This window comes from Lentzea sp. NPDC058436, from assembly GCF_042721515.1.
Taxonomy (GTDB): Bacteria; Actinomycetota; Actinomycetes; order Mycobacteriales; family Pseudonocardiaceae; genus Lentzea.
Genome location: NZ_JBHXLF010000026.1, coordinates 1 through 57,671, shown reverse-complemented (window position 1 = coordinate 57,671; position 57,671 = coordinate 1). Strand labels below are relative to the sequence as shown.

The following is a 57,671-nucleotide window of genomic DNA, read 5'->3' as shown; positions in this document are numbered from 1 at the left end:
CCGTGCCCGGAGTCGTGCTCTCGGCGGACCGGACCCGTCTGCCGGACCTCGCGCGCATGCCCGAGGTCCGCGCGGTCCACCGGATGGTCCCCAAGAAGCTGACCAACGCGCACGCGGTCCGGCTCACCAGGACGTCCGAGGTGTGGAAGTCGCTCGGGCGACTCGGCCAGGGCGTGCGGGTCGGCGTGATCGACACCGGCATCGACTACCGGCACGCGGACTTCGGCGGCGGCACGTTCCCGAACGCCAAGGTCGTCGGCGGCTACGACTTCGCGGGCGACGCCTACACCGGCACCGCAGGCGCGATCCCGGAGCCCGACGCCGACCCGCTGGACTGCGAGGGGCACGGCACGCACGTCGCCGGCACCGCGGCCGGGTACGGGGTCAACGCCGACGGCTCGACGTACCGCGGCTCGTACTCGTCCGTCGACCTCGACTCGCTGAAGATCGGACCGGGTACGGCACCGCTCGCGTCGCTCTACGCGTTGAAGGTCTTCGGCTGTGAGGGCGGCACGAACCTGACCGCGAAGGCGCTGGACTGGGCACTCGACCCCAACGGCGACGGCGACTTCTCGGACAAGCTCGACGTGGTCAACCTGTCGCTGGGCAGCGACTTCGGCGCCTCGGACGACCCCGACTCGCTGTTCGTGCGCAAGCTCGTCGAGCACGGCGTGGTCGTGGTCGCGGCGGCCGGCAACGGCGGCGACTTCTACGACGTGTCCGGTTCTCCCGGCAACTCGGCCGAGGCGATCTCCGTGGCGAACAGCCGCGACTCGTTCTCGATGCTGGACGGCCTGGAGGTCGGCGGGAAGAAGCTGGCCGGGCAGTACAGCCAGAACTTCAAGGACTCGTTCGACCTCACCCTGCCGGTCGTGCGGCTGTCGTCCAATGTGGACGGCTGCCAGCCGATCACCGAGAAGCTGGACGGCAAGATCGTCTGGCTGGAGTGGGACGACAGCGACGCCACGCGCGCGTGCGGCTCGGGTGGCCGCACCGACAACGCCTGGAAGGCCGGGGCGGCCGGAGTGCTGCTGCCGACGGGGTTGCCGGTGTTCGCGGCCGGGATCGCCGGAAACGCGCACATCCCGGCGTTCCAGCTGACGGCGGCGGCTTCCCGGGAGCTGCGCCCGGCTCTGGAGGCCGGGACGCTCAAGGTGCGCCTGACCTCGGCGTTGAAGGTCGCGGTGCCGTCCGTGGACCCGTCGATCGCGGACACGATCACGCCCTCGTCGTCGCGCTCGCGTTCGTCGATCGCGGTGGCCGCGCCGGGTGACACGATCTTCTCCGCCGCGTCCGGCACCGCCTCCTCCGGCGTGTCGATGGGCGGCACGTCGATGGCGTCACCGCACGTCGCCGGGATCGCCGCGCTGCTGCGCGAGGTCCATCCCGAGTGGACGGTCGCGGAGATCAAGGCCGCGCTGACGAACACCGCGTCCGGCGTGATCCGCTCCTCGGACGGTGTGCGCGAGGCGCCGATGCGGGTCGGCGCGGGCCGGGTCGACGGTCTCGCCGCGCTGTCGTCCGACGTGCTGGTGCTGGGCGACGCGTCGTTCGGCACGGTCGAGGCCGCCGGTCCGACGTCTCTCACCCGCGAGTTGCGGCTGGTCAACAAGGGTTCGCAGACCGTCCGCCTGAACGCGGGCTACGAGCCGATCACCACCGTCCCCGGCGTGTCCTTCCGGGTCGTCAAGCCGTCCGTCGTGCTGAAGCCGGGCGGGACGGCGTCGGTGCCCGTGCAGGTGCGGATCTCGGACCCGTCGGCGTTGCGCAAGACCCCCGACCCCACGGTCTCGCTGGACGAGGGCCGTCAGTTCCTGGCGGAGGCGTCCGGCCTGGTGACGTTCACCGGCGACCGGACGCTGCGGGTGCCCGCCTACGCGGCGCCGAAGCCGGTGTCGCGCCTGACCCTGGCCGGTGGACGGGTCGCCGGACGTGGCCTCGACCAGCCCGGCTACCAGTCGCGGATGACCGTGCTGACCCTCGGCGCGCGCTCCGACCGGCTGCCCGACTGCGGCCCTGACGTGCAGAACGACTGCGCCGTCAACCGCACGGCCCGCGGTGGTGACCTGCGGTACGTCGGTGCGACGGCGACGCCCGACCTGCTGGCGTTCGGCGTCGCGACCTGGGACACCTGGGCGAACCTCGGCAGCAACACCGCGCCGGAGGTGCGGTTCTCGGTGGGTGGCAAGGACTTCGTGACCACCGCCGTGAAGCCGACCAGCCCCGAGGGCGACGTGACCGCCGACATCTGGCTCGCCCGGACGAAGGTGGCGGGTTCGGACGAGGTCGTGGACGAGCAGCCGTTGAACGGTTTCGACGGATCGACCGACACGAACGTGTTCGACAGCGACGTGGTGGTGCTTCCGGTCTCGCGCGCGGTGCTGCCATCCGGCCCGGTGACGTACACCGTTGGTGTGCAAAGCCGTTACACCGCACCCGCGGATCCGGACGAACTGGTCGATGTCGCCCCCGCCGCCACCTTCGACTACGGCTTGATCGTCCCGTCACTGTCCACTGTGGTACGTCCGGGTGATCGAGTTCCTTCTGGATCGTTGGTGTTCTTCCACCACAACGCAAGCGGTAACCGCGCTTCCGTGAGGTGACACCCGGTTGGGCGTGCCTCCGGTGCGCGTCTCTCGGCATACTCGATCGTTATGGATCTGGTCGTGGGACTCGACGCTGGCGGCACGTCAACCAGGGCCTTGGTGCTCGATCTCGACGGCGCCCGCCTGGGCCAGGGCCTGGCGGGCGGCGCGAACCCCAACTCACACCCGCCCACGGTGGCCGCCGCGCACATCGGCGAAGCGCTGGCGGAGGCCCTGGACGGCCTCGACTCCCGCAAGGTCCGCTCCGGTGTGCTCGGCATGGCGGGCGCGTCGAAACTGGCGGACGCCTCGGTGGCGGCGCTGTTCCAGGAGGCCTGGGAACGCGCGGGCCTGCACTGCCCGATGCGCGTGGTCACCGACAGCGAGGCGGCCTTCGCAACCGGCACCTCGTCCCCCGACGGCACGGTCCTGGTCGCGGGCACCGGTTCCATCGCGGGCCGCATCGCGGGTCACCGCATGGTCGCCCAGTCCGGCGGGTACGGCTGGCTGATCGGCGACGACGGCTCGGCGTTCTGGCTGGGCCGCGAGGCCGTCCGCGCCACCTTGCGCCTGCTGGACATGGACGCGCCGTTGGAAGGCCTCGCCACCGCCGTGCTGACGGCCGCGGGCGTGCGCAACCGCAGCCAGCTGATCAACGCCGTCAACGACCGTCCGCCCATCGCGCTGGCGAAGTTCGCGCCCCTGGTCAGTTCCGCCTACCACCACGGCGATCCCGACGCGCTGACCATCGTGGCCTCGGCCGCCCGCCTGCTCGCCGACACGGCCACGGCGGTCCGCGAGCCGTCCGACACGTCACCGATCGTGCTGGTGGGCAGCCTGATCAAGACGCCCGTCGGCACGCACCTGAAGCAGGAGCTGCTGACCAGGTGCAACGCTCAGGTGATCATGGCGACGGAGGGTGCGGCGGGCGCGGCCTGGCTCGCGGCGGTCGACGTGCTGGGACCGGACGCGCCGCGACCCAGCCGGTCATGACGCCAGCAGCCTGCCCGAGTGCGGCGTCCGCTCGTGGTACGCCCGCACCAGACCGGCGTGCACGTCGTCCACGTGCTCGGCGACGTCGTCGTTCCACACCAGCGTGATCCGCCGGTGCAGCGGGTTGCCGATGATCGGCTTGAGCAGCACGCCCGGCAGGTCGTGACCGGGGAAGAACCCCGCCACGGCACCGGTCGACCGCACCAGGTCGGCCGCCGCCGCGGGATCGACGCCGAAGTGCGCGCACCGCGGCGTGAAGCCGACGGCCTCGCAGGCGAGTTCGAGGTTGAGCCGCCCGCCGTGGTTCTCGTCCGGCACGACCCACTCCTCGCCGGCGAGCTCGGACAGCAGCACCTCGCTGCGCCCGGACAGCCGGTGGCCCACCGGAACGCCGACCAGCATGCGTTCGGTGACCACGCCCCGCCGTCCGACCTCCGCCGGGAACCGCAGCGGGCTGCGCGGGAACTCGACCACCAGGGCGAGGTCCAGCTCGCCCGTTCGCACCAGTTCCAGCACTGTGTCACCGGCGCGTTCGACGTGCGTGGTCTGCGGCAGGCCCGGCAGCACCTGGCGCACCACCCCGACCAGCAGCGCGGTCGGTGAGCCCGCCACGCCTCCCAGGCGAATGCCCGAGTCGCCGCGTTCGGCCAGCTTGTGCGAGGTGACGAGCAGGTCGTCGAACCGTTCGACCAGGTCCTGGGCCCGCAGCACGACGTGGCGACCCAGTTCGGTCAGCTCGACGCCGTCGGTGCGACGCAGGAACAACGGCCCGCCGAGACCCGCCTCGATCCTGCGCACCTGGGCGGTCAGCCCGGCCTGCGCGATCTTCAGCTGGGAGGCGGCCCGGCTGATGCTGCCCGCGCGCGCCACGGCGAGCACGACGTGCAGATGTCTCAGCTCCATTCGCACTGACGAAGCCTAAAGCAGTGAACGAGCCACAAAATCGGCCACGTGGGTGTCACCAGATGACGCTCCGTGGCCGTCGTAGGGGAGGCTGCGCCAACAGGTCGATAACTCGGAAGTTATCGACATCTCACACCTGCCGCTGCGTGCGCGGACTGCCCCAGGCTGCTGTTGACCACCAAACGACCGCAGGGGTGTGAGCGCCATGAGGAAAGCGTTGCGACTGCGACGCCTTTCCCGTCCGCACGACGGCAGATATCTCTTCGTTCCACTGGACCACTCCGTTTCGGACGGCCCGGTGGTGCCGCACGACCGGTGGCAGGACCTCATCCGGTCCGTCGCGCTGGGCGGCGCGGACGCCATCGTCGTCCACAAAGGACGCGTCAGGACCATCGACCCGTCCGAGCTGGGGGAATGCGCGTTGATCGTGCACCTCAGCGCGGGCACGGCGCACATGGCCGACGCCAACGCGAAGGTGCTCGTCGGGGAGGTCGACGAGGCGGTGCGGCTCGGGGCCGACGCGGTGAGCGTGCACGTCAACATCGGCTCCGACACGGAGGCGCGCCAGCTCACCGACCTCGGCACGGTCGCGGCGGCGTGCGAGGCGTGGAACTTCCCGCTGGTCGTGATGGCCTACGCCCGCGGCCCGCGCGTCACCGACTCCCGCGACTCCGCTCTCCTCGCGCACGTCGTGAACATCGCGGCGGACCTGGGCGCGGACATCGTCAAGACGAACTTCGCGCACTCGCCGGAGGACATGGCGGACGTCGTCGCGAGCTGCCCGATTCCCGTTCTGGTGGCAGGTGGTCCCGCTTCCACGACCAGCCCCGCCGATCACGCCCGCGACGCGATGACCGCCGGCTGCGCGGGACTCGCCGTGGGACGGCGGGTCTTCACCTCGCCTGCCCCGTTGCAACTGGTCGCCGAACTGGCGTCGATCGTGCACGCCCCCACCGACGCAAGCCTCATCCACGCCCTGACTGCCTTGGAGAACCGGTGAAGTTCGCCTGGATCGACCTCAGAACCGTCCCGGAAGCACACCGGACCGCCGTGGTCGACGCGGCCGTGCACAGCCGCGTCGCCGGAGTCGTCGCGGACGATCCCGCGCTGCTGGACGACCTGCCGCCGACGATCACCCGCGTGCTGCTCGTCCCCGAACCGCTCGACAGCCCGCACCTGGTGATCGCGCCGGTCGACGACCAGGACCAGCTGGACCGGCTCCCGTCACGTTCGGCGTTCGTGACGGTCAGCGACGACCGCACGCTCAAACTCGCCTGTGCCGCGGCGGAACGCCTCGACCACACCGTCGTCCGGTTCACCGACCCGACGAAGATCCCGCTGGAGATCGTGATCGCGGCGGCCGACGGCGCGTCCGGCAAGCTGATCACCGTCGTGGACGACCTCGTCGAGGCCGCGATCGTCCTCGAATGCCTGGAACACGGCTCCGACGGCGTGCTGATGGCCCCCGCCGACGCGACCGACGTGTTCAAGCTGGCACGCCTGCTGGAGATGAAGTCGCCAGCGCTGACCCTGACCACGCTGACCGTGGAAGCGTTGACGCACAACGGACTCGGCGACCGCGTCTGCGTCGACACCGCCTCGCACTTCGCCGAGGACGAGGGCATCCTCGTCGGCTCGTTCTCCTCGGGCTTCGTCCTGTGCTGCAGCGAGACGCACCCGTTGCCCTACATGCCGACCCGCCCGTTCCGCGTCAACGCCGGCGCCCTGCACTCGTACGTCCTCGGCCCGGCCAACCGCACGAACTACCTGTCCGAACTGCGTTCCGGCAGCAAGGTCCTCGCCGTCAACGCCGACGGCCGCACCCGCGAGCTCACCGTGGGCCGCGCCAAGCTGGAGTCCCGCCCGATGCTCACGATCACCGCCCGCTCACCGGAAGGCGTCGTGGTCGACCTGATGGTCCAGGACGACTGGCACGTCCGCGTCCTGGGCCCCGGCGGCAAGGTGCTGAACGTGACCGAACTCCGCCCCGGCGACGAGGTACTGGGCCACATCGCCTCCGAGCAACGTCACGTCGGCCTGCCGATCGGCGAGTTCTGCAAGGAGTTCTGACATGCGCGAGTTCATCAGCGGCCTCCTGCACCGACACGGCGACGAAGTACCGATCCTCAGCCACCGCAACACAGTCACGCACGGCCTGCTGCGCGCCGACGTCCTCGCGCACGCAGCGCGTTTCGAAGCCGTGGGCATCGGCGACGGCAGCACGGTCGCCGTCCAGGTGCCGCCGAGCTTCAGCCAACTGGAGGCCGTCCTCGCGTTGTGGAGCATCGGCGCGCAGGTGATCTCGATCGACCACCGCTTGCGCCCAGCCGAGGCCCACGCGCTGCACGCGTTGACCCGCCCGGAGTTCCTCGTGCACCCCGGCGGCGAGGTCGCTCCCGGCTTCCAGGAGCGGTACGGCCTGGTGGTCGAACGGGTCGACGGCCTCCCCGCCTCCACGCCGCACCGCCTGGTGCAGTTCAGCTCCGGCTCCACCGGCCGCTCCAAGGTGATCGGCCGCAGCACCCGGTCACTGATCGACGAGGTGGCGCGCTTCGAGGCCTCCGAGGGCATGCCCCGCCTCGGCGAACGCCTGCTGCTGCTCAACTCCCCCGCCCACAGCTTCGGCCTGATCGGAGGCCTGCTGCACGCCCTGGCGGCAGGCGTGCACCTGGTGTTCGCCGCAAGCCCGTCCGCACCGGACGTTCTCGACGCCGCGCGGACCCACGAGGTCGACTTTGTCACCGGCCTGCCGTTCCACTTCGACCTCCTGGCCTCCTCCCCCGACCGTTCCGCTTTGCGCACCGTGCGGGGTGCGTTCGCCGGAGGCGAGCTCATGCCGCAGGACGTGGCCTCCCGTTTCCTTGCCGCCTATGGCTTTCCGGTCGGCGAGTGCTTCGGCACCACCGAAACGGGCGCGCTGACCATGACGGTCGGCGACACCGTCCGCCCGTCGGTGGGCCCGCCGATGCCCGGTATCACCGCCCGAGTGCGCGACGGCCTGGTGGAGGTGGCCCTCCCGGAAACGCCCTACCTGTCCTCGGACGACCCGTCGCGCTTCTCCGGCGGCTGGTTCCGCACGGGCGACCGCGGCGAGTTCACGCCCGACGGCGAACTCCGCCTGCTCGGCCGCGCCGACTCGCTGGTCGTGGTGCGCGGCAACAAGGTCGACCTGACGGAGGTCGAACACGTCCTGCGTGGACACCCCCTGGTGACCGAGGTGGTGGCGGTGGGCCCGTCGGAAATCCGCGCCTACGTCGGCACCACCAGTTCCACGCTCACCGCTGATGCCTTGACGGCGTGGTGCACGGAAAGGCTCGCGGAATTCAAGCTCCCCCAACACATCCACCTGATGGACACACTTCCGCGCACACCGACCGGCAAGATCATCCGAAACATGGAGCCGCTCCATGCGTCCTACCTTCAGGCACATTTGGCCGGAAACAATGGCGTGAAATGAGTTGCCAGCTCTAGCTTTCCCGGCATGCCCAAAAGATCGTCCAGCGTGGCGGGACGGGAGTTCGGTGCGGGCGTTCGCGCGATCATCGCTCGTACCGGGCTCACCCACCGCCTGCTAGCCGAGCGCCTCGGCTGGCAGGAAGCCAAACTCTCGGACATGACCCTCGGCAAGGGCGGCGTGACCGAGATCGAGGTCCAGATCCTGCTCGCCTACTGCCAGGCCACGGTCGAGGAACGCGAGTACCTCCTCGACCTGTTCCGGGAGTCGGGCAAGGCCTGGCTCCAGATGCCCGACGACGGCCTGCCGGACCAGGTGCGCACGCTGATCAACCAGGAACGAGAGACTGAGGAGATCATCGACTGGTCGATGATCCTCGTGCCGGGCCTGCTCCAGACACCCGAATACGGCTACATCGTCACCGAGCACGCCCCGTCGGTGGAGCCGGAGAACGTCCCCAAGGTCGCCGCGGCCCGAGCAGCGCGGGCGGACATCCTCGAACCAGGCCGGAAATTCACGTTCTTCGTGCACGAGCAGGCCCTGTGGCTCCAAGTCGGCGGCCCTGAGGTGTGGCGCGAGCAACTCGCCCACCTGCTCAGATTGTCGGTGCGGAAGTACATCAGCATCCGGATCGTTCCCCGCTCAGCAGGAATGCACGCGGGCACGGCCGGCGACTTCCGGATGATGAAGTTCCCGAAGTACCCACCGGTCGTCTACGTCGAAAGCGTCAACTACTGCCTGTTCTTCGACGACCCGGACACCATCAAGATCCACGAGGACATCCTGAAGTCTCTCGCGGCCATCGCCCTGGCTGAGGAAGAATCGAGGGCGGTGATCGACAACATCTTGGAGGGTCTCCAATGACCACCTGGCGCAAGAGCAGTTTCAGCGGCGGCGGCAACAACTGCGTGGAGATCGGCCACGGCGTGGGCATCCGAGACAGCAAGGCACCGACCACCCACCTCCCGCTCTCCGCCGCCTCCTGGTCCGCATTCCTCCGCTTCACCCGTTTCCCCAGCAAGGCGCAGTAACCCTCGGTAACGTCCCCCTCACGCACGTGCAAGGGGGACCCACATGACCGACCCGAACCAGCTCATCGAGGACTACGAACAGCGCACCGCAGCACTGCTGGAACAGGCAGAAGAGGCCAAGTCGCAAATAGCGAACCTGACCGGCGCCGCCACCAGCTCGGACGGCGCCGTGACGGTGAGCGTCAGCGCAGGGGGAGCGCTGCTCAGCCTGTCCTTCGGCACCAAGGCCGACGACATGCCCAAAGACCGCCTCGCGGCACTCGTGATGTCCACGGCCAAGCGAGCCCAGGCCCAGGCCGTAGGCCAGATCACCACGATCATGGCCCCGCTCATCGGCGACAACAGCGAGGCCATGGAGTTCGTCCGGTCCCAGATCCCGCCGATCGACGTCCCGGACGAGCCCGAACCCGCCGCGCCACGCCAGTTCGTGGTGAACGAGGAACAGCAGGACGCGGCCGCCACCCAGCCACCGCCTCCACCCCGTCCGGCCAGGCGTCCCGCCGAGGACGACGACACGGACTTCGACCAGCGCAGCCTCTTCAAGAAGGAAGGTGGCTGGTGATGTCGGGCTTCCACGTCGACCTGCAGGCCCTCGAAGCGCACGAACGCGAACTCAGGGCGCTCATCGCCGGGCTACCGGGAGCGGCGGACGCGGCCTCGTCCTACATCGGCAACTACCAGACGTGGGGCGTCGTCGGCATGTTGTTCGCCGAGGTCATGCAGAACTGGACGAACAAGGCGGGCGACTACGTCGACACCGTCAAGGAGGCGGGCGACTCCGTCGTGGAGAGGTTCTCCGACATGCGACAGGCCTATGTCGACCAGGAGGAAGCCGTGTCGCAGATGTTCGCGAAGCTGCACGAGGGTCTGGACGGGACCAAGCCGTGAGCGACGAAGCGAAAAACGTCGGGGAGCTGAACCCCCTCAGCGCGACAGAGGAGTTCGAGGCCGGCGACATGGCCGGGTTCTCGAACTTCGACAGTCCCACTCAGGCTTGGGACGCCGCGGGCATCTTCAGCAGCTCAGCGAACCTGATCTACGACGGCGCCAAGGGTGACTGGGCGGCCGTGCTCGGTGATCTGGCCGGGTTCGGCATGGACCTGCTCGGGTTCGTGACGAACCCGCTCGGCAGCCTCCTGTCCGCCGGCATCGGCTGGTTGATCGAACACATCGCCTTTCTCAAGGAAGGCCTCGACGTCCTCGCGGGCGACCCGGATGCCGTCAACGCCATGGCGACCACCTGGAGCAACATCGCCAAGCGCATGCAGGAAACGGCCGACAAGTACTCCAGCACCCTGAACACGCTGAGCGCCGCGCAGGGTCCGGCCGTGGAGGGTTACCGCAAGGCCGTGCAGGACTTCTCGAACGTGGTGGCCGGCGGCGCGAGCCACGCGACTTCGGCAGCTCAGGCCATGACCGTGGCGGCGTCCGCGGTCGGTGTCGTGCGTGGCGCGGTCCGGGACGCGATCGCGTCGTTCATCTCGAACACGATCATCAAGTTCGCGGCCGCGACAGCGCTCGCTCCCATCACCTTCGGCGCTTCCGAAGCCGCGTTCATCGCGGACACGGTCGCCCAAGGTGCAATCACCGCCGGCAAGAACGCCAAGAAGATCAGCAAGGTGGTCAAGCAGCTGGAGAAGGTCGCCGAGAAGGCCAAGCACTCGCGGGACACGTTGGGAGACACCACCAAGAACCTCAAACGAACCGTGACGGACTACAACCAGAAGGCGGCACGACAGGCCACCGACGCGCTGCACCTCGCGAAGAAGGCGGAGCAGGGCAAGCTCGACGCCAAGGACCTGAAGCGCCTGGAGGAACTCGGCGAGAAGGGCGAGGTCCTCAAGGACAAGAGAGCCGACGCGGTGAAGTCGCTGGAGGAGACCCGCGCCACGAATCTGCGGGAGAGCCTGCACACGGGCAATCCGCGCCTCGACGACGCGGGCAACGTGCTCGAAGGCGGGATCAAGCCGAAGGTGTTCGGCCACGAACTCCCCGAGATCTCCCTGCCGAAATACCCCAAGATCCTCGGCAACGCCGCCGTCCAGGAGTGGAGCGACCAGACGCACCGCGAGGCAGACGCCGAGGGCAAGCAGAACGAGAAGAACGAAGCCTGGCGCGAGTACTGGGAGGGGCAGCGCACGAACGTGGAGCAGCCCGGCGCGTTCAAGCGCATGGAAGGCGACCTGTGATCGAAGTCTTCGCGCGCAGGGTGGCCGCACTGGCGCTGGTCGCCCTGGCCGCGCTCATCCCGATCACCGCCTTCACACATCTCACCGCGTGGGACGCGAAACTCAGGGGCGGGGCGACGCCGTCGACGACTCTGGCCGAACTCGTGCTCGGCGGCGGTGCGATCTGGCTGATCATCGCCATCGGCCTGGGCTGGCACTGGCGCCGTTCGACGATGTGGCCGACCTGGGCGCGCTGGGCGGCGTTCCCCGGTCTGTTCCTCTCCGTGTTCACCTGCTTCTTCATCGCGGGCGAGCAGAACGAGCCGATCGCACTCGTGATGGCCGCCGGCCTGGTCGTGGCGTGCTGGTTGGTGAGCGAGGCGGTCAGGCTCGTGCTGACCCGGCCCGTGACCACCGGGCTGATCTCGTCGAAGCTGGAGATCCCGTTCCCCACCAGGGATCTCAAAGCTCGGTTGTGCGTTCGTGCGGACCGGCTCGTGCTGGACAGCCTGGCGTCCCGGCGCAAACGCTCGCGCGACGTGCTCGCCGTGCCGTGGACATCGCTCACCTCGATCGAACTGGTCGAGGTCGAAGCGGACACGGTCTGGCGGGTGAACGTGTTCTCGAACTGGGTCGTCGCGAAGAGCCGCGAGTTCGTCGTGACGCCAGGCCCAGCGCTGCACGTCATCGGCACTTCACGTGAGCTGATGATCCCGGTGACGGCGAAAGTGGGACAGACCGTGCTCACCGCAGTGCACGCTCGCTCAGCGAACGCCGAGTCGGCGGAAGACCCGTTCGCGAAGCGGAGCTGGTACTCGGTGGCGGGTGTCTCCCCGGAACGCCGGCCGAAAGACGCGTTCCGCACCGACGGCCGTCCCTATGTCCTCGCGATCGTCGGCGCGTTCCTGCTGACACCGCTGCTGATGCTGACGGGTATGACAGTGGCGGTCCGCACCGGATCGGAGAAGCTGCAGAAGCAGTTCTTCGCGGTCGGCGGGGTCGTGGACCCCGTCTGGGTCACGACACTCGGCATCGCCTCGGTCGTGTTCCTCTACCTGTTGCAGCGGTTCGTGATCAAACCCTTCCTGAATCACATGAAGGTCCAGGAGTACATCGAGGCCCACCCCTCCCCGCCGCCTCGTCCAGCCGAGGCCGATGCCGCGCCGCGTTCCGGCAAAAAGCGGAAGAAGCGTTGAAGTGATCGAGCTGTTCCTCCGCCGGGTCGCGGGCCTGGCTCTGGTCGCGATCGCCGCCCTGCTGACGCTCGTCGTGGCCGTGCGCCTGGGTGAGTGGGAGAACACGTTCGCGACCCGGAGATCGGTTCAACCGTTGAGCGTTGCCGACATCTCCGAAGGGGCGGTGGCGTTCTGGATCATCACCATCTGCGGTCTGGCCTGGCACTGCAGGCGAATGCCGATGTGGCGGGTCTGGACCCGCTGGGCTGCGTTCCCCGGTGTCTACATCGCGTTGCTCCAGACCTTCGCGCTGGTAGCTGATCACGATCAGCCCATCGCACTGCTCGTCGTGGTGGGATTGCTGGGGGCGTGCTGGACACTGGGTGAGCTGGTCGTACTGGTCACCACCAGGCCTGTGACATCGGCATTGACAGCGTCCGGGTGGGAGATCCCGTTCCCCACCAGGGGACTCAAGATCCGGCTGTGCGTCCGAGAAGACCGGCTGGTGCTGGACAGCCTGGTGTCACGCCGAAAGCGGTCACGTGACGTGGTCGCGGTTCCGTGGACAGCGATGCGGTTGATCGAGCTCGTCGAGGTCGAGCAGGAGATGACCTGTCAGGTGATCATCAACGCCGACGGCGACATCGGCAGGCCACGTACGTTCGACGTGACGCCCGGTCCCGCCCTGCACGTCGTCGGCACAGCTCGCGAGCTCCTGATCCCGGTGACGCCCGAGGTCGGCACGACGGCGCTCACGATGGTGCAGGCACGCTCTGCAGGAGTCGAGGTCGTTGAAAGGCCGCTCTGGTCCTACCGTCCGTTGAGGAAGCACGAGCTCCGGCCGGCGAACTGGGAGTTCCGGACCGACAGCCGCCCTTACATCCTGCTGCTCGTCGGCGCGTTCCTGCTCATGCCGCTCTACATGCTGACGATGATCACGCTCTCCGTGGTCACGGGTTCGGCGGAGTTGCAAAAGGACTGGGCCACCGAGGGCGGACTCGACCAGCAGTACCGGGTGATCGTCGGCGGCCTCGGGCTCGTGTCGGTCGTGTTCGTCTATCTCGCGTACAGGTTCTGCTACAAGGCTTTCCTGGACTTCATGGAGGGCCAGGGGGCCATCGAAGCGTTCCCCGAGGCCCCGCCCCTGCCGCCCAAGACCGGCACGGTGCCCGGCTCCGGCAAGAAGCGGAAGAAGCGCTGACCTACCTCAACAACGCCTCGCGCAGCTCCGGCTTCCGCAGGAGCGCGAGCAGATCCGGAAAGTCGCTGAACAGAACGTCGGCTCCAGGGCTCAAGGCCTGCCGCAACATTGACTGACACACATCTGCGAAGGGCTGGTCTCGCACGGTTTGAACGTGTTCCAGCATTTCGTCCGAGCGACTGCCCGCACGAGCCCGATCCCAGTCGCGCAGAACCGAACTCACCACTTTACGTGCGTGCATGCGGCCCTTTGGCAATCCACGTTTGTTCAGTCCGCACACCTCGATCGTCGCCTCGCCCTTCGCGCTCAACGGGAAGTACTCACCGGCGGAAAGCGTCAGGAGAAGATGATCGAACGGATCTTCGGCAGTGGGATCGATCAGCAGCGGGTCACCGGCGTCATCGACCGGAAACTGATCGCGCTTCTGGTGGCTGTTGCAGGTCGAGCATGCCAGGAGGTGGTTGAGCCAGTCGAAGGTGCGTAGGGGATTGCGCGCGATGGGTTCGAAATGATCGATGTCGGTGCCCCGACTCTCACCGCAGTACATACACGTCCCCAGGCCCGTGGCCATGTCACCAAGCACGGCTCTCACAGATGTCCGAACCGACGATGTTCGCCAGGACGCGCGGGCCTTTGCGCATTGTTCATCCGGCGGAGACACGTTGATCGCTTGGGTCAACGTGTCCATGCGGGCGATCGTGCTCGACGGAAGATCAGATCGAACAATCCTGATCATGCGTCATGCAATCGAGCCGCCACCTCGTCCACACGGGCGGTCAGCGAACTCGTGAGCCTTTCCCTGAGTTCCTTGTACCGTTGGACTTCCTGCTCGTCAGCGTGGCCGGTGATGACCTTGACTTCAAGCTCGACGAGTTCCTTGCGCAGCCGCTCGGCCTGTTCCGAGTAGGGCGTGTCGAGACCGAACAGCTCGGTGAGCACGGCATCGTCGCCGCTGCCGTACACGACCCGCTCGTACAGGTCTTGGTCCACCACGTGCGGAGGGAGCTGCTCCTCCGGGCCGGGCAAACGGATGAGCCCGCCGGGGTCCGCGGCTTGGCAGATGTACGGGCTGTGGGTCGTCACGATGAACTGGATGTTGGGGAAGTGCGCCTTGAGCCAGCCACCGATGCGCTGCTGCCAGGAGACGTGGAGGTGGGCGTCGACCTCATCGATGATCACCACGCCAGAAGCGGTGACCGCGTTGCCCTCCACTTCGATTTTCCCGTAGACATCGTGGATCTGCTTGAGCAGGTCCACCACCAGAGCGGTGACAGTCCGGTACCCGTCACTTGTCTCGCGGAGCGGGAACCTGTTATCTCCGCACGTGACCCAAAGTCCGTCTGACGTGACATCATCGATCTTGTGATCGTCAGGGAGCAGCCCATCGCTCAACAGGCGAAGCGCCGCAACCTTCAGATCATTCGCGCCTGGTTCGCGTTCCAGCGCTCGTAGGTGCTGTTGGATCAACCAGCTGACGCCTTCAGCGAGCGCTGCGTCTTCGTTGAAAAGGCTTGCGATCTGCGAAGCTCGCCCACTCGGGTTCTTACTGGATCCCGTGAGTCGCCTAAATGGCCCGTACGCCACGCACAACCATCCGACCGGCTGAGTGCTCCACGGCCCTGTCAACAGATACTCGTTCGGGATGGTGATGACACCACCATCCTGCCAGTTGAGCAGCAGTTCATGGCTATTCGCAGGATGCTCTGCATCGGCTTCAAAACAGTCAGATTCACCGTTGGGGATGACTGAGACGTCTGTCCTGGCCAGCTTCATCCCGTAACTGAGCCAGTTCTTGAAATCCTGCATGAAGGCGAAGACGACCCGAGGTCCGCTGAGCGTCAGAGCGATCGCCTGCAGCAAAGTGGACTTGCCCGAGCCGTTTCGACCCGCGATCACGGTCCATCCGGCGTGCGAGCCATCTGGACGAGTAAGCGTCAGGTCCACCTCGCGGGCGCCGTGGAACCCCTTGATGTTCCGCAGCTTCACCTGCGAGACGTACATGGCCACTCCGGTCGCCGAGCTGGAATAGGTTCCACACGCGACTCTAGTCGGCCACAGACCTGACCCGCTGATCTAAGAGGCAGACTCCGGCACCCTCGGGTGCCGGAACCCGGGGTGGTCCGCAGGCAGCGCCCGACGAAGCATCCACCCCGACACCAGGATGCAGACGATCTGCAACGGCCAAGACAGCCCAACCCGCAACGTAGCCAGCCAGAACACCTGAGCGTCCAACCACAACGGCGTGAAGACAGCCACCCGCAACACGTACTGCCCAACCCAGGCCCAAGACGCCACGGAGTAGGCGCGCAGAAGATCAGGATCCCGCCGCCACCGAGTCTTCTGCCCCAGGATCGTCCCCACAACGAGCCCGAGGAACGGCCACCGCACCGCGATAGACCCGGCCCACGCCAACGCCGAAGCCACGTTCGACAGCAGCTGGATCAGGAAGAAGTCCTCGACGCGCCCGGTGTAAAGAGCCACCAGAGCAGCGGCCACCACCAGCAGCACGGACAGCAGTACGGCGCGGGGCTTCTCGCCGCGCACCAACCGGAACACGCCGATCGCGACACCGCACAGCACGGCCACCACCGCGCCCGCGCCGATCGAATGGCCCCACAGCAGCCAGCCCGCGACGAACGCCAAGGGCGGCAGGGAGGCGTCGAGGGCGCCGCCTCGGCCTCCGAGCAGTGATGCGAGCGACTCCTGGCGCACGTCGGTCATGGTTCCAGGGTGCCTTAGGTGAACCTAACTCAGGTAACGGACCCGTATCGGGGATTGACCGCGGTGAAGCACGTCACTACCGTGGCCCGAAATCGTCTGGAAAGTTAACAGACAGGAGCGGACCTAATGCGTGCCGGAAGCCCACGACTGCTGCGGGAGATCAACGACCGCGCAGCCATCGAGGCTCTGCTGCGCAACGGGCCGCTGACCAGGTCGGAGTTGGAGGGCCTGATCGGCCTGTCCAAGCCGGCGACCGCACAGCTGCTCACGCGCCTGGAGACGTCCGACACCGTGGTCCGCGACGGACTGCGCGGCGGGGGTCGTGGGCCGCGGGCCCAGCTGTGGTCGGTCAACGGGGCGCTTGCGCACATCGCCGCTGTCGATCTCACCCCCGAGACGGTCGACATCGCGATCGCGGACATCTCCGGTGTCGTGCTCACCGAGCACAAGGCGCCGATGCCCGCGAAGCACGGTGTGCTGGAGGCGTTCGTCAGCGCGGTCGGCAAGGCCTGCGGTCAGGCAGGTCTGAGCGCCGACCAGTTGCTGCACGTCGTGGTGGGCTGTCCGGGAGCGGTGAACCCCGTGAACGGCGAGCTCGGCTACGCACCCCACCTGCCCGGCTGGAGCGGGTTCGACGTTCCCGGCCGGTTGCGGGAACGGCTCGCGACCTCGGTGAGCGTCGAGAACGACGTCAACCTCGTCGCGCTGGAGGAGATGGTCGCCGGGCGGGCCACGCAGGTGAACGACTTCGTCGTCATCTGGCCCGCGGACCTCGTCGGTGCCGCCGTCGTCGTCAACGGATCGCTGCTGCGCGGCGCTTCCGGTGGCGCGGGCGAGATCGACGGGCTGATGATCCCCGACCGCGCGGCCGCCGACACCGACACGGACCGCTCCGGCGGCACGTTCGGTGAACTGCTCAGCAGCACGTCGATCTGCAAGCTCGCACGCGCCCACGGGCTCGCCTCGCGCAACGGCCACGGGGCCGTGCGCAAGGCGTTGGCCGCGGGTCCCGCGGGCCGCGAGTTCATGGTCGATCTCGCCAGGCGCATCGCCACGGGCGTGGCTAGCGTCGTCGCGGTGCTCGACCCGGAACTCATCCTCCTGTCCGGCGACATCGCGCAGGCAGGCGGAACCACGCTGAACGACCTCGTTGCCGCGGAACTGCGGCAACTGGTGGTGCCGAGAACGCCCATTCAGCTGGCCTTGGTGACCGGGAAACCGGTGCGCAGCGGCGCACTGCACTCGGCACTGGCCGTCGCGCGTGAACAGGTGTTCGGCCTCCCGGCAGCCACCACGGCTCCATTCCGCGGCCCAGTGGTCGCCGGGTCCCCACGTTGATCGAGAAGGAGTGCACATGCGCAAGCACACCCGTGCTGCTTTGCTCTGTGTCGCCGCAGCGCTGACCCTCACCGCATGTGCGGCGGGCAAGGGTGGTGGCGCCGACGCCGGTGCCGCAGCTGCTCCTGGCAAGGACGACAAGCTCACCCTCACGGTCTGGAGCAACTACTCCGACCGCGAGTACGAAGAAGTCACGAAGGCCCTCAAGACGTTCAACAAGAAGTTCCCGAACATCGAGATCAAGCACGAGGGCTCCCAGGACGACGACAAGATCACCGCGGGCATCCGTTCTGGCAACACGCCGGACGTCGCGCTGTCGTTCACGACCGACAACATCGGCCAGTTCTGCTCCTCCGGCGCGTTCCAGGCGCTCAAGCCGTACATCGACCGCGACAAGGTCGACCTGAACCAGCTCTCCCCCGCGGTCCAGGAGTACACCGAGTACAAGGGCAACCGCTGCGCGATGCCCATGCTCACCGACGTCTACGCCATGTACTTCAACAAGGACCTGCTGGCGACGGCCGGTGTCACGAACCCGCCGAAGACGCTCGACGAGCTGTACGACGCGGCCGTGAAGGCGACCAAGAAGGCGCCGAACGGGGACATCGAGGTCGCGGGTTACCTGCCCACCATGGGCTTCTACGCCAACCGCCCGACCATCCTCGCGCCGTCGTTCGGCGCGGAGTGGGAGAAGGACGGCAAGTCCTCGCTCGCGAGTTCGCCCGGCTTCACCGAGATGATGACGTTCCAGAAGAAGCTCGTCGACTTCTACGGCTACGACCAGCTGGAGCGGTTCCGCGCCGGCCTCGGCCAGGAGTACTCGGCCGACCACGCGTTCCACCAGGGCAAGATCGCGATCATGATCGACGGTGAGTACCGCACCGCGTTCCTCAAGGCGCAGGCACCGCAGATCAAGTTCGGCACCGCCCCGTTCCCGACGTGGAAGCCCGCCGACTACGGCACGGCCTTCACCACCGGCACGATCATGGGCATTCCCAAGGGCGCCAAGAACCCCGGCGCCGCGTGGGAGCTGATCAAGCACCTGACGTTCGACACCGACACGATCGTCGACCTGTCCAACGCCATCAAGAACGTCCCGAGCACCAAGGCCGCCATGGAGAGCTCCAAGCTCGAGGTGGACGAGCAGTTCAAGACGTTCATCGACCTGGCCAAGAGCGACAAGCTCAAGGGCAACCCGGTCACCCCCATCGGTGACGCGCACATCAAGGCGGTCACCGACTTCTCGGTCTCCTACCAGTCCGGCAAGGTCGCGGACCTGGCGGCAGGCCTCAAGGAAGTCGACAAGAACATCGACGACCAGATCGCCAAGAGCGGCAAGTAGGGACTCGCAAGATGACCGCCACGCTCGGCGCCCGTCCCGCCCCCGGCAGGGGGCGGGCACGTGCCCGCCACCGTCTCGCCGTGCTCGGGTTCATGGCCCCCGCCATCATCGGCTTCGTCCTGTTCTTCGTGTACCCGTTGATCGCCACGGTCGTCTTCAGCTTCACGAAGTACGACCTGATCAACGCGCCGGAGTTCACCGGACTCGACAACTACACGTTCATGTTCAAGGATCCCTTGCTGATCAAGGCGATCACGAACACGCTCTGGTTCGTCGTGGTGCTGACGATCGCGCGGACCGTGTTCGCGCTGGGCGTGGCATCGGTCATCGCTCGCCTGAAGTCGGGCGTCGGCCTGATCCGCACGCTCTGCTACCTGCCCTCGCTGGCACCGCCGGTGGCGGCGACACTCGTGTTCTTCATGGTGATGCGCCCCAACGGCGGCCCGCTCGACACGTTCCTCGGCTGGTTCGGAGTCGACGCACCGCTGTTCTTCTCGGACCCGGCCTGGGCCAAGCCCGGCATCACCGCGATCATGCTGTGGATCTCCGGCGACCTGATGATCATCATCCTCGCCGCGATCCTCGACGTGCCGCAGGAGCAGTACGAGGCAGCGGAACTCGACGGCGCCGGCCCGATCAGCCGCTGGTGGCACGTCACGCTGCCGACCATCTCCCCGGTGCTGCTCTTCGGCATCGTGAACTCGGTGATCCTCGCGTTGCAGCTCTTCACACAGGCGGTCGTCGCGGGGTCGGCCGGCTCGGGAGCGGCGGACGCGACGGGATCGACCAAATATCTCGGTTTCCCGGACAACTCCACGCTGACGTTCCCGGTCTACCTGTACACGCAGGGATTCCGCTACTTCGACATGGGCTACGCGGCCGCCATGGCCACGGTCCTGTTCATCATCTCGTTCGCCGTGACCATCGTCCTGGTCCAGCGGATGCGCAAGAACTCCACGGCTGAGGAAGGGGGTCCGGGAGCATGACCGCCACCCTGACCAAACCACCGGTCGACGTACCGGCGGAACCGGAGCAGCCGCGCCGCAAGCGCAACGTCGGAGGCTTCCTCAACTGGGTCGCCACCCACGCGATCGGCCTCGCGCTCGGCCTGATGTTCGCCACGCCCGTCGTGTTCGTCTTCCTCACCGCGGTGATGTCGGACAACCAGGCGTTCACCGCGGACCTGTGGCCGCGCGAGTGGCACTGGGAGAACTTCGTCGAGGTCTTCGACAAGGCACCGCTCTTCCAGTACCTGATCAACAGCCTCACGTACTCGCTGCTGGCGACGCTGGGCATGCTGATCTCGTCGATCCCCGCGGCCTACGCGCTGGCGAAGCTCAAGTGGCGCGGCCGCAACGTCGCGTTCATCCTCGTCATCGGCGCCATGATGCTGCCGCCGCAGGTCGTGGCCGTGCCGCTGTACGACACCTGGTCGTCGCTGGGCCTGACCGGGTCGCTGGTGCCTTTGATCGCGCCGTACTTCCTGTTCGACGCGTTCAGCATCTTCCTGCTGCGCCAGTTCATGCTCACCATCCCGCAGTCCTACGTGGACGCGGCACGGGTGGACGGCTGCTCGGAGTTCCAGGCGCTGGTGCGGATCATCGTGCCGATGGCCAAGCCGGGCATCGCGGCGACCGCGCTGTTCTGCTTCCTCTTCACCTGGAACGACTACTTCGGGCCGTTGCTCTACACCGGCGAGGTGAAGGACCAGTGGACGTTGTCGCTGGCACTGGCGACGTTCAAGGGCATGCACATCGTCCAGTGGAACTCGTCGATGGCGGTGACGTTCCTGACGATGATCCCGGCCGTCGTCCTCTTCGTCTTCGCTCAGAAGTCGTTCGTCAAGGGCATCACTTTCACAGGAGTCAAGGGATGAAACTCACCGTCGTCGGTGGCGGGTCCACCTACACACCGGAGCTGATCGACGGTATCGCCGGCCGTCGCACCAGCCTGGCGGTGGACGAGATCGTCCTCGTCGACCCGGACCAGCACCGCCTCTCCCGCATCGGCCCGTTCAGCCAGCGCCTGCTGGACCACGCGGGACACCCGGCGAAGGTGCGCACCACCTCGTCGCTCGAAGAGGGCATCGAGGGCGCTTCGGCTGTCCTGCTCCAACTGCGGGTGGGCGGGCAGACGGCACGCGCCTCGGACGAGACGTTCCCGCTGACCTGCGGGTGCGTCGGCCAGGAGACCACCGGCGCGGGTGGCCTCGCCAAGGCCCTGCGGACCGTGCCGGTGGTCCTGGACATCGCGGACAAGGTGCGCAGGCTCGCCGGGCCCGACACGTGGATCGTGAACTTCACGAACCCGGTCGGCATCGTGACGCGCGCGCTGCTGCAGGAGGGCCACAAGGCGATCGGCCTGTGCAACGTGGCGATCACGTTCCAACGTTGGACCTCCGCGCTGCTCGGCGTCGATCCGTCCACTGTGGAGCTGGAGCACGTCGGCCTGAACCACCTCACGTGGGAACGCGGCGTGTACGTGGACGGCGTCGACCGCCTGCCGGAACTGCTCGACAACCACGTCGAGGGCCTGGCGGAGCACATCGGCATCGACGGCGGTCTGATGCGGCGCCTGAACATGGTGCCGTCGTACTACCTGAACTACTTCTACAACCACGACGCCGTCGTCAAGAAGCAGCTCACCGAGCCGCCTCGCGCCGAGGTCGTCGCGGCCGTGGAGAAGGAACTGCTCGACATCTACGGCGACCCGTCGGTCGTGACGAAGCCGGAGCAGCTGTCGCAGCGCGGCGGCGCGTACTACTCCGAGGCGGCCGTGCAGCTCGTGCACGCGCTGACCGGTGGTGAAGGCGCTGAGAAGCACGTGGTCAACGTGCTGAACAACGGCTCGCTGCCCTTCCTGCCCGACGACGCCGTGATCGAAGTCTCGTCCACTGTGGACGGAAATGGCGGGCGGCCGTTGCCGATCCGCCCTGTGGAACCGTCCATCTCCGGCCTGATCTCGCACGTCACCGCGTACGAGTACCTGGCGCTGGAAGCCGCGAAGCACGGTGGCCGTGACCGGGTGGCGAACGCGCTGCTCGCTCACCCGCTCATCGGGCAGCACGCGATCGCGGACCGGCTGGCCGACGAGCTGATCGCGCAGAACCGCGATCTGCTGCCGTGGGTGAAGGGAAACTGACAACGTTGGCTTCCTCACCCTCATGAACGAGGGAGATTCCTACAGCTCGCGCCGCAGGGTTTTCTGCTTCGTCGCCGACTGCCCGCCCGGAGGGTTCCGTTGAGGTCTTACATCGGCTCCACAGACCGACACCGCCAGCCCGGCGGCCAGGATGTTGCGTGCCGCGTTCACGTCCCGGTCATGGGACGCTCCGCAGCCACAGGTCCACATGCGCACCTGCAAAGGCATTGCCACCGCGAGGGCGCCGCAGACCGAGCAAAGCTTGGAGGACGGGAACCAGCGGTCCACGACGATCACGTCCCGCCCGTACCAGTCCGCTTTGTACTGCAGCTGACGACAGAACTCCCGCCAGCCCGCGTCACCGATGGCGCGGGCCAGGCGGTGGTTGCCGACCATGTTCGACACAGCCAGGTCCTCGATCACGAGCGTTTGGGTTTCACGCACGAGCCGAGTAGTGATCTTGTGCAGGAAGTCGGCACGCCGATCTGCGATCCGAGCGTGGACACGGGCGACCTTGACTCGGGCCTTGTCCCGGTTGCAGCTGCCCTTCTGCTTGCGGCACAACGCCCGCTGGGCCCTGGCCAGCGCCACACGATCCCGCCGCTCGTGCCGGGGATTGCGGATCTTCTCCCCGGTCGAAAGAACCAGCAGGTGGTCGAGACCGACATCGATGCCCACCACCGCATCATTGGCGGGCAACGGCCGCACGCCGGAGTCTTCGCACAGCAGGGACACGAACCAGCGCCCAGCAGAGTCTCGCGTCACCGTCACGGTCGACGGCACCGCGCCCTCAGGCAGCGGTCGGGACCAGCGAATGTCCAGTGGCTCGGCCATCTTTGCCAGCGTCAGAGCACCGCCGCGCCAGCGGAACGCCGAACGTGTGTACTCCGCCGAAGCGCGCGACTTCTTCCGCGACTTGGGCCGCGGAAACCGCGCACGCTTGGCGAAGAAGTTCGTGAACCCGGTCTGCAGATGCCGCAACGCCTGCTGCAACGGCACCGCCGACACCTCGGCCAGAAACGCCAGGTCTTCGGTGCGTTTCCACGCGGTCAGCAACGCCGACGTGGCCTCATAGCCGAGCCGTTCCGCACGCAGCGTCCATGCCTCCGCACGAGCCTGCAACGCCAAGTTGTAGACCTTGCGGACACACCCGAACGTGCGCGACAACTCCGCTGCCTGCGCCTCGCTCGGATAGAAGCGGTACCGAAACGCCCGCTTCACCAGCCCGTTCACAGTTCACATTTTAATCGGCCATCGCGTGTCTCTCTAAGGCTGGGTTGCAAACGCCATGTCGCCCCGACGGCGACACGGCCGTTCCCGCCCTGCTCCGCAGAGGCCCAATTCCTCCTCGTCCTGAAGGACGAGGTCTCGTCGGAGGACTTCAGATGACCGACCGGGTGCTCGCCATCGACGGCGGGAACAGCAAGACCGCGGTGCTCCTGGTGGACGCGGACGGCAAGGTGCTCGCGCAGGTGCGCGGGCCCGGTGCCCCGCCGCAGACCGTGGGCATGAAGCGCGGGCTCGACGTGTTCGAGGCACTGGCACGCGAGGCCGCAGCTCAGGCGGGCTTGTCCCCCGACGAGCCGATCGCCTCGCACACGTCCGCCTACCTCGCGGGAGCAGATCTGCCCCGCGAGGAGGAGGACCTGACGCGGGCGATCTCGGAGCGGGGCTGGTCGACAACGACGTTCGTCGGCAACGACACGTTCGCGTTGCTGAGGGCGGGGACCGCCGCCGCTGGGGGTGTGGCGGTCGTCTGCGGAGCGGGCATCAACGCGGTGGGCGTGGCGCGGGACGGCCGGACGCACCGGTTCCCCGCGCTGGGCGCGATCTCGGGTGACTGGGGTGGCGGTGGCCAGCTCGGCAACGACGCGCTCTGGCACGCGGTGCGCGCGGAGGACGGCAGGGGCAAGCCGACGCTGCTGCTTCCCGCGCTGCTCAAGCACTACGGCGAGAGCTCGATCTTCGACGTCGTGGAGAAGATCCACTTCGAGGAGATCGAACTGGACCCGCACGCGCTGTGCCCGTTGGTCTTCGAGGTGGCCGCGCAGGGAGATGCCGTTGCCCTGCAACAGGTCGACCGCCTGGTCGAGGAGATCGTCCTGCTCTCCACGGTCTCCATGCGCAGGCTCGACCTGATGGACGAGCCCGTGGACGTGGTGCTGGGCGGCGGAGTCCTCACCAACACCGGCGAGGTCGTGGTCGGCCCCGTCCGGCGGCAGATCCTCGAAGCCGCGCCGCTCGCCCAGGTCCGCCTGGTCGACGTACCGCCCGTGGTGGGCGCGGCTCTCCTCGGCCTCGACCACATCGGGGCCTCGCCGAGCGCGGAGCTGAGGCTGCGCTCGGCCTACACCGAACAGGTGCCGGCGGCCGCGCTGGACGTGGCCGCCGGCTGACCTGAAGACCCCGTCTCAGGGGGTAGATCGGCGGCGGCGCCCCCTGAGACGGTCCCAACCCCACTGCTCGGGACTGACAGGCGGCGGCGTCCCGAGCAGTGGCCCCAGCCCTTTCCGGGGGGAGAACACCGGCGGCGGCGTTCCCCCCGGAAAGGCCCTACGACCCCCGCAGCGTCCTCACGCGCCGAGGACGCTGCGGGGGTTTTCACGTTGAGGGCAAAGAAGAAGGTTCGATCGGCAGCTCGGCGGACGAGATCACGGGCACCGCCGCGGAGGGGACGACCGTCGTCGCCGCGACGCTTTCCGGGGGCACGGCGGCCTCCGGGGTGACCACGGGGTTCGTGTGCGGCGGCGGGGTGACGACCGGCCCGCTGGACGTCCGCCCCGGCGGGGTCACCTTCACGGCGGACGGCGCCGGACTGAACTCCATCGGGGGCTGCTCGCCGCCGATCTGGGCGGCCTCGGGCACGCCGGGCTCCGGTGTGGACCCGGACGAGACGGGTCCACTGAGAGCGACTGCGGCCAGAGCCCCGACTGTGAGAAGCGCTACACCGAGCGAAAGGAACGGAAGCGGCAAACCAGAACGCACCCGGCAGAAGTTAGCGAGCCATTGAGACGAATCCCCCGGAACACCCTCAAGCTTCCCTCGATCGAGTGGTAAAAGAATCGTCACCCACAGCGACAAAACCTACGATGCCGTAACCGACGGTGGCGTAACCACGGGTTCGTTGTGCATGCTAACTAGTCGCCTTCGGACGGGAGCCCGCAGGCGAGTGGCAGGTCGCACGAAAGAAGGGGGATGTTGTGCTGCTGCGTTGGAACAGTCTCGTGTCCCTGGGGGACAGCTTCACCGAGGGCATGGACGATCCCGGCCCTGCGGACACCTACGTCGGCTGGGCTGACCGGCTGGCGGGCATGATCGCCCAGCAGGCACCCGAGTTCCGGTACGCCAACTTCGCGATCCGCGGCAAGATGCTGCACGAGATCATCGAGGACCAGGTTCCGCTCGCGATCTCGCTCAAGCCGGACCTCGTGACGTTCTGCGGCGGCGGCAACGACATCATGCTGCCGAACAGCGACCCGGACGCGCTGGCCGAGGTGTACGAGGTCGCGGTCGCCGACCTCAGGGCGGCCGGAGCCGACGTCGTGATCTTCACGGGCTTCGACACCAAGGCGACGCCGCTGCTCAGGAGCCTGCGCGGCAAGGTCGCCATCTACAACACGCACCTGTGGTCGATCGCCGAGCGCTACCACTGCCGGATGGTCGACCTGTGGTCGATGCACGCGCTGCACGACCGTCGCGCGTGGAGCGAGGACAGGTTGCACCTCTCGCCGGAGGGCCACCAGCGGGTCGCGCTCAAGGCCGCCGAGGTGCTCGGGCTGACGGACGACCACTCGTGGAACGCGCCGTGGCCCGTGCTCGAAGAAGCGGACTGGGTGACCCAGCGCAAGGCGGACCTGAAGTGGGCACGCGAGTACGTGGTGCCGTGGATCGGCCGCACGCTGCGGGGCGAGTCGATGGGTGACGGGCTTGCGCCCAAACGGCCGGAATTGCTGCCTCTCGCGCGGTGCGCCGACGACAACTAGCGGGAAAGGCGAAGGCCCGACCGGCATTCTCCCCCGAGTGCCGGTCGGGCCTTCCGAAAGCAGACGCCTTGCCCCCTCGGCAATCCCCCACTCGGCAGCCTGCTCGTCCAACATCCCATGCTTTGGGACCAGACGACTAAACGCGCGCTAAACCTCGGACGACAGCGAGTCCAAAAGGCCCCGCACCTCGACCGCGCGCGCCGAGTTGACCTGCGAATACAGCCGCAGCGCCTCCGTCAATTCCGCTGCCGCAGCAACCCATTCCGCCCGCCGGAGCAACACCCCGCCGAGCACGTGCCTCCCGAAGCCCTCCAGGTACGTCTTCCCGGCCACGGAGGCCTGGTCGACGACCTGCCTCGCCAGCGCCTCGGCCCGGTCCAGCGCACCGGCCTGCAGGTGCAGCTCTGCGAGGTTGGCGAGAGCGCGGATCAACGCGACGTTGTCGCCCGAGCGCCGGTACACCTCGACGGCGTGGGCCTGGTGCCGCAGCGCCACTTCCACGTGACCGCGTGCCTGTTCCACCTGCGCCACGTTGTTCAGGCCGTGGGCCTCCCCGACCACGTCGCCGGCCTGCTGCGCGAGCTGCACGGACTCCCAGAAGTGCAGCAGCGCCTCGTCGTGCAGCTCAAGGCGGAACAGGACGTCGGCGAGCTGGGCGAGCGTCAGCACCAGGTACCGGCGCTCGCCCAGCTCGGTCGCGAGCCGGTGCGCACGGCGGGCGTCCGGCAGCAGGACGGCGCGTCCCAGCCGGGCGTTCGTCGTGTAGGTCGTGTCCAGCATCAGGACCTGTCCGAGGCGGCTCCCCGTCACCTCGGCCGCGGCCAGGCCGAACCCGACCAACGCCACCCACTCGCCGGTGAGCGCGCGCACGGTCGCGTAGTGGTGCAGCAGCCTCACCAGCTGCCACACCTGGTCGTGCAGGCCCCTTTCCGCCGCCGCGTGCACCACCGCGACGATGTTGGGCCACTCCTGGTCGAACCAGTCGACCGGGTCTCCGAACTCCGGCAGCGCGGTGGAACCGTTGTCCCCCAACGCGAAGTCCAGTCCGTCACGCGCGGTCCGGATGGCGCGGCGGACGTGGTCGCACGCGACGAGGTAGTAGTTCACCAGGCGCCGCAACGAGTCCAGGTCCGCACGGCCTGCGCCGCGCACGTACAGGCGCACCAGCTCGTGCATCGTGAAGCCGTCCGGCCACGGTTCGACCAGCAGGTTCACCCCGACGAGCTGCACCAGCCGCGACCGTGCCGACTCGACCCGGATGCGGGTCAGCGCGGCGACGGCGTGCGGTGACATCCACCGGCCGGGCGCCATGCCGACGGACTGGAAGACCTCGCCGAGCTCGGACGGCAGGTCGCGGGTCGACAGGTCCAGCGCGCGCGACACCCCGAGGCCCGCCTCCGGCAGGTCGAGACCGCGCATCCGCTGGTCGTCGTCGGCCAGCTCCCCCACCAGTTCCTCGATCGTCCACTCCGGACTGATCACGAGCTTGGCCGCGGCCACCCGCAGGGCCAGCGGCAACCCGCCGCACAGCTCGGCGAGCTTCTGCGACGCCACCGGGTCCTCCGCCGACAACGGCCTGCCCAGCACGTCGTCCACCAGCGCTCGTGCGGACAACTCGTCCAGCGGGCCGAGCTTGCGCACTCGGGCGCTGTTGGTGACGACCAGCCGTTCCAGCTGGGACCGCGAGGTCACCAGCACCACCGAGCCCGAGCCCGGCGGCAGCAGCGGCTGGACCTGGTCGAACGCCGTCGCGTCGTCGAGCACCACCAGCACGCGGCGGCGGTGCAGCAACGAGCGGTACAGCCCGACGCGGTCCTCCAGGCCGACCGGCACACCGTCCGCCGGCACGCCCATCGCCACCAGGAACCGGGTCAGCACCTCGCCCGGTTCGGTCTCTCCCAGGGACGCGAAGAGCACGCCGTGCGGGAACATGTCGGAGTTCTCGTGCCCCCACGTGATCGCGAGGGCGCTCTTGCCGACACCGGGCGCACCGGTCAGCACGGCGACCGTGGTGGCCAGCAGGTTCCTGGCGGTGACGATCTCGTTGAGCCACGAGGTGTCGTCCTCGCGGCCGAACAGGCGGGTGGCGGACGCGGGCAGCAACGCCGGCGCCACGATCCCCGCCCGCGGCGCGACGGACCGTTCGACCGGCCCGATCACGCTCAACGACGGGTCGTCGCGCAGCACCTTCTCGTGCAACGCCCGCAGCTGCGGGCCGGGGTCGATGCCCAGCTCGTCCACCGCGCGGCGCTGGAACCGCTGGTAGGACTCCAGGGCGTCGGCGCGCTGCCCGGACCGGTAGAGCGCGCGCATGCTGTGGGCCACCAGGCGTTCCCGGAACGGGTACTCGGTGCACAGCCCGCGCAGCTCGCCCACCAGTTCCAGGTGGCGGCCCAGTTCGAGCTCGGCGTCGATGCGCTCCTCCAGCGCGGACAACCGCAGCTCTTCGAGGTCCGAGGTCATCGGGTCACCCGGTACGTCCGAGAGCACCGGTCCGCGCCACAGACCCAACGCCTCGCGCAGCAGGCCCGCCCTGATGGCGGCGGGCTTGCCGCGGGAGGACGCCACGAGCTGCCGGGCGCGGTGCAGGTCGAGACGCCACGGATCCACGGTCAGCTCGTAGCCGGTCGGCGTGGTGCGGATCGTCGCGGAGCCCGCGGGATCGGACTCCTCCAGCACCTTGCGCAACCGCGAGACGTAGCCGTGCACGATCGTCCGCGCGGTGGCGGGAGGTTGCTCCGTCCACAGCGCGTCGACGATCTGGTCGATCGAGACAGGCCGGTTCGCCTCGACGACCAGCATGGCCAGCAGTCCGCGCATGCCGCGGCGGCCGAGCTGGACGAGCCGTCCGTCCGCGAGCACCTGGAGTGGACCGAGCACGCCGAACTCGAGTCCGGTTTTGCTCCGCATGCCCCTCCTCAGGTGCGCTGACCTCGTCACTTCAGAAGGTGTGCGCGCCCGAGTCTCAGATACAAGTACGGCTCAGATTCGCGGGACGCTACTGTTCACACGTGCCGCGAGATCGGAACTCCGTGGTTGACCGCGGCGCCGGGTGTCTCCTCGGCGGCGCTCTCGGTGATGCGCTCGGTGCGCCCGTGCAGTACCTCGGCTGGGCTGACATCCAGCGAGAACACGGTCCCGAGGGCGTCCTGGGACCCCCCAAGCCAGCGCTCTTCACGGACGACACCCAGCTGACCCTGTTCACCGCCGACGGCTACCTGCGCGCCTGGGTGCGCGGGAAACGCACCGGCGAGTGGGAACCGTCCCAAATGGTCTGGCACAGCTACCGGCGCTGGCTCGTCACGCAGCAGCAGCCGGCGCCGGAGCACGGTTCGATCGGGCTGCTGGCCGACGAACGGCTGTACGAGAGCCGCTCACCGGGCCTCACGTGCCTGCGCGCCCTGGCCGCCGAGACACCGTCCACTCCGGAGAACCCGCACAACGAGTCGTCCGGCTGCAACGGCGTCACGCGCACCGCACCGGCCGGCTTCGCCCCGTCCGCGGCGATCGCGTACGACCTCGGCTGCCGGTTCGCCGCCCTGACCCACGGCGGCACGGGCGGCTGGGTGTCCGGCGGCGCGCTGGCGTTGCTCGTGCACCTGCTCGCCGTGAAGGGCAGGCCGTTGCGCGAGGCGATCGACCAGGTCATCGGCCGCGTGCTGCGCGACGACACGTACACGGCGACGGTGCTGACGCGCGCCGTGGTGCTGGCGGACGAGCACGAGGGCACCGCACCCGTGCGGGTCGACCGGCTCGGCAGCGGCTGGACCGGACCGGAGGCGCTGGCGATCGCGGTCTACACCGTGCTGACGCACCCGAAGCCGTCGCAGTTCGTGGACGCGATGCGCGCCGCCGCCAACCACTCCGGCGGCAGTGACGCCACGGCGGCGTTGACGGGCAACGTGCTCGGCGCGTTGCACGGCACCGACGCGCTGCCCCGCGACTGGCTGATGGGGCTGGAGATGGTGGACGTGCTGGACGCGATGGGCCGCGACCTCGGCATGTCCGCGGTGAACCTGGACTTCAACGAGGACCGCTACGCATAAACAGAAAAGGCCTGCTGCAGTGCGCTCCCGAATTCGCGCTGCAGCAGGCCTTCTCGCACGAGCAGTTGGTCAACAGCAGGCCGGGACTTGCCCCGAGCGCGAGCTCCGATCCAGCTCTTGATCAACGAAAAACGTGCCCCGGAGTCAACGCTCCGTTGGGCGAGCATGTTAACAGATGTGTACGGGAAGTCCAGGGCTCGAGTACACGCGACGATCTTCGTCGACGATGAAGACCTCGCAGTCCTCCTGCTCCGCCGCCCACTCGATCCCGTCCCTGCCCAGCGCGAACGCTGCTGTGGCAGTGGTATCCGCGATCGCGAGGTCGTCGGAGAAAACCGTGACCGAAAGAATTCCCGTGACCGGCTGACCGGTGCGGCCGTCGAGGATGTGCTGCCCGCGTTCGTACAACGCTGACGTGGCAACGGCTCCGTCGCGCACGCCGAGCACGACGCTCAGCTGGTCGGCGAGGTCGGGGTGCCGAACCCCTACGCGCCAAGGCTTTCCGGGTTCGGGCTCGCCGGCGGTCACGACGTCGCCGCCGGCGTTGACGCAGAACGACGTGGCGCCGCCCTCGCGCAGCATGTCCGCCGCCCGTTGCACGGCCCAGCCCTTCACCACCGCGCACGGGTCGAGCCCGCGGCCCGGCACCCGCGCCGTGAACGCACCGCCCGTCGACTGCTCGTACCAGTCGCACAGCGAGAGCACCTCGACCAGGTCCGGGGTGAGCTCCTCCCTGGTGAGCTCACCCCGGTCCAGCCGGGACACCTCGCTGTCCGGCTTGAACGGCGAGAACTGGGCGTCCGCCGCGCGCAGCCAGGCGAACGCCCGCTCGGCCAGCGCGGCGTCCCCGTCACGGAGGTCCACCGAGATCGGCAGCCCCATGACCTGCTCGACGCGCCGCACGGCCACCTCTACTTCGCCTGGTCGAGCGCGGCCTGCAGCGACTGCTTGTAGCCGTCGGAGGTCGCGGTCGCGCCGGACACCGTGTCGATGTCCGCGCTCTGCGCCTTGAGAGCCGACTCGCGCAGCAGCGGCAGCGCCATCCTGGTCGGGTTGCTGTTGGGCGCCCGCAACGCCTTCACGTCGACGATCTTGGTGCCCTGGAGCGTCACCTGCACCTGCACGGTGCCCTCGGACGTGTTCACCGCGGGGCCCGGCACGGTGCGGTTCTGGGCCTGCTGCTGGGTTTGCTGGGTCGTCTTGGGCGCCGAACCCGTCGTCTTCGGCGCGGAGCCGGTGGTCTTCGGAGCCGTGGTCGTGGTCTGCGGTGCGGCCTGCTGCTGTTCCTGCGCGGGCGGCGCGGCGACCTCGCTGAGCTCACCTTCGTGCGCGGCACTCGGCGAGTAGATCCAGACCGGGACCAGCCCGGCCACGCTCAGCGCCAGAACGGGAATTGCCCTCTTCACGTCGTCGGACCCTCTCAGTTGGCCAGCGCGAAGCGCTCGGCGTGGATCTGGTTGCTGGGCACTCCCAGTTCGTCGAGGCTCTTGATCACCGCGTCGGTCATGCCACCGGGGCCGCAGATGAAGACGTCGCGGTCCTGCACGTCCGGCACGAGCGCGGCGATGTTCTCGGGGCCGAGCAGCGGTCCGTTCGCGGTGATGGTCTTCGAGGAACCGGTGACCAGGCGCAGCACCGCGCCCTTGGCCCTGGCGAGGCCTTCGAGCTCGCGCAGCAGCACTGCCTCGCGGGGGTCGCTGACCCGGTAGAGCACCACGACGTGCCCCTTGATCTCCTCCAGCAGCGCGCGGACCGGCGTGACGCCAACACCGCCCGCGACGAGGAGCGCGTTGGGCTTGGTCTGGTGCATCGTCGTGAACGCGCCGTACGGGCCCTCGGCGAACACGCGGGTGCCGACCTTGACGTTGCGGACGTCCGCGCTGCCGGTGCCCAGGGCCTTCGCGGTGAGGCGCAGGTACTTGCCGTTCGGCGCCGCGGACAGCGAGAACGGGTTTGCCTGCCACCAGCGGTCCTTGGTCACGAAGCGCCAGAGGAAGAACTGGCCGGCGCGGGCGCCGAGCTGGTCCAGGTCCTTGCCCTCGATGTAGACCGAGACGACGTTGTGCGCCTCCGGCACGACGGCGGCGACCCGGAACTGGTGCTTCCAGTTGCGGTAGAGCGGGAGCACGACGCGTCCGATGAGAACGGAGCCGAGCGCGAACGCCCACAGGCCCCACCAGTAGCCGGTCGCGAGCGCGGACTTGCGGAACGTGCTGCCCACCGCCACCTGGTGCGAGAACGCGAGGAAGATCGCGATGTAGGTGTACAGGTGGATGAAGTGCCAGGTCTCGTAGGCCAGCCGGCGCCGCGCGAAGCGGGCCGAGACCACACCGACGACCATGATGATCGCCCACGCCACCAGCGCGCGGAGGATGCCCTCCAGCTCGGTCGCCTGCCGGATGACCTCCGCAATCGGGCCGTCCGCGCCCGCGTTGCCGAACGCGATGAAGACCAGGTGGCCGATCAGCGTGAAGAAGATCGTGAACCCGACCCAGCGGTGCCACGACGTGAGCTTGTCCATGCCCAGGCGCCGGTCGAGCCACGGCAGCCGGGCCACCAGGAGCAGCTGGAACGCCATCGCGAGCGCGCCGTACAGACCGGCGAGCCTGCCGAAGTTGACCAGCTTGTTCGTGCCGACACCGGCCGCGTTGAAGAGGTAGGTCACGAACGCCGCGTTGGCCAGGAGGAACACGTACAGGCCGGCTTTGGCCAGCACCTTGTGCGGCGTCGCCCGGCCGGCCGGAGCCGGTCGCACGGGGTGCTGCAGGGTGGTCGTCACGGCGGGCTCCTCGGTCAGGGCGGTCTCGGTCGGTCGGTGTCGATCCTCAGCGTTCGAGCTGTGGCTCCCCTTTGTCCGCGCTGTCGACTTCCTGTCGATCGAGCGGACGAGCCACCGGGTGGCGCACCATGAGCACGTGGACAAGGGCAACTCGGTTCGATTGCTCGTCGTGGATGACGAGCCGCACATCGCTGACCTGGTCGCGACGGTCGCCCGGTACGAGGGCTGGCAGGCCGCGACCGCGCTCAACGGCGAAGAGGCGTTGAGAGAGGCGGCCGAGTTCCAGCCGGACATCGTCGTGCTCGACCTCATGCTGCCTGACCTGGACGGATTCACCGTTCTTGATCGGCTGCGGTCGGCAGGAGCGATGGTCCCGGTGGTCTTCCTGACGGCCCGTGACGGCACCGCCGACCGCGTGGCGGGGCTCACTCGGGGCGGCGACGACTACCTCGTGAAACCTTTTTCGGTCGAGGAGCTGATGGCCCGTCTGAGGGCCGTGCTGCGCCGTTCGACGGGCCCGTCGTGGAAGCGGTCGGTGCTGAAGGTGTCCGATCTGGTGATGGACGAGGACACGCGCGAGGTCCGTCGCGGCGGCAAGCTCGTGACGCTGACGCCGACCGAGTACGAGTTGCTGCGGTACCTGATGCGGCGCTCGCCGGCCGTGCTGACGAAGGCGCAGATCCTCGACCACGTGTGGGAGTACGACTTCGGCGGCCGCTCCAACGTGGTCGAGCTGGTCATCTCCCACCTGCGCCGCAAGCTCGACGACGGCCGCGAGCCGTTGATCCACACCGTGCGCGGTGTGGGGTACGTGCTCCGCCGAGCAGCTGAGTGAGCCCCGCGATGAAGTTCCGCCTCAAGCCCGTCCGCGACTGGCGGCTCGGCACCCGCCTCGCCCTCGGCCTCGGCGCGCTGGCGCTGACCGTGTTCGCGATCGTCGGCTGGGTCATGGTCACGTCGATGAAGGACTTCCTCGACCGCCGCCTCGACGACCAGATGGTGATCAGCCAGACGAGCGCGGTCAAGGAGATCGACAACCACGGCAAGGTCTCCAAGCTGCCGCCGGACTGGTTCGCCGTCGTCTACAAGATCGAGGACGGTCAGCTGCAACCCCAGCCGGGCGACCAGCAGCCTGCCGACCGCGAGGAGTTCGACGCCCTGGCGAAGAGGGCGCTGACCGCCGACGAGTTCCAGACCGAGTACCTGCGCGGCGAGGGCAAGTTCAGGCTGCGCGCGTGCCAGGTCGTCAAGGACGAGTGGATCCTCGTCAGCGCCGCCCCGACGCACGACCGCGACGGCACGATCTCCCAGCTGGTCACGGTCGGCGTGATCGCGTTCCTGGCGGCGCTGATCGCACTGGTCGTGGGCGGTCAGGCGCTGATCCGCAAGGGCATGCAACCGCTGTCGGACATGGCCGACACCGCGCACGACATCTCGTCGCACGACCTCACCGACTCGGGCGACCTCACCGTGCGCGTCGACGGACGCGGCGGTGGCGTCGAGGTCGAGGAGCTGCGCGAGGCGTTCAACAAGATGCTCGCGCACATCGACACGTCCCTGGTCGCGCGCACGGCCGCTGAACAACGCCTGCGCCGCTTCATCGCCGACGCCTCGCACGAGTTGAGGACGCCCCTCACCTCGTTGCGCGGCTACGCGGACCTCTTCAAGTACGCGGCGGCCAACGAACCGGGCGAACGCGAGAAGCACCTGGAGAAGCTGCGGTCGGAGGCGTCACGCATGAGCGTGCTGCTGGACGACCTGTTGTTGTTGGCACGCCTGGACTCCGCCGCGACCGAACCACCGTTGCGCCCGGAGGAGCTCGACCTGTCGGTGGTGGCGGAGGCGGCGGCGGACGCGTTCCACGCGGCCCGTTCGACGCACCCGCTGTCGGTGGACGCCGACACCGTGACCATGACGGCGGACCCGACCCGGTTGCGGCAGGTGCTCGACAACCTGCTGACCAACGCGGCCGTGCACACGCCCGCGGGCACGTCGGTGCTGCTGAAGGTGACCGCCGAGAACGGCTGGGCGGTGATCAGGGTGAGCGACACCGGCCCCGGGATCCCCGCCGCGGACCAGGCGCGGATCTTCGACCGGTTCTACCGCGTGGACGACTCGCGGACGCGGCAGCGCGGGGGCAGCGGGCTCGGGCTCGCGGTGGTGCAGTCGCTGGTGGAGGCGCACGGCGGCACGATCGAGCTGACGAGCCGGCCGGGGTCGACGGTGTTCACGATCCGCCTCCCCCGGCACCAGGCCTAGCTCGGTCAGGCCGGGGGCAACGGTTTTCACGCCCCGCCCACCCCGGTCTGGCCACAACTCGGTCCGGCCGGGGGCCGACGGTCCTCACGACCCCGCCCACCCCCGACCGGCCACACCTCAGTCCGCCTGCGAGCTCGTCGCCCACAGGTCGATACCCGACTCGACGGCGTACTTGTCGATCTCGGCCAGTTCGTCGTCGGTCAGCGGCGGCGCCTGCAGCGCCGCGAGGTTCTGCTCCAGCTGCCCCACCGACGACGCGCCGATCAACGCCGACGTGACGCGCGGGTCGCGGATCGTCCACGTCAGCGCCAGCTGCGCGAGCGACTGGCCGCGCGACTTCGCGATCTCGTTCAGCGACCGGATCCGGGCGAGGTTCTGCTCGCTCAGCAGGTCCGTCGACAGCGACTTGCCCTGCGTGGCGCGCGATCCCTCGGGGATGCCGTCGAGGTAGCGGTCGGTCAGCATGCCCTGCGCCAGCGGCGAGAACGCGATGCAGCCGGCACCGACCTCCTCCAGCGCGTCCAGCAGCTCCGGCTCGATCCAGCGGTTGAGCATCGAGTACGACGGCTGGTGGATCAGCAGCGGCACACCGGCCGACTTCAGCAGCTGCGCGGCCTCGCGGGTCTTCGCGGGCGAGTACGACGAGATGCCGACGTAGAGCGCCTTGCCCTGCTGGACCGCGGACACGAGCGCGCCCATGGTCTCCTCCAGCGGCGTCTCCGGGTCGAACCGGTGGGAGTAGAAGATGTCGACGTAGTCGAGGCCCATCCGCGTGAGCGACTGGTCGAGCGAGCTGAGCAGGTACTTGCGGCTGCCCCACTCCCCGTACGGACCCGGCCACATGTCGTAGCCCGCCTTCGACGAAATCACGAGCTCGTCGCGGTACGGCCTGAGATCATCCTTCAGGATCTGCCCGAACGTGATCTCCGCCGAGCCGTAGGGCGGACCGTAGTTGTTGGCGAGGTCGAAGTGCGTGACACCGAGGTCGAACGCCCTCCGCGCGATTCCGCGGCCCAGCTCGTACGGCCGGTCGCCGCCGAAGTTGTGCCACAGACCGAGGGAGATGGCGGGCAGCTTGAGACCGCTGCGCCCCGTCCGCCGGTAAGTCATCTGGTCGTAGCGCGCGCTATCCGCGAGGTAGGACATGGGACCCACAATGTCACGTCCTAACAAGACAGTGCAGGACATGAAGAGCGCGGCCGAGGCCGGTGAGGTGCTCGACCTCTCACGGCGTGGGAACAACGTGGTGCCCGCCACGGCGATCCGGGATTTGTTGCGGTCGGGGGACGTGGATCCGCGCGGCCTCCTGCTGGTCGGCGCGCGCATCACCGGTGTGCTGGACCTGAGCTTCATCAGCACCTCGACGGCACTGCAGCTGGACGACTGCGTCTTCGAGGAACCGCTCTCACTGCACGACACCGAACTACCCGCGCTGTCGCTCGACGGCTCCACGCTGCCGGAGCTGAACGCCGAGAACCTGCGCACCCGCTACCTCACGATGAAGGGCACGCGCTGCACCGGCATCGTCGACCTGGAGAACGCGCGCATCGATGGATCGCTGCTGTTGCAGGACGCGACCGCCAGGCCGCTGTTCGCGACCGGGTTGCACGTCACCCGGAGCGTGAAGGCCGACCGGCTGTTCGCGAGCCGGGTGTGGCTCGACGGCTGCGAGATCGGCGGCGGCGTCGACCTGACGGACGCGGTGATCGTGCACGACAAGAGCCTCGCCTTCGTCGGCACCAACGCGGACATCGGCGGGGACCTGATCCTGAACGGGGCGTTCGTCAAGGCGTGTGGCGAGAGCCCTGCCGTGGCGCTGTCCGACGCCTCCTGCCGGACCCTGTGGCTGCGCGGCGCGGTCCTGCGCGCCGAGGCCGGCCCCGCGCTGTTCCTCGACGGCGCCCAGTTCCAGCAGGAGGTCCGGCTCCTCGGCTTCGACGCCCGTTCCGCCTCGGGCGACGCGGTCCGCATGGTCGACACGCGAGTCGGCGCCGGGCTCGTCGTCCAGGGATCCGTGCGCGCCGACGACGGCGAGGCGTTCGTGCTGCACCGGGCGAAGGTCGGCGCGAGCGTCACGATCAACGACTCCACGATCAGCGCGAGGACCAGGCGCGCCGCGGTCGACCTCACCGACGCGACGGTGAACGGTGAGCTCGTCATCCGATCGACGACTCTCGTCAACCACGGCCAGGGCTTCGACCTCGACCTGTCCGGCACGAAGGTCGGCAACACGCTCAGCCTCGGCGAGTCGGAGCTGCTCGAGGCCGGCAACCTCATCGTGACGATGGACGGCCTGATCTACCCGAACCCGCCGCTCGACACCGGCGTGTGGCTCAAGATGCTGCGCGACCACACGCTCTTCTACGAAGCCCAGCCCTACCAACAACTCGCCGCCGTCCACCGCGCCGCCGGCCACGAGCACACCGCACGCAAGGTGTTGATCGCGCAGCAGGAGGACCTCCGCCGCCACGGCGACCCCGGCAACAAGCTGTGGCACTGGTTCCTGGGCGTCACTCTCGGCTACGGCTACAAACCGTCGAGGGCGGTGATTGGCCTACTCGTGACGTTCCTGCTCGCGCTCTGTCTCGTGTGGACAACCAACGCCTATAACGGCCTGACACCGGCCAAGGACCGCCCCGCCGACTCGTGTTCACCTGTGAACAGGTTCAGTCTTGCGGCGGATCTCGCGATCCCGCTCGTGAAGCTCGGTGGCACACCGAGATGCGAACTGGCGAACGGACCAGCCGGGCAGTGGGCGACCGGAGCAGGCTGGGTCGTGCAGATCATGGGCTGGTCGTTCGCCACGCTGAGTGTCGCGGGCTTCACCGGGCTGGTCCGCAAGAGCTGACAGCCCGTCTGCGAAATGAGACGAGGGCCCGCCCACCTGGGCGAACCCTCGTCTTCAGAAGAGCCGGCGAGGGGAATCGAACCCCTAACCTTTCGCTTACAAGGCGAGTGCTCTGCCAATTGAGCTACGCCGGCCGGCTCGTGTTCGCGAACATCGTAAGCGCCCGTTGCGGGTGCTACCTGCGGCGAACGGTCTGCTCTCAGTGTGATCGGATTGCTCCGACCGGAGTCGGACCAACCAACTGAGTGGATCAATGCGTCGGAGTGACCGCCCTGACCAGGTCAGGAGGGTAACCAACGGACAGTGATCATGTCCTCCTTTTCGGGTCGCCCGATCGGAGGTGGCCGATGACACAGCAACAGTCGAAGAGTCCGTCACGATCACACGACGGAGGTGCCGAAGATTTCCACGAACAGCCTGCACGGCCCCGCTCTGCCCGATGACACCACGGTTCACCTGGTACTCGATCTCGCTTTGAAGATCGGTGAGGTCCAAATGGCCAGTGGGGCCGGCGCGGCCGACGTGACAGCCACGATTCTCTCCGTCACCGAGAGCTATGGCTTGCCGCACACAGAAGTCGACGTGATCTACACCTCTATCAGCGTGTCGTGTCATCGGGGCACGGAGGCGTTGCCGATCACGTCGATCAGGGTCGTCCGGCAGCGCAGTCTCGACTACACGCGGCTGGCCGACGTCGAGCACCTCGTGCGCAATCTCGGGCCGATCGAGGAAGCACACGCACGCCTCGAAGACATCGTGAACGCCAAGCACCCTTATCCGCGGTGGGTCGCCACCGCCGCGTGGGGAGGCATGGCGGCCGCGGTCGCGTTCCTCGTGGGCGGCGGGCTGGTGCTCGCGCTCACCGCCGCCGCGATCACCGCCGTGGTCGACCGGGTCGGCCGGGTCCTCAACCGGCGGAACCTGCCGTTCTTCTTCCAGCAACTCGTCGGCGGCGCGCTCGGCACGGGTGCCGCGCTGGCGATCTACTCGACCGGGTTGCTGCCGGTGCGGCCGAGCCTGCTGGTCGCCGTCGGCATCGTCGTGCTGCTGTCCGGGCTCGCTCTCGTCAGCACCGTGCAGGACGCGATCTCCGGCTACAACGTCACCGCCGCGGGCCGCACCGTCGAGACCGTGCTGCTCAGCGCCGGCCTGATCGCGGGCGTCGCGCTGGCGATCCGCTCGGCCGTCCACTTCGGACTGGACATCAGGCTCAGCGACCCGCTGCCCGCGCTGATCTCCGCGGTGCCGATGCAGTTCGCGGCGGGCGCGGCGACGAGTGCGTTCTTCGCGCTCGCCTGTTACGCGAAGCCCCGCGCGCTGGTCGCCGCCGCCATCTCCGGCGCGATCGGCACGGCCGCCTACGGCCTCATGACGAGCCTCGGCCTCGACGCGCTGCTCAGCTCAGCGGTCGCCGCCGCGATCACCGGGTTCGGCGGCGCCACGATGACCCGCCGGCTGCGCATCCCGACGCTCGTCGTCGTGCAGGCGGGCGTCGTCCCGCTGCTGCCCGGCTGGACCACCTACCGAGGCCTGTTCCAGCTCACCGCGGAGGGCGATCCGGCCGGTCTGAGCACCCTCGTGTTCGCGAGTGGCATTGCTCTCGCTCTGGCCGGAGGTGTCGTGTTCGGCGAGTACCTGGCCCAGCCGGTGCGCACCGGACTGGGGCGTCTGGAGCGGAAGTTCGCTGGTCCGCGCATGTCCGGGCCGCTCAAACCCAGCAAGCGTCGTTTGGAGTGAAACTCGCTGTGACGGGGGTTACACGACACGCCGACAGCACGCGTCCGCACTAGCCTCAGTTTCGTGAGCATGGACATTGGCGAGAACGGGGCGGAATTCGTAGTCGTGGCCAACCGGCTGCCGGTTGACCTGGAGCGCTTGCCCGACGGAACCGAGCGGTGGAAGCACAGCCCCGGTGGGTTGGTGAGTGCCCTGGAGCCATTCCTCCGCTCACACAGCGGCGCGTGGGTCGGCTGGCCCGGCGTCCCCGACACCGAGGTGGCGCCGTTCGAGGACGACGGCCTGCTGCTGCACCCCGTCGAGCTCTCGGCCAAGGACGTCGAGGACTACTACGAGGGCTTCTCCAACGGCACGCTCTGGCCGCTCTACCACGACGTCGTGGCGCAGCCGGCGTTCCACCGGCACTGGTGGAACACCTACGTGAGGGTCAACCAGCGGTTCGCCGACGCGACCGCGAAGGTGGCCGCGCAGGGCGCGACGGTGTGGGTGCAGGACTACCAGCTGCAGCTCGTCCCGGCGATGCTGCGCGAGCAGCGGCCCGACCTCAAGATCGGCTTCTTCCTGCACATCCCGTTCCCGCCGGTCGAGCTGTTCATGCAGCTCCCGTGGCGCACGGAGATCATCCGCGGCCTGCTCGGCGCCGACCTGGTGGGCTTCCACCGGCCCGGCGGCGCGCAGAACTTCCTCTGGCTGGCCCGCAGGCTCGTCGGCCTGGAGCCCAGCCGCGGCACCGTCGGCGTCCGCACCAGGCCGGGTGTCGTGCAGGTCGGCGACCGCACCGTGCGCGTCGGCGCGTTCCCGATCTCGATCGACAGCGCGGGCCTCGACGCGGTGGCCAGGCGCAAGGAGACGCAGGCCCGTGCGAAGCAGATTCGAGCGGACCTCGGCAACCCCAAGCGCATCCTGTTGGGCGTGGACCGCCTCGACTACACGAAGGGCATCGACGTCAGGATCCGCGCTCTGTACGAGCTGATCGCGGACGGACGCGTGGACCCGGAGGACGTCGCGATGGTCCAGCTCGCCACGCCCAGCCGTGAGCGCGTCGACCACTACGTGACGATGCGCAAGGACATCGAGCAGTCCGTCGGCCGGATCAACGGTGAGTTCGGGCGCGTCGGAAAGCCCGTCGTGCACTACCTGCACCAGTCGGTGAACCGCGAGGAGCTCGTCGCGTTCATGAGCGCGGCGGACGTCATGGTCGTCACACCCGTCCGGGACGGCATGAACCTCGTGTGCAAGGAGTACGTGGCCTGCCGATATGATCTTGGTGGAGCTCTGGTGCTCAGCGAGTTCGCCGGCGCTGCCGCAGAACTGACCAGCGCGTTCCTGGTGAACCCCCATGATCTGGACGGTGTCAAGAACGCTCTCCAGGCCGCCCTCGACATCGATCCTGCTGAAGGCCGCCGTAGGATGCGCGCGCTGCGTCGCCAAGTCCTCACCCACGACGTTGACCGGTGGGCGAGGTCGTTCCTGGAGGCGTTGGGCACGCAGACCTCGGTCTGAATCCTTTCAGACCTGCCAATGACCCATCAAGTGCTCCTGGAGGGGCGTTGACCGCCGAGGCCCTCCCCGCCGAACTGCGCAGAGCGATCGTGCAGCTCGCCCGTACCCCACGACTTCTCGTCGCGAGCGACTACGACGGAACACTCGCTCCGATCGTGGCCGACCCGGAGCAGGCCCGCCCGCTCCCCGAGTCGGTGAACGCGCTGCGTTCGCTGGCGTCGCTGCACGAGACCACATCGGCCGTGATCTCCGGTCGCGCGCTGCGCGACCTGGCCACGCTGTCCCGACTGCCCGGCGAGGTCCACCTCGTCGGGTCGCACGGCTCCGAGTTCGACGTCGGCTTCGTGCACGCGCTCGACGCGGACGCCAAGGCGTTGCTGCGCAGGCTCGAAGCCGAGCTGGAGCAGATCGCCGAAGGCCAGGAGGGCGTCCAGCTGGAGGTCAAGCCCGCCTCGATCGCCGTGCACGTGCGCCGTGCCGCGTCCGAGGCGATCGGCGAGGCCGTGCTGTCGGCCGTCCGCTCCGGTCCGTGCACCTGGGAGGGTGTGCAGGTCACCGAGGGCAAGGCCGTCATCGAACTGGCCGTCGTCGAGACCAACAAGGGCCACGCCCTCGACATCCTGCGTCACCAGGTCGGCGCCACCGCGGCGATCTTCCTGGGCGACGACGTGACGGACGAGAAGGCGTTCGCGCGCCTGTCCGGCCCGGACCTGGGCATCCGCGTGGGCGCCGGCGAGTCGCTGGCCGAGCACTACGTGGGCGACCCGTCCGACGTGGCGACGGTGCTGGCGTTCCTGCTGGAGGAGCGCCGCGCGTGGCTGCACGGCGACCAGGCCGTGCCGATCGAGCGCCTGACGATGCTCGCGAACGAGCGTTCGGTGGCGCTGGTGACGCCGGACGCGAAGGTCAACTGGCTGTGCCACCCCGAGCCGGACTCCGCGGCGATCTTCGCGGACCTGCTCGGCGGACCGGCCGCCGGTCACTTCTCGATCAAGCCGGAGCACGGGTCGCTGCCGCTGGGCCAGCGCTACCTGCCGGGCACGATGATCGTGGAGACCCGCTGGTCGCGCCTGCTCGTGTCGGACTACCTGGAGCACAACCTCGCCTCGCACCGCACGGACCTCGTGCGGCGCATCTCGGGCTCGACGAACGCGGTGATCACGTTCGCGCCGCGCCCCGAGTTCGGCCAGGTGCCGGTGCGACTGCTGCGCGAGCGCGAAGGCCTGCGCGTCGTCGGCACGTCGGACCCGATGGTGCTGCGCTCGCCGGGCGTCGACTGGGAGATCACCTCCGACGGCCAGCAGGAGACCGCACGCGCGGTCGTCCGGCCGCGTGAGGGCGCGCCGGTGCTGCTGGAACTGCGCTGCGGCACCGACGACATCTCCGAGCACCCGCTGAACGAGTCGGTGCGCCGCGACCTCGCCGCCAGCTACTGGTCGGACTGGGCCGCGGGCCTGCACCTGCCGAAGGTGCAGACGGACCTGGTGCTGCGCTCCGCGCTGACGCTGCGCGGCCTGGTGCACAAGGACTCCGGCTCGATCATGGCCGCGGCCACCACCTCGTTGCCCGAGGAGCTCGGCGGCGTCCGCAACTGGGACTACCGCTACTGCTGGCTGCGCGACGGCGCGATGACCGCCGCCGCCCTGGTGTCGGTCGGCTCCTTCGCGGAGGCCGACGGCTTCCTGGCGTGGCTGCACGGCGTCCTGGAGACCATCCCGGGCCCGGAGCGCCTGCACCCGCTGTACACGCTGCACGGCACCCAGCTGGGCGCCGAGGCCGTCATCGAGTCGCTGCCCGGCTACGCGGGCTCCCGGCCGGTTCGTGTGGGCAACCTCGCGAACCAGCAGGTGCAGCTCGACGTGTTCGGCCCGGTCGTCGACCTGGTCGTGCAGCTGGCCACCGCACGTGGCTCGTTGTCGGACGCGGACTGGTCGATGGCGGGTGCGATGGCCGAGGCCGTCTCGCGGCGCTGGCACGAGCCCGACCACGGCATCTGGGAGGAACGGCACGCGCCGCGCCACCACGTGTACTCGAAGGTCATGTGCTGGCTGACCATCGACCGCGCGATCAAGCTCGGCGAGCAGTTCGGCCGCGAGCTCGACCCGTCCTGGGTCCCGCTGCGCGACACGATCGCCACCGACGTGCTCAAGAACGGCTGGAACGACGAGGTCCAGTCCTTCACCACCGCCTACGACGGCGACGACCTCGACGCCGCCTCGCTGTTCGTGGGTCTGTCGGGGTTGATCGACCCGACCGACGAGCGCTTCCAGTCGACGGTGACGGCCATCGAGGCCGAACTGCGGTCTGGCTCGACCGTCTACCGCTACCACCGCGACGACGGCCTGCCGGGCGACGAGGGCGGCTTCCACCTCTGCGCCGCGTGGATGATCGAGGCCTACCTGCTCACCGGCCGCCGCACCGAGGCCGAGGAGCTGTTCGGCCAGATCGTCGCAGCCGCGGGCCCCACCGGCCTGCTGCCCGAGGAGTACGACCCCGTCGCCGAACGCTCACTCGGCAACCACCCGCAGGCGTACTCGCACCTCGGCCTGATCCGCTGCGCCCAACTGCTCTCGCAGTAGTTCTCCGCGTTCTGATGCCGCCGCGGTCCTGTCTCAGGGCCGCGGCGGCACCTTTTCGATGATCTTCGCCCGCCCCGGCGAGCTCCCGTGCAGCGTGATCACGTCACCGCGGATCAGATGAGCCCACGCCGGCGGCACGAACGGCCGCAGCCGCGCGGTGGCCCGTTCGCCGGGGTTGAGCACGGGCTTGGACTCGATCCACAGCGCGGCCACCCGCTGCTCCCGGCCCGTGACGTCCCACATCGGCCGTTCTCCCCTGGCCTGCAACGGTTCCGCGTCCACGGCCAGCGTCAGCTCGACCCGCAGCACGCCTTGGATCGACTCCACGCACCGCCACTGGAACCAGGCCTCGTCCTGCTCCATCTGGATCGCCGCCTCCGCCAGCAGGGCCCAGAAGCGCGGTGTCTGCCAGGTGTTGCCGTCGAACTCGCCGAGGAGCTGGAGAACGAGCTCCCACTCCTCCAGGTCGAGGTAGTCGAGCAGGTCCGCGCTGCGCACCTCGGAGGGCACGATGGACGCGGCGAACCGCAACAACTCACCTGTCTCGCTGTCGTGTCTCCCCAACACGCGCTAATTCGATCACAGCGGCCAGGCCCGCCACGGGCTGGCGTTGGTGAAGCGCGATCACCGCCGCATCCTCACGTCCACGAACTCGATCCGCGACGGTTTCCTCCCTGCGCCAGGCCACTCAGTCCGTGCGCGTCCCCATTCGCCGAGCCGACCCGGCCGGCGCGGCCGCCCGTCGCCGAAGGTCAGTCGTCCTCGGTCGTGCCGGCGCCCTTGTCCTCGCCGCCCTTGCCGCTGCGCCGCCGGTTCAACCCCAGCACCTCCAGCGCCGACACCAGGTCGTTCGCCACCAGCGCGCGCACCCCGTCCGGCAGCGGCCCGTGGTCCGGCGGCACCAGGGCCTTCTTGAACCCGAGCCGCGCGGCCTCGCTGAGCCGCTTGCCGACGCCGTTGACGCGCCGGATCTCCCCCGCCAGGCCGACCTCGCCGAGCACCACCAGGTCGGCGGGCAGGGCGATCTCGCGTTCGGCGGAGGCCACCGCCAGCACCACGGCGAGGTCGGCGGCCGGCTCGACCAGGCGCATGCCACCCACCGTGGCGGTGAAAACGTCCTTCTGGAACAGGTTGACCTTGCCGCGCTTCTCCAGCACGGCCAGCGCCATCGAGATGCGCGCCGAGTCGAGCCCGCTCACCGCGCGCCGGGGCGCGGGCAGGTTCGTCTTGGCCACCAACGCCTGCACCTCGCCGAGCATCGGGCGCTTGCCCTCGACGATCACCGTGACGCAGGTGCCCTCGACCGCCTTCTCGCGGCGCGTGAGGAAGAGACCGGACGGGTCCGGCACGCCCACGATCCCGTCGTCGCGCAGCTCGAAGCAGCCCACCTCGTCCGCCGCGCCGTAGCGGTTCTTGATGCCGCGCAGCAACCTCAGGCTGGAGTGCCGATCGCCCTCGAACTGCAGCACCACGTCGACCAGGTGCTCCAGAACCCGTGGTCCCGCAACGGATCCGTCCTTCGTGACGTGTCCAACCAGGACGACCGGCAGGCCGCGTTCCTTGGCCATCGCGATCAGTCCTGATGCGACAGTGCGCACCTGCGTGACACCGCCGGGCACGCCTTCGACGCTCACCGTCGACATGGTCTGCACCGAGTCGACGATCAACATCGACGGCTTCACCTGGTCGACCTGCCCGAGCAACGCGCTGAGCTCGCTCTCGGCCGCCAGGTACATCTCGGGATGCAGGTTGCCGGTGCGTTCGGCGCGCAGCCGCACCTGCCCGGCCGACTCCTCACCCGTGACGTAGAGGCAGCGGCCGTGCGACTCCGCCCAGCGGTGCGCGGTCTCCAACAACAACGTCGACTTGCCCACACCGGGCTCACCGGCCAGCAGCACGACGGCCCCCGGCACCAGCCCGCCGCCGAGCACCCGGTCGAACTCGCTGACACCGGTCGAGAGCGCCCGCGCCGACTCGATGTCGACCTCGCCGATCGGCCGTGCCGCGGACGTGGGCGCGCCCGCCACCACACGCGTCACCGACGCGGTGCCCCGTTCCTCGATGCTGCCCCACGCCTGGCACTCGGGGCAGCGGCCGAACCACTTCGCCACCTCGTGCCCGCACTCGGCACAACGGAAGATCGGCCGCGCTGTCTTCGCCACGACCAGAACGTTAGAGGACAGCACCGACAGAAACGCGCACCGCAGGTCAGAGGGCCTCCAACAGAAAGTTCGAAGATTTTCGGCGCCGCGTGTCGATCCGCCGCGGTGCCCGTTCGACGCATCAGTGGAAGGACACAACAACCTGGAGGACACAGTGAGCACCGCAACCGCTTCCACGACGCAGACGCAGTCCAAGACGCAGAACCGCAAGTTCGCCCTCGGCCGCTACGCCACCGTCGTCACCCGCGTGCTGACCGGGCTCCTGTTCACCACGACCGGCCTCAACGGCTTCCTGCTCTTCATGCCCGCCCCGGATCCCAGCACCATGGCGCCGGAGGGGGTGGCGTTCAACGCCGCCCTCTACGCCACCGGCTACATGCTGCAGCTGACGTGCGCCGTGCAGCTGATCTCCGGCGTCCTGCTCGTCGTGGGCCGGTTCGTGCCGCTGGCGCTGGCCCTGCTCGCCCCGGTGGTCGTGAACATCTTCCTGTTCCACGTCTTCCTGGAGCCGGCCGGAACGGTCATGGGACTGCTCGTGGTCGCGGCGGAGATCGGCCTGGCGTGGGCGTACCGCGACAAGTTCCGCCCGATGCTGCAGGCCCGCTAGACCGACGAAAAACGCCGCCCCTGGAAGCCAGGGGCGGCGTTTTCGCGTGTCTGGAGACTCAGTGCCCGCCGGACTCGCCGTGGTTCTCGCTCGTGCGCTTGTGCTCGGAAGGCGCCACCGGCACCTCCAGCGTCACGGAGCCGGCCTTCTCGAACAGGAACGTGACCTTGACGGTCTGCGCCGCCACCACGTCGCGGTTCAGCTTCTTGAGCGTGCAGCGGATCTGCAGCACCTCGAGGTCCGGGTCGACCGGCGCGGCCGAGGAGCTCGTCGGGCGGCCCGAGGACGACGCCGCAGACGACGGGGCGGACGACGGAGCGCCCGTGGACGACACGCCCGAGGCGTTCGACGACGGCGTGCCCACACCTGAAGACGACGACGGCGTGCCCACGCCCGAAGACGGCGTCACACCGGACGACGGCGCACCCGACGTCGGCACGACCGACGAGGAGGCGGCGGAGGAAGAGGGCGACGAGGTCTTCGTCGGCGCCTTCGACGCGTCGTACTCGGCCCGCAGCGCGAACCGCGCCGGGATCTCCTTCGAGCCGACGACCTCGGCCTCGGACTCGGAGGCGTCCGACTTGATCGACAGCAGCTTGTCCGGCGTCTCGCCGGAGTTCGCGATGACGAACGTCAGCGGCGCGTCCTCGCCGTCGTGGTACCGGTTGCCGTCCGACGGGAAGGCGAGCATGACGTTGCGCACCGCGATCGGGCCCGCGTTGCCGCTCGCACCGTCGACGGCGGCCACCTGGGTGTCGGTCTGGGTGACCTGACCGGCGCTGCAGCCGACCGCCACCAGGCCGAGGCCAGCGGCCAGCGCTGCCGTCACGATAAACCGGCGAGACACTCCTGAGTTCACGGCTCCAGCGTCCTTCCTAGGGAACAACCACCAGGCGAGGAGCCTAACCGGGGCCCGAATCGAGGACGCGTTGGGCTGCCAGTCGATCTTCGGTGAGACGTACCTTGCACGCGAACAGGTGGTTTGTCAACCCCCCGCATGGCCCTGACCAGCACTAACGGATCATCGAGCAGCAATCGGAGGGTTGCCGGACGTGTTAGGATGGAGGCATCGAAAGGGGCAGAGGACACATGGTTTTCAAGGTCGGAGAGACCGTCGTCTACCCGCACCACGGTGCCGCTCTCATCGAAGCAATCGAGACCCGCGTGATCAAGGGCGAGGAGAAGAAGTACCTCGTTCTCAAGGTAGCGCAGGGCGACCTCACCGTTCGGGTTCCCGCTGACAACGCCGAAATCGTAGGCGTGCGTGACGTTGTCGGCCAGGAAGGGCTCGACAAGGTTTTCGAGGTCTTGCGTGCTCCCCACACCGAGGAGCCGACCAACTGGTCTCGGCGGTACAAGGCCAACCTTGAGAAGCTCGCCTCCGGCGACGTGAACAAGGTTGCGGAAGTGGTGCGCGACCTCTGGCGGCGCGAAAAGGATCGCGGGCTTTCCGCCGGCGAGAAGCGGATGCTGGCGAAGGCGCGGCAGATACTGGTCAGCGAGCTGGCGCTGGCCGAGGGCACCGACGAGGACAAGGCCGAGGTTCTCCTCGACGAAGTTCTCGCCACTGCTTCTTAAAACAAATCACAACGAAGAGCATCGGATTCAGTCGCGAACATGAGTGTTGTCGCGCTCGTGCCCGCGGCAGGGCGGGGTGAGCGTCTGGGCTACGGGATGCCCAAGGCGCTCGTGCCGGTCAACGGAGTTCCGCTGTTGACTCGTGCCGTTCGAGGTCTGTTCGAGTCAGGCCAGGTCCAGCACGTCGTCATCGCCGCTCCACCGTCCGATGTGGATCAAGTGCACACCGCAACCGCCTCGCTGGCCCCGGCCGGCGGGGCGGTGCACGTGCTTTCAGGGGGCGCCGAACGCACCGACTCGGTGCGACTCGCCCTCGACCACGCGCTCCGCGTGATTCCGGACACCTCGATCGTGCTGGTCCACGACGCCGCTCGTGCCTTCACCCCTCCCGAGGTCATCGCCGGTGTCGTCGCCGCCGTGCGCGACGGGTACGACGCCGTCATCCCGGTGCTGCCGGTCGCCGACACGATCAAGCAGGTGGACGAGGTCGGAGTGGTCGTCTCCACACCTGATCGGGCCGCGTTGCGGGTGGTGCAGACCCCGCAGGGATTCCGGGCCGAGACTCTCAAAGCCGCCTACAGCTCCGGTATCGCCGCGACTGATGACGCTGGTCTCGTGGAGAAGAACGGTGTCCGCGTTCACACGGTTCCCGGGCACGCGCACGCCATGAAGATCACCACCCCGTTCGACCTCGCGGTCGCGGCGGCACTGTTCAGCGGAGGCCAGCTGTGAGGATCGGCCAGGGCGTCGACGTCCACCCGATCGAGTCAGGTCGTGAGTGCTGGATTGCCGGACTGCTGTGGGAGGGCGTCGACGGGTGCGCAGGCCACTCCGACGGCGACGTGGCGTCCCACGCGCTGTGCGACGCGCTGCTGTCCGCCGCCGGTCTGGGCGACCTGGGCGCCGTCTTCGGCACCTCGGACCCGCGCTGGTCGGGCGCGCACGGCGTGGTCCTGCTCACGGAGGTGCGCCGGCTCGTCGAAGAGGCCGGTTACCGTGTGGGAAACGCCACAGTGCAGGTCATCGGCAACGAGCCGCGCATCGGCAAGCGCCGCGACGAGGCCCAGAAGACCCTCTCGGACGCCGTCGGCGGGCCGGTCTCGGTCGCCGGCACCACCACGGACGGCCTGGGTCTCACAGGGCGGAACGAGGGCATCGCAGCGATCGCGACGGCCCTGCTCATCCCCGTAACCTGACGAACATGGCCACGCTTTCAGAATCGCAGCGCGAACTCCTGGACAGCCCGAACTTCGCCACCGTCGCGACGCTGACCAGGGACGGCAGCCCGCAGACCTCCGTCGTGTGGATCAAGCGCGACGGGGACGACGTCCTGTTCTCCACCGTCGCCGGCCGCGCGAAGGAACGCCACCTGCAGCGCGACCCGCGGGTCAGCGTCACCGTCACGAACAAGGACAACCCGTACCAGTACAGCGAGTTCCGCGGTGAGGCGTCGCTGACCACCGAGGGCGGCGACGAGCTGATCAACGAGCTGTCGCACAAGTACGCGGGCCAGGACTACTCCGGTGACGCCGGCACGGACAACGTGCGCGTCATCGTGCGCGTGAAGGTCGCCAAGACCACCGGCAACGCCTAGCGGGCCTGCCTCTGCGCGGGAACGTCGAGCACGGCCGTGCCGCCGTCGAGGTCCACCCGGCTTCGCGGCGGCGCGCCGTCGCCCTCCTCGTCGCGCAGCTGCCGCTCCTCCTTGCGGAACTCCAGCTCCTCGCGCTTGCCGGCCTCGAACGTGGCCCCCAGCTCGCCGATGCCCGCTGTGGCCATCGGGGTGCCCTTCTTCTTGCTGCGCACGAATCTCTCGATCACGGCGAGGAAGAACAGAGCCGCCACCAACGCGGGTAACGACATCGCGAACAGGAACCCCAGGCTCATACCTTCCCAACTCCCCGCACAGCGGTGTGGTTCCCGCCACTAACATCCCCCTGGTGCCCAAGTACGACGTGTGCCTCTCCTTCGCCGGCGAAGACCGCCCCTACGTCGACGAGGTGGCCCGCCACCTCACCGAACTGGGTGTTTCGCGCTTCTACGACACCGACGAGCAAGCCGATCTCTGGGGCAAGAACCTCGTCGAGCACCTCGACCAGATCTACCGCCACGACTCGCGCTTCTGCGTGATGTTCGTGTCGGAGCACTACGCCAGGAAGATGTGGACCAAGCACGAGCGGCAGTCCGCGTTCGACCGCGCCCTGGTGTCCGACAGCGAGTACGTGCTGCCCGTCCGGTTCGACGACACCGAGATCCCGGCCCTGCGCGTCGGCACCGGCTACCTGGACCTGCGCAACCGCACGCCGCGCGAGCTGGCCGAGATGATCGCGCAGAAGGTCGGCACCCCGGTCAAGCCGCCGAAGGCCGGCTGGGAGTACCAGCTGTTCTCCGACACCGTGGGGCTGCACATGCGCAACCTCAAGGACAAGCGGATCCGCCACGAGATGGGCGCGGCGAAGCCGACGCGCCTGATCACCGAGGACGTCGACGCGCTGGACACGTTCCGGGCGCGCAGCCGCGCGTTCGACGGGATCCTCAACACCGTCGAGGACCTGCTCTCGCCAGGCCGCGTGCAGATGGCGTTCGGACCGGCGGGACGGCCTGGCGACAGCGACAAGATCAAGTATCTGGCCAACAGCTTCGTGGAGCAGTACGAGAGCCTGCTCGACTGGTCCGCCGAACTGCGCGGCACCACGACGCCCGACCGCTACACCGCGCTCTACAAGGCGGCGGCGCAGCTCGTGGACGAGCCGCTCCGGCAGATCGAGCGGTTCGTCGAGGAGTTCGCGGCGGCGAGCGAACGGGGTGCGGGCGACCTGCGGCTGACGCTGCGCTACGACCTCTCCGCCGTCGAGGCCGAGCTCAAAAAGGTCCAGACCACCTAGCCTCCGAGCACGTAGAGTCGGGAGCGTGACGATCCGCGCCGCGCTCTTCGACTTCTCCGGCACGCTGTTCCGGCTCGAGCACCCCGAGCTCGAGTCGAACGGTGACCTGATGCGTGCTCTCACCGCACCGGTCGGCATCGCCGACGACATGGACCCCGAACTGGCCGACGGCTGGCACCGCCGCGACCTCGACCAGGACGTCCACCGCTGGGTGCACGTGCGGGTCCTGAAGGACGCGCTGGTGCCGAACGCCGAGGCCTTCTACGACCAGCTGATCTCGCCGGAGTCGTGGGTGCCCTACCCCGACACCAGGGCGACGCTGGAGCACCTGAAGGACGTCCCCGTCGCCGTCGTCAGCAACATCGGCTGGGACATCCGCTCGGTGTTCGAGCTGCACGGCCTCACGCACCTCGTGGACGAGTTCGTGCTGTCCTACGAAGAAGGCGTCATCAAGCCGGACCCGAAGATCTTCACCACCGCGTGCGAACGGCTCGGCGTCGATCCCCGTGATGCAGTAATGGTCGGCGACAGCGAGGAGGCGGACGGCGGAGCCGAGGCGATCGGTTGCTCCTTCCGGCTCGTCAACCCAGTTCCGACGAGTGACCGCCCGGACGCTCTTTTGGATGTGGCCCGTACCATTCCCGTGTGAGCCTCCACATCTACGACACGGCGAGCCGGTCCATGCGGGAGTTCCACCCGCAGGTCAACGGAACGGCGTCGATCTACGTGTGTGGGGCGACCGTGCAGGGCGTGCCGCACATCGGGCACGTCCGCAGCGGCCTGAACTTCGACGTCCTGCGCCGCTGGCTCGCCCGTGACGGCGCCGACGTCACGCTGGTCCGCAACGTCACCGACATCGACGACAAGATCCTCACCAAGGCCGCCGACCACGGCAGGCCCTGGTGGGAGTGGGCGTACACGCACGAGCGCGCCTTCGAGGACGCCTACGACGCGCTGGGCTGCCTGCCGCCGTCGTACGCGCCGCGCGCCACCGGCCACGTCACGCAGATGGTCGAGCTGATGCAGCGGCTGATCGACAAGGGCCACGCCTACGACGTCGACGGCGACGTCTACTTCGACGTGCGCTCGTTCCCCGAGTACGGCGCGCTGTCCGGGCAGAAGCTCGACGGCGTGGAGCAGGGTGAGACGGCGGTGCGCGGCAAGCGCGACCCGCGCGACTTCACGCTGTGGAAGGCCGCGAAGCCCGGTGAGCCGTCCTGGCCCACCCCGTGGGGCGACGGCAGGCCCGGCTGGCACCTGGAGTGCTCCGCCATGGCCACGACGTACCTCGGCGGCACGTTCGACATCCACGGCGGCGGGCTCGACCTGATCTTCCCGCACCACGAGAACGAGCAGGCGCAGTCGCGCGCGGCCGGCGACGGCTTCGCGAACTACTGGATGCACAACTACTGGGTGACGCTGTCCGGCGAGAAGATGGCCAAGTCGCTCGGCAACACGGTGTCCATCCCCGCGATGCTGGACAAGGTCCGCGCGCAGGAGCTGCGGTACTACCTGGTGTCGCCGCACTACCGCTCGCACATCGAGTACTCCGAGGACGCGTTGCAGGAGGCGGTGACGGCGTACGCCCGCATCGAGTCGTTCCTGCGCCGCGTCGTGGAGCGCCTCGGCCCGATCGAGCTGCGCGGCGACATGTGCCCGGACTTCGTGGTCGCGATGGACAACGACCTGAACACGCCCCAAGCCGTGGCAGCGCTGCACAACAAGGTGCGCCAGGGCAACACGGCACTCGCCGACGGCGACGACGACACGGCCCGTTCCGCGGCCGAGTGCGTCCGCCGGATGGCTGACATCCTCGGCGTCGACCCGTTGTCGCCGAAGTGGAACGACGCCTCGCCTGCTGATCTCGGCATGCGGCAGGCGTTGACCACGCTGGTGGATCGGCTGCTCGCCGAACGCCAGGAGGCCCGCAAGAACAAGGACTTCGCGCGTTCCGACGCGCTGAGGGACCAGTTGTACGACGCGGGCATCGCCGTCGAGGACACCCCCGGCGGTCCGCAGTGGACTTTGAAGGATAACTGACTTCCGTGGCTGGCAACTCCAAGCGCAAGGGCGCGATGCGCAATCCGGGCTCGAAGAAGGGCGCGGTCACCGGCTCCGGCGGGCAGAAGTCCAAGGGCCTGCAGGGCAAGGGCCCGACCCCGAAGGCGACCGACCGGCCGAACCACCCCGCGTACAAGCGGGCCAAGGTCGCGGCGAAGATCGACGCGGGCAAGACCCAGCGCCGGCAGACGAAGGAGAAGGCCACCGCCGAGACCGTGGCGGGCCGCAACCCGGTCGTCGAGTGCCTGCGCGCCGGAACGCCCGCGACGGCGCTCTACGTGGCTCTGGGCATCGACGCCGACGACCGCGTGCAGGAGGCCGTGCGCCTCGCCGCCGACCGGGGCATCTCCGTGCTGGAGGTGGCCCGCGGTGAGCTCGACCGGATCACCGGTGGAGCGATGCACCAGGGCCTCGGCCTGCAGGTGCCGCCGTTCGAGTACGAGACGCCGAACGAGCTGCTCGCGATCGCCCAGCGCGCCTCCACGCCGCCGTTGCTGGTGGCCCTGGACGGCGTGACCGACCCGCGCAACCTGGGCGCGGTCATCCGTTCCGCGGCCGCGTTCGGCGCGCAGGGCGTCCTGCTGCCGCAGCGGCGCAGCGCGTCGATGACGGCGGTCGCCTGGCGCACGAGCGCGGGCACGGCGGCCAAGCTGCCGATCGCGATGGCCACCAACCTCACCCGCACGCTCCGCGACTGGGCCGAGGCCGGCCTGATGATCGTGGGCCTCGACGCGGACGGTGACGTGGACGTCGACGGCCTGGAGCTCGCGACGGGTCCGCTCGTCGTCGTGGTGGGCTCCGAGGGCCGCGGACTCGGCCGTCTGGTCAAGGAGACGTGCGACCAGACCGTGTCGATCCCGATGGCCAAGGGCGTCGAGTCGCTCAACGCGTCGGTCGCCGCGGGTGTCGTGCTGGCCGAGGTCGCGCGCCGCCGCAGGATCGACGCCAAGGGCTGACCGGCGGGCCGTTGCCTGACGTTATCGGCCAGTTAGCGACGCCAATCGCACCGATTCTCCGACGTTAATGATCGTTTTCCTGCTCGCTCAACCGGTTTAGGCGAGCGAGCAGGAAAGTCGACTTTCCACACTTGCCAGAACCTCTCTGCCGTTCGCGTGACAAACAGCGCGGGCTATTACGCACCGCTCCTGGCCACGGGTACCGTCGTCCCGTTCGCCATTAACGGGTCTCACCTGGCAGGAGTCGGAGCCGGTTGCACCGGTTGGGCGAGCACGAGGCACCCATTTGGCAACGGCTGACACACTTCGTGACCATTTGGGGTCCAATCAGGCGAACCCGAGGTCAACTGTGAAGAAGATCAGCTCCGCGTTTCGCTATTGTAACTACTTTAGGTAACTGCCCTGCTCCGTTTAGGTACACACTGTGGTAGGACAGACGTTGAACGGTCAGGCAGCTTCTACCGTGATTGTCGATAGAAATTGATTACCACCGGCGGGGGCGACGTGACTCGGCGTAGAGCGAATCGGGACGTGCCGATTCGCCGCGTGCGCGCAGCGGCTCCCCGAGGTACCGCATGACGACCCGCGGGACCCTCCGCGAGCTCGTCGGTTTGCGCGAGTTCCGCGCGATGTGGATCGGTTCGACCGTTTCGACCGCCGGTGACCAGCTTGCCGCAGTCGCACTATCACTGCTCGTATTCGAGCGAACACAATCCGTTGCGGCGACGGCTCTGACGTGGTCGTTGACGCTGTTCCCGCCACTGATTTCGGGTCCGTTGCTCGGCTGGGTCGCCGACCGGTTCCCGCGACGCACGGTAATGGTGACGACGGCCTGGCTGCAGGCGGCGCTCATGGCCGCGATGGCCATTCCGGGCATGCCGCTGTGGGCGATGATCGTCCTGCTGGTGGTCGTGCTCGCGATCTCCTCGCCGTACCTCGCCGCACAGGAGGCGAGCCTCCCTCACGTACTTCCGCCGAAGCGCTACGACGACGGCGTGGCGCTCTTCGGCACGTCGGTCGACATAGCTCAGATGGCGGGCCTCGCCGCCGCCGGCTTCCTCGTCGCACACACGAGTCCCGGCCTCGCGCTCGCGATCAACGCGGTCACGTTCGCGTTCACGGCGATCCTCGTGCAGACGTCCGTGAAGCACCGTCCGGCCGCGGATCCGCTGGGGCGCAAGAAGAAACCCACCGACGACGAACCGCGCGGCGCGCTGACGCTGCTGGTGACCGAACCGCGGCTGAGGACCCTGCTGGGCGTGCGCATGCTCGCGGGCCTCGCGATGGTCCCCGAGGGACTGGCGGTGCCGCTGGCGGCGAGCCTGAACGCGGTGTGGGCGGTGGGCCTGATCCTCGCCATCGAACCCGCCGCGAACGTGCTGGGTGTGGCGCTGCTCTTCCGCCTCGTGCGGGATCCGGCGAAGCGGGAACGTCTGATCGGTCCGCTGGCGATCCTGTCGCTGGCGCCGTTGATCATGTTCGCTTTCAACCCGAACCTGACCTGGACGATCGTTTTGCTGGTGATTGCCGGTATAGGCGGGGCTTATCACACACCCGCTCGTTCGGCGTGGATGCGGCTGCTACCCGACCAGTACCGCGGAAGGGCTTATGGCATTGGGCGCGCGGCGTTGCGCTCCAGCCAGGGCGGCGGAATGGCGCTGGCCGGCGTGGTGGCCCATTCGGTCGGATCGGTGACGGCCACGATCGCGGGAGCGGGCGGCATCGGACTGCTGCTGGCGACGCAGGCGACCTTCGCGTGGCGACGCGCCAGGGGTCGCGACAACACGAAGGCGGTGGCAATCTGAAACAGAACGGTCACCAATAGCGATATCCGAAGTGAAGGCACAGGATGATCCAATGACGGCATTGAAGCCGAGTAGAGGAAGGGTGGCGTTCAGAAGTCTCGGTTGCGCATGGAAGGACACCTCCTCGTTGCGACGAGCAGCAGCGTGGTGGTCTACGACCTGGTCAGCGGCGGCTTTGCTCATGGTTGTCCCATGAGCGTAGGGGGTCGTGGTGAAGAACAGTTTGACTGATCGCAGGCGATCGCGGGCACTCGGCTTGACTCCGATTCGCAACTGGGACCTTTGGACCGTTGCGCCTACTGCGATCGCTTACTTCTTCGTGCTCGAAGCAGCCGTAGCGGTGGCGTCCATCTGGCTCCTGACGCAGCTCACCGCCGTCTCCACCACGGACTGGCTCCGCTTCGGCGCGCTCATCGCGGCGATCACCATCCACCTGACCGTCGTCCGCAGAGCAGAAGAGGCCCGCCGAAACGAGGCCTCCGGTCCCCACATCGACCTGACGTCGGTCTGGACCTTCGCAGCGGCCGTGGCACTGCCCGGCGGCCTGGCCGTGATCGCCACGATCTGGATGAGAATCCTGATCCAGCCGATCGCCCGCCGCCAGCCCTACCGCTTCGTCTTCGGCACGGCGTCGATGCTCGCCTCGACACTCCTGTCGTGGGCGCTCGTCCACTTCTCCGGCATCTCCCTGGCCGCCACCGGCAACATCCCGACGGACCTCAGCCTGGTCCTGGTCCTCGCCATCGCCACGGTCCTCTACTGGTTCGTGCAGGTCATGACCGTCGCCGCCGCCTTCAAGATCGTGACCCCGAACTCGAAGGTCCTCGACTTCCTCGGCTCCAAAGTCGACAACATGCTCGAAATGAGCACCCTCGGCGCAGGCGCCATGCTCGGCATGCTGATGACGTCGCACTGGGTGGGCCCCCTGCTGCTGACCGTCCCGGTGATCCTGGTGAACGCACTCCTGTCCCGAGCAGGCGAACGCCGCACGCACCTGGAACGCCTGCTGCGCGAACAGGAACAGCTCCACCAGCGCCTCGCCGCCGACGCCCACACCGACTACCGAACGGGCCTGCTCAACACCAACGGCCTGGCCGAGTACGCGGGCCGCCTGGCAGAACGCTGCCGCCTGGACGGCGAACCGATGACCGTCCTCGTCATCGACCTGGACCACTTCAAGCGCATCAACGACACCTGGGGCCACCCGGCGGGCAACGCCGTCCTCGCCGAGGTGGGCCGAATCCTCCGCGAGAAGCTCCGCCCGGGCGACGTCGCAGGCCGAGACGGCGGCGAGGAGTTCGTCGTGGCGCTCAAGGACACCCCGGTGGCCCAGGGCGTGACCATCGCCGAACGCATCCGCGAGGCCATCGGCTCCCTGGCAGTCCCCACCACCGACAAGCACCGCAACGTAGTGACCCTCTACGGCCGCGAGATCCAGCCCCCGGAACCGGAAGGCGAGTCGCTGCAGGCGATCTCGGCGTCCATCGGCGTGGCCGTGATCCCCGACAACGGCCCGGACATGGCCACCGCCCAGCACTCGGCGGACGCGGCGCTCTACAAGGCCAAGGAGAACGGCCGCAACCAGGTCCGGGTGGCGGGCCTGGACATCCCGCCGCGCCTGATGCCCGCGCCCCGCCAGGACGACGTGACGAAGCCGATCACCTCGCGCACGGCCTGACGGCAGGCTCGCGCAGGGGTCCCCGCGACCCAACCTAGCGACGAGGTCCGACACTCCGGCGATGCCGCAGGCGAGCCGTCCTTACCAAGATGCCTGGGTGGGGTGGCTTCGTCACGAGTCGTGCCACAGCACTTGCTGCATCAGAGGAGGGGT

General features: G+C 68.5%; 52 protein-coding genes and 1 tRNA gene (1 of these 53 running past the window's edge). 37 read left to right on the top strand and 16 right to left on the bottom strand.

Annotation, left to right across the window (positions count from 1 at the left end; all coding sequences use genetic code 11):
- A protein-coding gene (locus tag ACFWN2_RS41700) for a S8 family serine peptidase (RefSeq protein WP_382436148.1) crosses the window boundary here: on the top strand, window positions 1–2,603 show its 3' portion. The gene continues 214 nt to the left of window position 1, outside the view; 2,603 of the gene's 2,817 nt are visible here — the last part of the coding sequence; the start codon falls outside the window, past its left edge; its stop codon occupies window positions 2,601–2,603.
- Between the two features lie 51 nt (window positions 2,604–2,654).
- Complete coding sequence (locus ACFWN2_RS41695; RefSeq protein WP_382436147.1) at window positions 2,655–3,578, top strand: N-acetylglucosamine kinase; 924 nt, start codon at window positions 2,655–2,657, stop codon at window positions 3,576–3,578.
- On the opposite strand, the gene ACFWN2_RS41690 is transcribed toward ACFWN2_RS41695, so the two are convergent.
- Window positions 3,573–4,481 carry a LysR family transcriptional regulator gene (locus tag ACFWN2_RS41690; protein ID WP_382436203.1) on the bottom strand — a complete coding sequence of 303 codons (909 nt, stop codon included), beginning with the start codon at window positions 4,479–4,481 and terminating at the stop codon, window positions 3,573–3,575. The genes ACFWN2_RS41695 and ACFWN2_RS41690 overlap by 6 nt on opposite strands.
- A 205-nt stretch (window positions 4,482–4,686) precedes the next feature.
- Between ACFWN2_RS41690 and ACFWN2_RS41685 the strand changes: the two genes are divergently transcribed.
- From ACFWN2_RS41685 to ACFWN2_RS41640, 10 genes are read left to right on the top strand one after another with little or no spacing between them, the layout of a single operon-like run.
- Entirely contained in the window at window positions 4,687–5,481 is a 795-nt protein-coding gene (locus ACFWN2_RS41685; RefSeq protein WP_382436146.1) for a 2-amino-3,7-dideoxy-D-threo-hept-6-ulosonate synthase, read from the top strand.
- The gene (locus tag ACFWN2_RS41680) at window positions 5,478–6,551 is read left to right on the top strand and encodes a 3-dehydroquinate synthase II family protein (protein ID WP_382436145.1); all 1,074 of its coding nucleotides are present in this window, start codon (window positions 5,478–5,480) and stop codon (window positions 6,549–6,551) included. The genes ACFWN2_RS41685 and ACFWN2_RS41680 overlap by 4 nt, the downstream gene beginning before the upstream one ends.
- A 1-nt stretch (window position 6,552) precedes the next feature.
- On the top strand, window positions 6,553–7,938 hold the full coding sequence (locus ACFWN2_RS41675) for a class I adenylate-forming enzyme family protein (protein ID WP_382436144.1): 1,386 nt from the start codon (window positions 6,553–6,555) through the stop codon (window positions 7,936–7,938).
- 24 nt (window positions 7,939–7,962) lie between these two features.
- The gene (locus ACFWN2_RS41670; RefSeq protein ID WP_382436143.1) at window positions 7,963–8,799 is read left to right on the top strand and encodes a helix-turn-helix domain-containing protein; all 837 of its coding nucleotides are present in this window, start codon (window positions 7,963–7,965) and stop codon (window positions 8,797–8,799) included.
- Complete coding sequence (locus ACFWN2_RS41665) at window positions 8,796–8,966, top strand: DUF397 domain-containing protein (RefSeq protein ID WP_382436141.1); 171 nt, start codon at window positions 8,796–8,798, stop codon at window positions 8,964–8,966. The genes ACFWN2_RS41670 and ACFWN2_RS41665 overlap by 4 nt, the downstream gene beginning before the upstream one ends.
- 43 nt (window positions 8,967–9,009) lie before the next feature.
- On the top strand, window positions 9,010–9,528 hold the full coding sequence (locus ACFWN2_RS41660) for a YbaB/EbfC family nucleoid-associated protein (protein ID WP_382436140.1): 519 nt from the start codon (window positions 9,010–9,012) through the stop codon (window positions 9,526–9,528).
- Window positions 9,528–9,854: a hypothetical protein gene (locus ACFWN2_RS41655; protein WP_382436139.1), complete on the top strand. Its 327-nt coding sequence runs from the start codon at window positions 9,528–9,530 to the stop codon at window positions 9,852–9,854. The genes ACFWN2_RS41660 and ACFWN2_RS41655 overlap by 1 nt, the downstream gene beginning before the upstream one ends.
- Window positions 9,851–11,155 (top strand): hypothetical protein, encoded by a 1,305-nt coding sequence (locus ACFWN2_RS41650; protein ID WP_382436138.1) that lies wholly within the window; start codon window positions 9,851–9,853, stop codon window positions 11,153–11,155. Before ACFWN2_RS41655 ends, ACFWN2_RS41650 begins: the two co-directional genes overlap by 4 nt.
- Window positions 11,152–12,330: a hypothetical protein gene (locus tag ACFWN2_RS41645; RefSeq protein ID WP_382436136.1), complete on the top strand. Its 1,179-nt coding sequence runs from the start codon at window positions 11,152–11,154 to the stop codon at window positions 12,328–12,330. The genes ACFWN2_RS41650 and ACFWN2_RS41645 overlap by 4 nt, the downstream gene beginning before the upstream one ends.
- Window position 12,331: 1 nt before the next feature.
- A complete protein-coding gene (locus tag ACFWN2_RS41640) occupies window positions 12,332–13,510 on the top strand; it encodes a hypothetical protein (RefSeq protein ID WP_382436135.1) in 1,179 nt (392 codons plus the stop codon).
- A gap of 1 nt (window position 13,511) precedes the next feature.
- Here the strand turns inward: ACFWN2_RS41640 and ACFWN2_RS41635 are convergent, their stop codons facing one another.
- From ACFWN2_RS41635 to ACFWN2_RS41625, 3 genes are all read right to left on the bottom strand, one after another.
- Entirely contained in the window at window positions 13,512–14,198 is a 687-nt protein-coding gene (locus ACFWN2_RS41635) for an HNH endonuclease (RefSeq protein WP_382436134.1), read from the bottom strand.
- Between the two features lie 44 nt (window positions 14,199–14,242).
- Window positions 14,243–15,511: an AAA family ATPase gene (locus ACFWN2_RS41630; RefSeq protein ID WP_382436133.1), complete on the bottom strand. Its 1,269-nt coding sequence runs from the start codon at window positions 15,509–15,511 to the stop codon at window positions 14,243–14,245.
- Window positions 15,512–15,583: 72 nt separating this feature from the next.
- On the bottom strand, window positions 15,584–16,231 hold the full coding sequence (locus ACFWN2_RS41625; protein ID WP_382436132.1) for a DUF3159 domain-containing protein: 648 nt from the start codon (window positions 16,229–16,231) through the stop codon (window positions 15,584–15,586).
- 126 nt (window positions 16,232–16,357) lie between these two features.
- On the opposite strand from ACFWN2_RS41625, the gene ACFWN2_RS41620 reads away from it, so the two are divergent.
- The 5 genes from ACFWN2_RS41620 to ACFWN2_RS41600 are packed head-to-tail and all read left to right on the top strand — an operon-like array spanning window position 16,358 to window position 22,052.
- Window positions 16,358–17,569: an ROK family protein gene (locus ACFWN2_RS41620; RefSeq protein WP_382436131.1), complete on the top strand. Its 1,212-nt coding sequence runs from the start codon at window positions 16,358–16,360 to the stop codon at window positions 17,567–17,569.
- Window positions 17,570–17,585: 16 nt separating this feature from the next.
- Window positions 17,586–18,911, top strand: a complete 1,326-nt coding sequence (locus ACFWN2_RS41615) for an ABC transporter substrate-binding protein (protein ID WP_382436130.1) — start codon at window positions 17,586–17,588, stop codon at window positions 18,909–18,911.
- An 11-nt stretch (window positions 18,912–18,922) separates the two neighbouring features.
- Window positions 18,923–19,897 (top strand): carbohydrate ABC transporter permease, encoded by a 975-nt coding sequence (locus ACFWN2_RS41610; RefSeq protein WP_382436129.1) that lies wholly within the window; start codon window positions 18,923–18,925, stop codon window positions 19,895–19,897.
- Window positions 19,894–20,787 (top strand): carbohydrate ABC transporter permease, encoded by an 894-nt coding sequence (locus tag ACFWN2_RS41605; RefSeq protein ID WP_382436128.1) that lies wholly within the window; start codon window positions 19,894–19,896, stop codon window positions 20,785–20,787. Before ACFWN2_RS41610 ends, ACFWN2_RS41605 begins: the two co-directional genes overlap by 4 nt.
- The gene (locus tag ACFWN2_RS41600; protein WP_382436127.1) at window positions 20,784–22,052 is read left to right on the top strand and encodes a 6-phospho-beta-glucosidase; all 1,269 of its coding nucleotides are present in this window, start codon (window positions 20,784–20,786) and stop codon (window positions 22,050–22,052) included. The genes ACFWN2_RS41605 and ACFWN2_RS41600 overlap by 4 nt, the downstream gene beginning before the upstream one ends.
- Before the next feature lie 39 nt (window positions 22,053–22,091).
- Here ACFWN2_RS41600 and ACFWN2_RS41595 read toward each other — a convergent pair whose 3' ends face one another.
- Window positions 22,092–23,285, bottom strand: a complete 1,194-nt coding sequence (locus ACFWN2_RS41595) for an RNA-guided endonuclease InsQ/TnpB family protein (RefSeq protein WP_382436126.1) — start codon at window positions 23,283–23,285, stop codon at window positions 22,092–22,094.
- A gap of 152 nt (window positions 23,286–23,437) precedes the next feature.
- On the opposite strand from ACFWN2_RS41595, the gene ACFWN2_RS41590 reads away from it, so the two are divergent.
- Window positions 23,438–24,448 (top strand): N-acetylglucosamine kinase, encoded by a 1,011-nt coding sequence (locus ACFWN2_RS41590; protein WP_382436125.1) that lies wholly within the window; start codon window positions 23,438–23,440, stop codon window positions 24,446–24,448.
- A gap of 205 nt (window positions 24,449–24,653) precedes the next feature.
- Here the strand turns inward: ACFWN2_RS41590 and ACFWN2_RS41585 are convergent, their stop codons facing one another.
- On the bottom strand, window positions 24,654–24,917 hold the full coding sequence (locus ACFWN2_RS41585; protein WP_382436123.1) for a hypothetical protein: 264 nt from the start codon (window positions 24,915–24,917) through the stop codon (window positions 24,654–24,656).
- A gap of 335 nt (window positions 24,918–25,252) precedes the next feature.
- Here ACFWN2_RS41585 and ACFWN2_RS41580 point away from each other — a divergent pair, with 335 nt between their 5' ends.
- Window positions 25,253–26,035, top strand: coding sequence for an SGNH/GDSL hydrolase family protein (locus tag ACFWN2_RS41580; RefSeq protein ID WP_382436122.1), 783 nt, complete (start codon window positions 25,253–25,255; stop codon window positions 26,033–26,035).
- Between the two features lie 147 nt (window positions 26,036–26,182).
- Here the strand turns inward: ACFWN2_RS41580 and ACFWN2_RS41575 are convergent, their stop codons facing one another.
- Window positions 26,183–28,945: a BTAD domain-containing putative transcriptional regulator gene (locus ACFWN2_RS41575; RefSeq protein WP_382436121.1), complete on the bottom strand. Its 2,763-nt coding sequence runs from the start codon at window positions 28,943–28,945 to the stop codon at window positions 26,183–26,185.
- Between the two features lie 101 nt (window positions 28,946–29,046).
- On the opposite strand from ACFWN2_RS41575, the gene ACFWN2_RS41570 reads away from it, so the two are divergent.
- Window positions 29,047–30,081 (top strand): ADP-ribosylglycohydrolase family protein, encoded by a 1,035-nt coding sequence (locus ACFWN2_RS41570; protein ID WP_382436120.1) that lies wholly within the window; start codon window positions 29,047–29,049, stop codon window positions 30,079–30,081.
- 168 nt (window positions 30,082–30,249) lie between these two features.
- On the opposite strand, the gene ACFWN2_RS41565 is transcribed toward ACFWN2_RS41570, so the two are convergent.
- From ACFWN2_RS41565 to ACFWN2_RS41555, 3 genes are read right to left on the bottom strand one after another with little or no spacing between them, the layout of a single operon-like run.
- Window positions 30,250–30,990 carry an FAD:protein FMN transferase gene (locus ACFWN2_RS41565; RefSeq protein ID WP_382436119.1) on the bottom strand — a complete coding sequence of 247 codons (741 nt, stop codon included), beginning with the start codon at window positions 30,988–30,990 and terminating at the stop codon, window positions 30,250–30,252.
- Between the two features lie 2 nt (window positions 30,991–30,992).
- Window positions 30,993–31,487, bottom strand: coding sequence for an FMN-binding protein (locus ACFWN2_RS41560; protein WP_382436118.1), 495 nt, complete (start codon window positions 31,485–31,487; stop codon window positions 30,993–30,995).
- Between the two features lie 14 nt (window positions 31,488–31,501).
- Entirely contained in the window at window positions 31,502–32,860 is a 1,359-nt protein-coding gene (locus tag ACFWN2_RS41555) for a ferric reductase-like transmembrane domain-containing protein (protein ID WP_382436117.1), read from the bottom strand.
- Window positions 32,861–32,996: 136 nt separating this feature from the next.
- Here ACFWN2_RS41555 and ACFWN2_RS41550 point away from each other — a divergent pair, with 136 nt between their 5' ends.
- Window positions 32,997–33,695, top strand: coding sequence for a response regulator transcription factor (locus ACFWN2_RS41550; RefSeq protein WP_281244951.1), 699 nt, complete (start codon window positions 32,997–32,999; stop codon window positions 33,693–33,695).
- A gap of 8 nt (window positions 33,696–33,703) precedes the next feature.
- Entirely contained in the window at window positions 33,704–35,119 is a 1,416-nt protein-coding gene (locus tag ACFWN2_RS41545) for a sensor histidine kinase (RefSeq protein WP_382436116.1), read from the top strand.
- Between the two features lie 117 nt (window positions 35,120–35,236).
- On the opposite strand, the gene mgrA is transcribed toward ACFWN2_RS41545, so the two are convergent.
- The gene (gene mgrA, locus ACFWN2_RS41540; protein ID WP_382436115.1) at window positions 35,237–36,265 is read right to left on the bottom strand and encodes an L-glyceraldehyde 3-phosphate reductase; all 1,029 of its coding nucleotides are present in this window, start codon (window positions 36,263–36,265) and stop codon (window positions 35,237–35,239) included.
- Between the two features lie 40 nt (window positions 36,266–36,305).
- Between mgrA and ACFWN2_RS41535 the strand changes: the two genes are divergently transcribed.
- A complete protein-coding gene (locus ACFWN2_RS41535; protein ID WP_382436114.1) occupies window positions 36,306–37,967 on the top strand; it encodes a hypothetical protein in 1,662 nt (553 codons plus the stop codon).
- Window positions 37,968–38,028: 61 nt separating this feature from the next.
- Here ACFWN2_RS41535 and ACFWN2_RS41530 read toward each other — a convergent pair.
- Window positions 38,029–38,101, bottom strand: a tRNA-Thr gene (locus tag ACFWN2_RS41530).
- Between the two features lie 259 nt (window positions 38,102–38,360).
- Here ACFWN2_RS41530 and ACFWN2_RS41525 point away from each other — a divergent pair.
- The 3 genes from ACFWN2_RS41525 to otsB all read left to right on the top strand — a co-directional run bounded on the left by ACFWN2_RS41525 (window position 38,361) and on the right by otsB (window position 43,786).
- Window positions 38,361–39,704 (top strand): threonine/serine exporter ThrE family protein, encoded by a 1,344-nt coding sequence (locus ACFWN2_RS41525; protein ID WP_382436113.1) that lies wholly within the window; start codon window positions 38,361–38,363, stop codon window positions 39,702–39,704.
- A gap of 69 nt (window positions 39,705–39,773) precedes the next feature.
- A complete protein-coding gene (locus tag ACFWN2_RS41520) occupies window positions 39,774–41,207 on the top strand; it encodes a trehalose-6-phosphate synthase (protein WP_382436202.1) in 1,434 nt (477 codons plus the stop codon).
- Window positions 41,208–41,254: 47 nt separating this feature from the next.
- Window positions 41,255–43,786, top strand: a complete 2,532-nt coding sequence (otsB, locus tag ACFWN2_RS41515; protein WP_382436112.1) for a trehalose-phosphatase — start codon at window positions 41,255–41,257, stop codon at window positions 43,784–43,786.
- A gap of 33 nt (window positions 43,787–43,819) precedes the next feature.
- Here the strand turns inward: otsB and ACFWN2_RS41510 are convergent, their stop codons facing one another.
- Window positions 43,820–44,353, bottom strand: a complete 534-nt coding sequence (locus tag ACFWN2_RS41510) for a hypothetical protein (RefSeq protein ID WP_382436111.1) — start codon at window positions 44,351–44,353, stop codon at window positions 43,820–43,822.
- Window positions 44,354–44,538: 185 nt separating this feature from the next.
- Window positions 44,539–45,948 (bottom strand): DNA repair protein RadA, encoded by a 1,410-nt coding sequence (radA, locus tag ACFWN2_RS41505; protein WP_382436110.1) that lies wholly within the window; start codon window positions 45,946–45,948, stop codon window positions 44,539–44,541.
- A 154-nt stretch (window positions 45,949–46,102) separates the two neighbouring features.
- Between radA and ACFWN2_RS41500 the strand changes: the two genes are divergently transcribed.
- The gene (locus tag ACFWN2_RS41500) at window positions 46,103–46,555 is read left to right on the top strand and encodes a hypothetical protein (RefSeq protein WP_382436109.1); all 453 of its coding nucleotides are present in this window, start codon (window positions 46,103–46,105) and stop codon (window positions 46,553–46,555) included.
- Window positions 46,556–46,613: 58 nt separating this feature from the next.
- On the opposite strand, the gene ACFWN2_RS41495 is transcribed toward ACFWN2_RS41500, so the two are convergent.
- Window positions 46,614–47,384: a hypothetical protein gene (locus tag ACFWN2_RS41495; protein ID WP_382436108.1), complete on the bottom strand. Its 771-nt coding sequence runs from the start codon at window positions 47,382–47,384 to the stop codon at window positions 46,614–46,616.
- A 260-nt stretch (window positions 47,385–47,644) separates the two neighbouring features.
- Between ACFWN2_RS41495 and ACFWN2_RS41490 the strand changes: the two genes are divergently transcribed.
- The 4 genes from ACFWN2_RS41490 to ACFWN2_RS41475 are packed head-to-tail and all read left to right on the top strand — an operon-like array spanning window position 47,645 to window position 49,727.
- Window positions 47,645–48,133, top strand: a complete 489-nt coding sequence (locus tag ACFWN2_RS41490) for a CarD family transcriptional regulator (RefSeq protein ID WP_012782996.1) — start codon at window positions 47,645–47,647, stop codon at window positions 48,131–48,133.
- Window positions 48,134–48,172: 39 nt separating this feature from the next.
- A complete protein-coding gene (gene ispD / locus ACFWN2_RS41485) occupies window positions 48,173–48,865 on the top strand; it encodes a 2-C-methyl-D-erythritol 4-phosphate cytidylyltransferase (RefSeq protein WP_382436106.1) in 693 nt (230 codons plus the stop codon).
- Complete coding sequence (gene ispF / locus ACFWN2_RS41480) at window positions 48,862–49,329, top strand: 2-C-methyl-D-erythritol 2,4-cyclodiphosphate synthase (protein WP_382436104.1); 468 nt, start codon at window positions 48,862–48,864, stop codon at window positions 49,327–49,329. Before ispD ends, ispF begins: the two co-directional genes overlap by 4 nt.
- A gap of 5 nt (window positions 49,330–49,334) precedes the next feature.
- Window positions 49,335–49,727: a PPOX class F420-dependent oxidoreductase gene (locus ACFWN2_RS41475; protein ID WP_382436103.1), complete on the top strand. Its 393-nt coding sequence runs from the start codon at window positions 49,335–49,337 to the stop codon at window positions 49,725–49,727.
- Here the strand turns inward: ACFWN2_RS41475 and ACFWN2_RS41470 are convergent.
- Window positions 49,724–50,020 carry a DUF6191 domain-containing protein gene (locus ACFWN2_RS41470; RefSeq protein WP_382436101.1) on the bottom strand — a complete coding sequence of 99 codons (297 nt, stop codon included), beginning with the start codon at window positions 50,018–50,020 and terminating at the stop codon, window positions 49,724–49,726. The genes ACFWN2_RS41475 and ACFWN2_RS41470 overlap by 4 nt on opposite strands.
- Before the next feature lie 53 nt (window positions 50,021–50,073).
- Here ACFWN2_RS41470 and ACFWN2_RS41465 point away from each other — a divergent pair, with 53 nt between their 5' ends.
- The 6 genes from ACFWN2_RS41465 (at window position 50,074) to ACFWN2_RS41440 (ending at window position 57,518) form a co-directional block, all read left to right on the top strand.
- On the top strand, window positions 50,074–51,018 hold the full coding sequence (locus tag ACFWN2_RS41465; RefSeq protein ID WP_382436100.1) for a toll/interleukin-1 receptor domain-containing protein: 945 nt from the start codon (window positions 50,074–50,076) through the stop codon (window positions 51,016–51,018).
- Between the two features lie 25 nt (window positions 51,019–51,043).
- A complete protein-coding gene (locus ACFWN2_RS41460; protein WP_382436099.1) occupies window positions 51,044–51,667 on the top strand; it encodes an HAD family hydrolase in 624 nt (207 codons plus the stop codon).
- The gene (gene cysS / locus ACFWN2_RS41455; protein WP_382436098.1) at window positions 51,664–53,058 is read left to right on the top strand and encodes a cysteine--tRNA ligase; all 1,395 of its coding nucleotides are present in this window, start codon (window positions 51,664–51,666) and stop codon (window positions 53,056–53,058) included. The genes ACFWN2_RS41460 and cysS overlap by 4 nt, the downstream gene beginning before the upstream one ends.
- Window positions 53,059–53,063: 5 nt before the next feature.
- On the top strand, window positions 53,064–54,035 hold the full coding sequence (gene rlmB, locus ACFWN2_RS41450) for a 23S rRNA (guanosine(2251)-2'-O)-methyltransferase RlmB (protein ID WP_382436097.1): 972 nt from the start codon (window positions 53,064–53,066) through the stop codon (window positions 54,033–54,035).
- Window positions 54,036–54,610: 575 nt separating this feature from the next.
- A complete protein-coding gene (locus tag ACFWN2_RS41445) occupies window positions 54,611–55,840 on the top strand; it encodes an MFS transporter (protein WP_382436096.1) in 1,230 nt (409 codons plus the stop codon).
- Window positions 55,841–56,180: 340 nt separating this feature from the next.
- The gene (locus ACFWN2_RS41440) at window positions 56,181–57,518 is read left to right on the top strand and encodes a GGDEF domain-containing protein (RefSeq protein ID WP_382436094.1); all 1,338 of its coding nucleotides are present in this window, start codon (window positions 56,181–56,183) and stop codon (window positions 57,516–57,518) included.
- Window positions 57,519–57,671 lie beyond the last annotated feature (153 nt).

Bases quoted from the DNA above. Each gene is read 5' to 3' on its own strand.
- ACFWN2_RS41695 (WP_382436147.1), top strand. From the start codon at position 2,655: ATGGATCTGGTCGTGGGACTCGACGCTGGCGGCACGTCAACCAGGGCC.
- ACFWN2_RS41690 (WP_382436203.1), bottom strand. From the start codon at position 4,481: ATGGAGCTGAGACATCTGCACGTCGTGCTCGCCGTGGCGCGCGCGGGC.
- ACFWN2_RS41685 (WP_382436146.1), top strand. From the start codon at position 4,687: ATGAGGAAAGCGTTGCGACTGCGACGCCTTTCCCGTCCGCACGACGGC.
- ACFWN2_RS41675 (WP_382436144.1), top strand. From the start codon at position 6,553: ATGCGCGAGTTCATCAGCGGCCTCCTGCACCGACACGGCGACGAAGTA.
- ACFWN2_RS41670 (WP_382436143.1), top strand. From the start codon at position 7,963: ATGCCCAAAAGATCGTCCAGCGTGGCGGGACGGGAGTTCGGTGCGGGC.
- ACFWN2_RS41665 (WP_382436141.1), top strand. From the start codon at position 8,796: ATGACCACCTGGCGCAAGAGCAGTTTCAGCGGCGGCGGCAACAACTGC.
- ACFWN2_RS41660 (WP_382436140.1), top strand. From the start codon at position 9,010: ATGACCGACCCGAACCAGCTCATCGAGGACTACGAACAGCGCACCGCA.
- ACFWN2_RS41655 (WP_382436139.1), top strand. From the start codon at position 9,528: ATGTCGGGCTTCCACGTCGACCTGCAGGCCCTCGAAGCGCACGAACGC.
- ACFWN2_RS41635 (WP_382436134.1), bottom strand. From the start codon at position 14,198: ATGGACACGTTGACCCAAGCGATCAACGTGTCTCCGCCGGATGAACAA.
- ACFWN2_RS41630 (WP_382436133.1), bottom strand. From the start codon at position 15,511: ATGTACGTCTCGCAGGTGAAGCTGCGGAACATCAAGGGGTTCCACGGC.
- ACFWN2_RS41625 (WP_382436132.1), bottom strand. From the start codon at position 16,231: ATGACCGACGTGCGCCAGGAGTCGCTCGCATCACTGCTCGGAGGCCGA.
- ACFWN2_RS41620 (WP_382436131.1), top strand. From the start codon at position 16,358: ATGCGTGCCGGAAGCCCACGACTGCTGCGGGAGATCAACGACCGCGCA.
- ACFWN2_RS41615 (WP_382436130.1), top strand. From the start codon at position 17,586: ATGCGCAAGCACACCCGTGCTGCTTTGCTCTGTGTCGCCGCAGCGCTG.
- ACFWN2_RS41610 (WP_382436129.1), top strand. From the start codon at position 18,923: ATGACCGCCACGCTCGGCGCCCGTCCCGCCCCCGGCAGGGGGCGGGCA.
- ACFWN2_RS41605 (WP_382436128.1), top strand. From the start codon at position 19,894: ATGACCGCCACCCTGACCAAACCACCGGTCGACGTACCGGCGGAACCG.
- ACFWN2_RS41600 (WP_382436127.1), top strand. From the start codon at position 20,784: ATGAAACTCACCGTCGTCGGTGGCGGGTCCACCTACACACCGGAGCTG.
- ACFWN2_RS41590 (WP_382436125.1), top strand. From the start codon at position 23,438: ATGACCGACCGGGTGCTCGCCATCGACGGCGGGAACAGCAAGACCGCG.
- ACFWN2_RS41575 (WP_382436121.1), bottom strand. From the start codon at position 28,945: ATGCGGAGCAAAACCGGACTCGAGTTCGGCGTGCTCGGTCCACTCCAG.
- ACFWN2_RS41545 (WP_382436116.1), top strand. From the start codon at position 33,704: ATGAAGTTCCGCCTCAAGCCCGTCCGCGACTGGCGGCTCGGCACCCGC.
- mgrA (WP_382436115.1), bottom strand. From the start codon at position 36,265: ATGTCCTACCTCGCGGATAGCGCGCGCTACGACCAGATGACTTACCGG.
- ACFWN2_RS41535 (WP_382436114.1), top strand. From the start codon at position 36,306: ATGAAGAGCGCGGCCGAGGCCGGTGAGGTGCTCGACCTCTCACGGCGT.
- ACFWN2_RS41520 (WP_382436202.1), top strand. From the start codon at position 39,774: ATGGACATTGGCGAGAACGGGGCGGAATTCGTAGTCGTGGCCAACCGG.
- ACFWN2_RS41490 (WP_012782996.1), top strand. From the start codon at position 47,645: ATGGTTTTCAAGGTCGGAGAGACCGTCGTCTACCCGCACCACGGTGCC.
- ispD (WP_382436106.1), top strand. From the start codon at position 48,173: ATGAGTGTTGTCGCGCTCGTGCCCGCGGCAGGGCGGGGTGAGCGTCTG.
- ACFWN2_RS41475 (WP_382436103.1), top strand. From the start codon at position 49,335: ATGGCCACGCTTTCAGAATCGCAGCGCGAACTCCTGGACAGCCCGAAC.
- ACFWN2_RS41470 (WP_382436101.1), bottom strand. From the start codon at position 50,020: ATGAGCCTGGGGTTCCTGTTCGCGATGTCGTTACCCGCGTTGGTGGCG.
- ACFWN2_RS41445 (WP_382436096.1), top strand. From the start codon at position 54,611: ATGACGACCCGCGGGACCCTCCGCGAGCTCGTCGGTTTGCGCGAGTTC.